This window comes from Dysgonomonas hofstadii (assembly GCF_014196915.1).
GTDB lineage: Bacteria > Bacteroidota > Bacteroidia > Bacteroidales > Dysgonomonadaceae > Dysgonomonas > Dysgonomonas hofstadii.
Map to the genome: position 1 here is coordinate 576,716 of NZ_JACIEP010000001.1, position 43,953 is coordinate 620,668.

33 protein-coding genes (1 of these 33 running past the window's edge) are annotated in these 43,953 nt (G+C 41.0%); 16 read left to right on the plus strand and 17 right to left on the minus strand.

Annotated features, from left to right (window positions below):
* A protein-coding gene (gene trkA, locus GGR21_RS01805; RefSeq protein WP_183305423.1) for a Trk system potassium transporter TrkA crosses the window boundary here: on the plus strand, positions 1-120 show its end. 1,218 nt of this gene lie to the left of the window's left edge; the window shows 120 of its 1,338 coding nt (coding positions 1,219-1,338); its start codon lies beyond the left edge, outside the window; it ends in the stop codon at positions 118-120.
* Positions 121-129: 9 nt separating this feature from the next.
* Positions 130-1,590, plus strand: coding sequence for a TrkH family potassium uptake protein (locus tag GGR21_RS01810; protein ID WP_183305424.1), 1,461 nt, complete (start codon positions 130-132; stop codon positions 1,588-1,590).
* A 116-nt stretch (positions 1,591-1,706) separates the two neighbouring features.
* On the opposite strand, the gene GGR21_RS01815 is transcribed toward GGR21_RS01810, so the two are convergent.
* From GGR21_RS01815 to GGR21_RS01825, 3 genes are all read right to left on the minus strand, one after another.
* Positions 1,707-3,095 (minus strand): sulfatase family protein, encoded by a 1,389-nt coding sequence (locus GGR21_RS01815; RefSeq protein ID WP_183305425.1) that lies wholly within the window; start codon positions 3,093-3,095, stop codon positions 1,707-1,709.
* A gap of 97 nt (positions 3,096-3,192) precedes the next feature.
* Positions 3,193-5,874, minus strand: a complete 2,682-nt coding sequence (locus tag GGR21_RS01820) for a cation-transporting P-type ATPase (RefSeq protein ID WP_183305426.1) — start codon at positions 5,872-5,874, stop codon at positions 3,193-3,195.
* 581 nt (positions 5,875-6,455) lie between these two features.
* A complete protein-coding gene (locus GGR21_RS01825) occupies positions 6,456-7,682 on the minus strand; it encodes a hypothetical protein (protein ID WP_183305427.1) in 1,227 nt (408 codons plus the stop codon).
* A 939-nt stretch (positions 7,683-8,621) separates the two neighbouring features.
* Here GGR21_RS01825 and GGR21_RS01830 point away from each other — a divergent pair.
* The 9 genes from GGR21_RS01830 to GGR21_RS01870 all read left to right on the plus strand — a co-directional run bounded on the left by GGR21_RS01830 (position 8,622) and on the right by GGR21_RS01870 (position 20,980).
* Positions 8,622-9,176, plus strand: coding sequence for a hypothetical protein (locus GGR21_RS01830; protein WP_183305428.1), 555 nt, complete (start codon positions 8,622-8,624; stop codon positions 9,174-9,176).
* Between the two features lie 255 nt (positions 9,177-9,431).
* Positions 9,432-9,953 carry an RNA polymerase sigma-70 factor gene (locus GGR21_RS01835; protein ID WP_183305429.1) on the plus strand — a complete coding sequence of 174 codons (522 nt, stop codon included), beginning with the start codon at positions 9,432-9,434 and terminating at the stop codon, positions 9,951-9,953.
* 73 nt (positions 9,954-10,026) lie between these two features.
* Positions 10,027-11,028, plus strand: coding sequence for a FecR family protein (locus GGR21_RS01840; RefSeq protein WP_183305430.1), 1,002 nt, complete (start codon positions 10,027-10,029; stop codon positions 11,026-11,028).
* A 170-nt stretch (positions 11,029-11,198) separates the two neighbouring features.
* Positions 11,199-14,477 carry a SusC/RagA family TonB-linked outer membrane protein gene (locus tag GGR21_RS01845; protein WP_183305431.1) on the plus strand — a complete coding sequence of 1,093 codons (3,279 nt, stop codon included), beginning with the start codon at positions 11,199-11,201 and terminating at the stop codon, positions 14,475-14,477.
* A 14-nt stretch (positions 14,478-14,491) separates the two neighbouring features.
* Positions 14,492-16,078 (plus strand): SusD/RagB family nutrient-binding outer membrane lipoprotein, encoded by a 1,587-nt coding sequence (locus GGR21_RS01850; protein ID WP_183305432.1) that lies wholly within the window; start codon positions 14,492-14,494, stop codon positions 16,076-16,078.
* 24 nt (positions 16,079-16,102) lie between these two features.
* Positions 16,103-17,242 carry a glycoside hydrolase family 18 gene (locus GGR21_RS01855; RefSeq protein WP_183305433.1) on the plus strand — a complete coding sequence of 380 codons (1,140 nt, stop codon included), beginning with the start codon at positions 16,103-16,105 and terminating at the stop codon, positions 17,240-17,242.
* A 38-nt stretch (positions 17,243-17,280) separates the two neighbouring features.
* A complete protein-coding gene (locus GGR21_RS01860; protein WP_183305434.1) occupies positions 17,281-18,429 on the plus strand; it encodes a DUF1735 and LamG domain-containing protein in 1,149 nt (382 codons plus the stop codon).
* A 97-nt stretch (positions 18,430-18,526) separates the two neighbouring features.
* A complete protein-coding gene (locus GGR21_RS01865) occupies positions 18,527-20,734 on the plus strand; it encodes a DUF4838 domain-containing protein (RefSeq protein ID WP_183305435.1) in 2,208 nt (735 codons plus the stop codon).
* A 72-nt stretch (positions 20,735-20,806) separates the two neighbouring features.
* Entirely contained in the window at positions 20,807-20,980 is a 174-nt protein-coding gene (locus tag GGR21_RS01870) for a hypothetical protein (protein ID WP_183305436.1), read from the plus strand.
* 156 nt (positions 20,981-21,136) lie between these two features.
* Here GGR21_RS01870 and GGR21_RS01875 read toward each other — a convergent pair whose 3' ends face one another.
* The 4 genes from GGR21_RS01875 to GGR21_RS01890 all read right to left on the minus strand — a co-directional run bounded on the left by GGR21_RS01875 (position 21,137) and on the right by GGR21_RS01890 (position 25,485).
* Positions 21,137-21,907: a 3'-5' exonuclease gene (locus GGR21_RS01875; protein WP_183305437.1), complete on the minus strand. Its 771-nt coding sequence runs from the start codon at positions 21,905-21,907 to the stop codon at positions 21,137-21,139.
* 198 nt (positions 21,908-22,105) lie between these two features.
* The gene (dnaN, locus tag GGR21_RS01880; RefSeq protein ID WP_183305438.1) at positions 22,106-23,230 is read right to left on the minus strand and encodes a DNA polymerase III subunit beta; all 1,125 of its coding nucleotides are present in this window, start codon (positions 23,228-23,230) and stop codon (positions 22,106-22,108) included.
* Between the two features lie 161 nt (positions 23,231-23,391).
* Positions 23,392-24,624: an isocitrate dehydrogenase (NADP(+)) gene (locus GGR21_RS01885; RefSeq protein WP_183305439.1), complete on the minus strand. Its 1,233-nt coding sequence runs from the start codon at positions 24,622-24,624 to the stop codon at positions 23,392-23,394.
* Between the two features lie 12 nt (positions 24,625-24,636).
* Positions 24,637-25,485: an alpha/beta hydrolase gene (locus GGR21_RS01890; RefSeq protein ID WP_183305440.1), complete on the minus strand. Its 849-nt coding sequence runs from the start codon at positions 25,483-25,485 to the stop codon at positions 24,637-24,639.
* A 133-nt stretch (positions 25,486-25,618) separates the two neighbouring features.
* Between GGR21_RS01890 and trpS the strand changes: the two genes are divergently transcribed.
* The 3 genes from trpS to GGR21_RS01905 all read left to right on the plus strand — a co-directional run bounded on the left by trpS (position 25,619) and on the right by GGR21_RS01905 (position 29,080).
* The gene (trpS, locus tag GGR21_RS01895; RefSeq protein ID WP_183305441.1) at positions 25,619-26,608 is read left to right on the plus strand and encodes a tryptophan--tRNA ligase; all 990 of its coding nucleotides are present in this window, start codon (positions 25,619-25,621) and stop codon (positions 26,606-26,608) included.
* A gap of 161 nt (positions 26,609-26,769) precedes the next feature.
* Positions 26,770-28,119 carry a DUF4026 domain-containing protein gene (locus tag GGR21_RS01900; RefSeq protein ID WP_183305442.1) on the plus strand — a complete coding sequence of 450 codons (1,350 nt, stop codon included), beginning with the start codon at positions 26,770-26,772 and terminating at the stop codon, positions 28,117-28,119.
* A 19-nt stretch (positions 28,120-28,138) separates the two neighbouring features.
* Positions 28,139-29,080, plus strand: coding sequence for a glycosyltransferase family 2 protein (locus tag GGR21_RS01905; RefSeq protein WP_183305443.1), 942 nt, complete (start codon positions 28,139-28,141; stop codon positions 29,078-29,080).
* Positions 29,081-29,088: 8 nt separating this feature from the next.
* On the opposite strand, the gene GGR21_RS01910 is transcribed toward GGR21_RS01905, so the two are convergent.
* The 5 genes from GGR21_RS01910 to GGR21_RS01930 form a co-directional block, all read right to left on the minus strand.
* Complete coding sequence (locus GGR21_RS01910; RefSeq protein WP_246347962.1) at positions 29,089-29,277, minus strand: DUF4834 family protein; 189 nt, start codon at positions 29,275-29,277, stop codon at positions 29,089-29,091.
* An 83-nt stretch (positions 29,278-29,360) separates the two neighbouring features.
* A complete protein-coding gene (locus GGR21_RS01915) occupies positions 29,361-30,170 on the minus strand; it encodes a DUF4249 domain-containing protein (protein WP_183305445.1) in 810 nt (269 codons plus the stop codon).
* A gap of 6 nt (positions 30,171-30,176) precedes the next feature.
* On the minus strand, positions 30,177-32,486 hold the full coding sequence (locus GGR21_RS01920; RefSeq protein ID WP_183305446.1) for a TonB-dependent receptor: 2,310 nt from the start codon (positions 32,484-32,486) through the stop codon (positions 30,177-30,179).
* A gap of 229 nt (positions 32,487-32,715) precedes the next feature.
* A complete protein-coding gene (locus tag GGR21_RS01925) occupies positions 32,716-33,942 on the minus strand; it encodes a PepSY-associated TM helix domain-containing protein (protein WP_246347963.1) in 1,227 nt (408 codons plus the stop codon).
* 139 nt (positions 33,943-34,081) lie between these two features.
* Positions 34,082-36,487 (minus strand): TonB-dependent receptor, encoded by a 2,406-nt coding sequence (locus GGR21_RS01930; protein WP_183305447.1) that lies wholly within the window; start codon positions 36,485-36,487, stop codon positions 34,082-34,084.
* A 328-nt stretch (positions 36,488-36,815) separates the two neighbouring features.
* Here GGR21_RS01930 and GGR21_RS01935 point away from each other — a divergent pair, with 328 nt between their 5' ends.
* On the plus strand, positions 36,816-37,916 hold the full coding sequence (locus GGR21_RS01935) for a phosphotransferase enzyme family protein (protein ID WP_183305448.1): 1,101 nt from the start codon (positions 36,816-36,818) through the stop codon (positions 37,914-37,916).
* 88 nt (positions 37,917-38,004) lie between these two features.
* Here GGR21_RS01935 and ccsA read toward each other — a convergent pair whose 3' ends face one another.
* The 5 genes from ccsA to GGR21_RS01960 all read right to left on the minus strand — a co-directional run bounded on the left by ccsA (position 38,005) and on the right by GGR21_RS01960 (position 43,395).
* Positions 38,005-38,790: a cytochrome c biogenesis protein CcsA gene (gene ccsA, locus GGR21_RS01940; RefSeq protein ID WP_183305449.1), complete on the minus strand. Its 786-nt coding sequence runs from the start codon at positions 38,788-38,790 to the stop codon at positions 38,005-38,007.
* Entirely contained in the window at positions 38,777-40,039 is a 1,263-nt protein-coding gene (locus tag GGR21_RS01945; RefSeq protein ID WP_246347964.1) for a cytochrome c biogenesis protein ResB, read from the minus strand. The genes ccsA and GGR21_RS01945 overlap by 14 nt, the downstream gene beginning before the upstream one ends.
* A 91-nt stretch (positions 40,040-40,130) precedes the next feature.
* Complete coding sequence (nrfA, locus tag GGR21_RS01950) at positions 40,131-41,633, minus strand: ammonia-forming cytochrome c nitrite reductase (protein WP_183305450.1); 1,503 nt, start codon at positions 41,631-41,633, stop codon at positions 40,131-40,133.
* Positions 41,634-41,652: 19 nt separating this feature from the next.
* Complete coding sequence (gene nrfH / locus GGR21_RS01955) at positions 41,653-42,231, minus strand: cytochrome c nitrite reductase small subunit (RefSeq protein ID WP_183305451.1); 579 nt, start codon at positions 42,229-42,231, stop codon at positions 41,653-41,655.
* A 30-nt stretch (positions 42,232-42,261) separates the two neighbouring features.
* Entirely contained in the window at positions 42,262-43,395 is a 1,134-nt protein-coding gene (locus GGR21_RS01960; protein WP_183305452.1) for a porin, read from the minus strand.
* A gap of 394 nt (positions 43,396-43,789) precedes the next feature.
* On the opposite strand from GGR21_RS01960, the gene GGR21_RS01965 reads away from it, so the two are divergent.
* Positions 43,790-43,953: transposase (locus GGR21_RS01965; protein WP_221232879.1), on the plus strand; the 164-nt coding region annotated here is incomplete at its 3' end.

A 43,953-nucleotide genomic window follows, 5' to 3' on the forward strand; every position in this document is an offset into this window, starting at 1 on the left:
CTTATCCGTAATGGAGAACCAATGATGATAGACGGGGAAACACTTATCGAGCCTTATGATCATGTGGTCGTTTTCTGTCTTGATGATTCATTACGTGAAGCCGAGAAGCTTTTCCATTAACTGAGAGCTATGGGTAAATTCAATTATCGTTTTATCTTTAAGACAATTGGTTTTCTTCTCATCATAGAATCGTTATTTATGATGCTGGCTACCGTTGTGTCTTTCTATTACCGCGAATTAGCCGGCGATGCCATGCTTATCAGTTCTAGTATTACCTTTTTCAGTGGTATATTTATCCGTCTGATCGGAACAGATGATTATGAAAGGTCGATAGGTAAACGGGAAAGTTTTCTTGTTGTATCTCTCACCTGGGTCATTTTGTCTGCGTTTGGAATGTTACCATTTTATTTAAGCGGGGCGATACCCGATATCAGCAATGCATACTTTGAAACCATGTCGGGCTTTACTACTACCGGGGCATCTATACTTACAGATATTGACAGTATGCCGAAGGGTTTGCTTTTCTGGCGCAGTATAACACAATGGATAGGAGGTATCGGTATCATTGTATTTGCGTTGGCTGTATTGCCCATAGTGGGTGGTAATGCATCTGTGCTTTATGATGCCGAGACAACGGGGATTGTGCATGAGCGTTTCCGTCCGCGCGTTACACAGGTGGCCAAACGGCTTTGGGTGACGTATATATTTGTAACGGGAATTTTATTCGTCTTGTTGTGGGTGGGGCCTATGAACATGTTCGACTCCATTTGCCATGCTTTGGCTACGATGTCGACAGGAGGGTATTCTACAAAACAAGCCAGTATTGCCTACTGGAACTCGCCGTATCTGGAATATGTGCTGAGTGTATTTATGTTTATCGGTGGTACAAACTTCGCTCTTATCTTCTTCTTACTGAGAGGTGTTCCCAAAAAACTGTTGAAAGATGAAGAATTTCGATGGTATGCGGTTATATGTATTATTTTCACGGTTGTAATAGCCGGCAGCCTGTATTTTTCCGGGACTTTCGATAATATAGAATATTCGTTGCGAACATCCATGTTTCAGGTCGTATCTATTATTACTACCACAGGGTTCACTTCTGTGGATTATATGGACTGGGGCGCATTTTACATCTTTATGCTCTGCCTGTTGATGTTGTTCTGTGCCTGTGCCGGTTCCACATCGGGAGGAATTAAGATCGTACGTATCATTGTATTGTTCAAGAATGCCATAAACGAATTTAAACGTCAGGTACACCCGAATGCCATACTTCCCGTAAGGTTGAACGGACAAGTGATTCCTATAGATATCGTGACCAAGATATTGGCCTTTATGTTCCTTTATCTGGCGATCCTTGTGGTCAGTTTCCTCGTTCTTTCGTTTATGGGTATCAATTTCGAGGAATCGATAGGTGCGGCAATCACCTGCATGGGTAATGTCGGGCCGGGATTGGGTGATATAGGACATAACGGACACTTTAACGATGTGCCGTCTGTTTCTAAATGGTATCTTTGTTTTCTTATGCTGACCGGGCGTCTGGAACTATTTACTGTGCTTTCTTTGTTTATGCCTGCATTCTGGAAACGTTGAAAACTCTCGTGCCATGCTGAAACCGAGCTGAAGCATCCCTTTATGTCAAAAGAGATACTTTTCTATCGTTGTTGATACTGTTTCCGTATGTAAATCCGGGAAGTCTATACTTAAAATTATTTGATAATATCTCCCGTAATACGGTCGTTTCGGTCCGGCTTTAGTTTCCCTTCTCCGGGAAATACATCACCGGTAGCATTCATCCATGTATCGAGAGCCAAACGCATTTCGATAAGTACCGGGTTTTGTTTCTTATTTTTCGCAAGGTTATGTAAGCAATGCATATCTTTTCTGGTATCAAATAGTTCTTCTGGAGCACGCGGCACAATGAATGTATCTGATTGCTCAGATGACAGCTTCCCTTTTTCGTAATCCTCTTTCATACGAAGGTGCGAAGGCATTTTTATAACATCGAATACAGCAGGGTTTGTCAAATGAGGGAGCCAATTTCTTATGTAGAGACATTCTTCGGTAATAACAGCCCTCTCGAATGCTTTAAACACATGCCAGTTGTGTTCACCAAATGCATATTTTCTTATACGATGTTCTTTATCTTTCAAAATTGGCACCATACTAAATCCTTGCATACCTGCGCTTTTCTCCAATCCTGCTACATCCAGTACTGTGGGTGCTATGTCCACGGCGCTGGCAAGACTTTTCGTAACACAACCTGATTCTATAAATGCCGGATAACGGACTATAAATGCCGATTTCAGTCCCTGCACATTGACTCTTGATTTGCTTTGATGAAACGGTCTGCCGTTGTCGCTCATAACAATTATCAGCGTATTATCCAATACGCCTTCTTGCGCAAGCATATCAATAACCTGCCCTACATGTTTATCGAACCTTGTTATTTCATTATAATACCCTATTAATTCGGCTCTCATTTCGGGTGAATCCTGAAGATATGGGGGAACTGTAACATCCTCAGGGGTATATGGGTCTGCAAATTCACTATCCGTGTACGGACGATGTGGATCGTGGGAAGCTGCAAACATAAAAAAAGGTTGATTATCCGGGCGTTCTTTTATCGCTTTCTGCCAAAGATCATCCATTGTCAAGGATGTATTCCGGCCTGTATCGGCTATAAAATCAAATTTAGCCCGCAATACGGGGGTATTTGTACCATGAGATTTTCCGACAAGCATAGTATAATATCCTTTAGAGCGTAACGCATCAGGAATCAGGCTTGTATAATCAGGCATGTTTTCGTGCAAATTCATTGCGTTAGTATTATGCGGATACATTCCCGTTAGAATTGATGAACGGCTGGGACTCGAAGAACTTGCTGTGAGATAAAAATTGTCGAAACGCATTCCCTGGGCGGCAAGCCTGTCTATATTGGGCGTTTTTATCAGATTATTACCGTATGCCCCGGACTCTTCCCATCCCCAGTCATCGGCAATGAATATTAATATATTGGGGAGTTGTTTTTGAGCCATAACCAGTTGAGGGGCGAGCATAGTTCCCGTGGCAAAAAAGAAAATCTTTTTATTTATCATTGGTAGATACTTAAAATTAACTTTATGAATCTTACGAAATTATAAATTTTAGATAATATAAACAATATATGCCAATCAGTAATTAGAATTATCTATATTACAATTTCGCCAGCCCTAATCTGTTCATTATAGCTTTCTCCAGTTCTACTACAAAGAATACAACTACCCCCAATACAATAGGGTATATCCAGTAATGAGCTTCCAGCGGATATGTACCGAATACATCATTCATAAATGGAATATAGGTAATCGCGAGTTGCAGCACAATAAGTAAAGCCGAAACCACAAATACCGCCTTATTTGAGAAGAAATCTTTATTTATGGCAAATTTGCTGATGCTACGGCTGTTGAACAAGTGAAACAACTGAGCAATCACAATGGTCTGCATTGTAACTGTCTTCACTATTATTTCTGATACCCCGTTCTCGATAAGATTCAGGTTCATCCATAAAGTTCCACCTCCGATCAGTACCGAAACGAAGAGAATCCGCCAGATGAAATAGCCGCTCAACAGTGGCACCTTAGACGATCTCGGAGGGCGTTTCATCGCATCGGGTTCTATATTCTCAAATGCGAGGGCTAATGATACCGTAACGGATGTCACCATATTTACCCATAATATTTGTACAGGAGTGAGCGGCATCATTGTCCCGAAAAGTATACTGGCTATAATAAGGAAACTTTCCGCGCCGTTTGTAGGCAGAATGAAGAGGATCGTTTTCTTCAGATTGTCATAGACCCGCCTGCCTTCTTCAACAGCGGCGGCGATTGTGCTGAAATTGTCATCAGCCAGAACCATTTCGGACGAATCTTTTGTAACCTCTGTCCCTTTGATTCCCATGGCAATTCCCACATCGGCCCTTTTCAAGGCGGGAGCATCATTTACGCCGTCTCCTGTCATGGCGCAGATAAAGCCATTCGATTGCAATGCTGTTACCAGTCTTAACTTATGTTCGGGGCTGGTACGGGCAAAGATATCGTATTCCTGAGCTGCTGCAGCAAGCTGTTCGTCATCCATTGCCTCCAGGTCTCTTCCCTGAAGAGCTTTTTGCCCGTCCCCGATGCCCATCTCTTTACCAATGGCTTTTGCGGTATCGGCATGGTCTCCGGTAATCATTTTTACCCGGATGCCGGCTTCTGAACAAATCCTTACTGCCTCAATGGCCTCTTCCCTTGGCGGATCGATAATTCCCGCTAAACCAAGGAATATAATATCATTCTGAATGTCTTCGTGCGATATTTTCGTTGTATTACTATCCACTATTTTATACGCTGCACCGATCAGGCGTTGTCCTGTTTTAGCGAGTTTCACGATCTTGTCTTCCCAGTATTTACGGTCGAAATCCTGTACTCCCTTTTCCGATCTTTCCTGTGATGCCATATCCAGCAGGCGGTCGGGCGCTCCTTTTATGAAGACAATCTTCTTTTCTCCGGTATCGGCAAGGATAGCCATGTATTTATATTCCGAATCAAACGGGATTGTCGAAACCCTTGTTATGTTTAATTCATTCAGATTGGCCTTATCATATAAGGTGATCAGTGCTCCCTCCGTCGGGTCTCCCTTTACTATCCATCGGTCATTTTCATCCAGTCCCAGCGAAGCATCGTTACAATAGTAGAAACAGTCGATAAGTTTTGTCAGCACGCGTTGATTTTCAAAATCCACATCTTCGCCCTTATAAGTGATTTTGCCTTCAGGGGCATATCCGGTTCCCGATACATTAAATATATTATCTCTTGTGACAACATTCTGTACGGTCATCTCATTTTTTGTAAGTGTCCCCGTTTTATCGGAACAGATCACAGATACCGATCCTAATGTTTCCACGGAAGGCAGCGTACGGATAATTGCCTTCCTCTTCGCCATATTTTGTACCCCGATAGCCAGAATGATAGAAAGAATCGCAGGTAATCCTTCGGGTATGGCAGCCACGGCCAGACCTATTACCGACATTAAAAGCTCGGTGGCTCCGTAGTCCCTGAAAAAATACCCGAACACATATATTAATACAGCAATGCCAACGATAACAATTGATATTGTCTTTCCGAATTTTGCCGTTTGTCTGAGCAAAGGTGTTGTAACGGGGTCCATTTCGGAAATCATTTCATTTATCTTTCCTATTTCCGTATCGGCACCTATTTCCACAACAATACCTTTGCCTGTTCCTGCACTTACTGTTGTACTCGAAAATGCCATATTGCTACGGTCTCCCAGCATGGTATCTCCATCCAGTGTTTGCGCACCTTTTTCAGATGGGACTGATTCTCCGGTGAGCAGCGACTCTTCTATTTTAAGGTTGCTCGTACTTATCAGCCGCAGGTCTGCAGGGACTTTGTCTCCCGGGTTCAGCAGAACAAGGTCTCCTATGGTCAACTGTGATGCATCTATATCAGTACGTTGTCCGTTTCGCATCACAGTCGCTTTCAGCGAGAGTAAATTCTTGATGTCTTCCAGTGCTTTTTCTGCTTTGTTCTCCTGAAAAAATCCAATGGCCGCATTTGTAAACGCGACTACGGCGATCACTATAGTATCTACATAATGTCCCAGCATGGCAGAAATAATAGCTGCAATAAACAGGATATAGATCAGTATATCATTGAAATGCTTGAAAAAACGGATTAAAGCGCGCTCTTTCTTTTTCTGGGGAAGTCTGTTCTCTCCGAATTTCTCGTGATTTTTTTGTATTATATTATCTGTAAGTCCTTTCTCGGCATTTGATTGCAGGTCTTTAATAATAGTATCGTTATCTATCGCATACCATTTCTTGTTTTCTTTCATATATATAGTTGATTTGATAGTGTGAAAGTTTTAACATTTTCATGTTACAAACAAAGCGAAGTATGCAGATGTTCAATTTTTAACATTAAATATAATTTCTCTGGCACAGGTGAGAATAGGATAGGTTTTCTCATAAAAAATGTTCTTTCGGATTTATAATCTCACGTTCCTCTGTCCTTGCTTGCCCTACAGACTGGAAGTTTATAGGGCAAGGGTCGCCAATGCCCTTGACGTTGCTATAAGTCGTAAAACTGCTATTCCAGAGGGTATTCAACGAAAGATTGAGCAAGACGACAATATGAGTATTCTGTGCATTAGTAAAGACACCATTCTCATATCCTCATAGAGCTTGCCTTTTCCGTTAATGGCATTTATTACATGTGCTTCAGAAAGAGGCTATTATGATCGAAAGTTCTCCTGATGCGGATAAATTCGAAGATTCTTTGAATAATAATACTGATTATGTGTTAACTGGGACTTGATGAAAATGAAATAAAAGCCCCTGCCGGAAAACAGACAGGGGTCGCCCCGAAAGGGTATTCCAAAACTACATAATACTACAAAATTATAAAGGAGTTTGGTTAAAGTTTCCAATAAACCATGCTCGTACGTACCGGACAAGCGGAAATATTACCGCCGGAGCACATTTTTTGTCTTAATATCCATTTTCGGGTAGTAACTCCACCTGTCGGGCGGTGCATAGCTATAACAACCCTGTCGCCGGCCACAAAAGTACCGCCCAGCATTATGGTATAACTATAATCGGTATCATCAACGGGAGTTGATAAATCAATTTCTGCCGCATCGATAACGTTCGCCAGATTCTGATTGTTGCGTGCCAGATAGATGTAATAGGGCTCTCTGTTATAAATAGCAGTAGTTCCACCTTTAGTCACTAATCCATAAAGCCTGAGGCAAAAAACGTAAGTTCCGCTCTCTGTGATTTCCACATTGCCACCCTCAAAAGGAAGCATATTGGCGGTCTGTGGACTATTATTAGCGTATTGCGCATTGATGGTTACATCTGCCGATAAGTTTTTGACATAAATAGATTTTACATCACCGTCACCTATTGAAACATTATTGCAGGTATGTCCTAAAAAAATTATATCGAAAGAGGTAACGATGGGTGAGGAAACAGTAGGCGTACCTGTAATTTTGTACGACACTTCACCTCCGCCGACAGCAAGCGTGCCGGCAATGAGCTCAATAAACAATCCGTTGCCGATAGATACGGGCGTCGTGGCTTCGTATGCCCCCCCGTTGCCACCTGTATAAGGGATTTTCAAAATGCCTACGTAGGGTTGCCCCTCCGTATAAATATTGGGGATAATGGTTATATTGTCACACAGTAGTTCGTCTATTTGCGGGGTAATAACCGTCTGGCTCTCAAAAATCCGCCAGTTTAAGCCGTTCCAGATATACAAGCCGTCCTCCAACGCGATTGGCGAATTGACGTTATACACGGTCAGCCCCGTGTGCTTGCGGTCTTCATCTGCCTTATTGAAAGGCTTTGTACCTATTTTGTAGCCACCCGAGCCGTCCGACTCGAACATCGGAAAGAGGTTCTCTCTGTCAGTAAGTTTCACGCGCGGAAATAGCATTCCCTTGTCGCTCGTTGAGTTATCGGAAGAAGTAATGATACGTTCTTTAAGTTCCAGCGCTGCGCCTAACTCAGGCTCTATCCCCGAACCGATCGTTATCTGGGCGCGGGTATGGAGCATAGTGCCAAAAATAAACACCAGGAATAACACCGTTTTTAAAACGGTGACGCTGCATTGTTTTTGTTTAAAGTTTGCTTGATCCATGTAGTTAATGTTTTAGTTTATAAAAATGATTAATCTCTTTTCTTACTGTAATTGTTTATATTTATATCTGCATTCTATTTCTTAGTTATTATCCTGTATAAAAGCTTCAATACTCCCTATCCCGACCAGGTGCTTTCCCAAGCGGCGGAAAGGATACGGGGATGAAGACAAATATTAAAGACAAATAAGTAATTCCCCGTCTTGCAGAGTATTGAAACTTTTGAAAGAATATAGTGTAGTTTGCGAAAAAATTGCATCAAAAAAAACGGCCTGCCGTCCATATTACAACAGTCCGCAGGCTTGCCATTATTGCCGAAAAAATTATTGTGCGTATCATGCATCATTCGGGCGCATGCGCGCCCGAATGATGAAATCATTGTGAGTAACGTGGGACAGGCGAATGTTAGACTCCTGCAAAATCGGAAATTCTCAGAAAAACTTCCGGAGTTTTTTTTAATTTGTAAAATATTTTTTAGGTTATTGCGCAGTGGTGCGCGCAGTAGTGCGCATGCGTTCATGTAACCACGCGTGATATATATGCATAAGAATCTTATGCACATGAAATGCGCATAAAAAAGTGTCAGGAATAATAAAAAGGGATGGTCAGTTAATGATGTGTGTGTGTGCTCTCTCTCTCTCTCTCTCTCTCTCTCTCTCTCTCTCTCTCTCTCTCTAATAAAACAATGCTAACTACCAAATTTTCAGGCAGAAAAATGGCACATGGTTTTGCGTCTTTGTGAGTTAATGTCATCCTTATTGGTAATCTGTTTGCTTCTAAACTTGTCTGTTTGCAAATATAGGGAATGAATTTAAGAATGAAAAATTATATGTGAAAATTTAACAAATAAAACTTAAAAAATGATTACGGAAGGGAAGGTATAATTCATATTTTACAGATATAAAAAGATTAATTAACTTCGTGATATAAAAAATAAGCATATGAATCTCGATAAAATACCGGAAGACCGTCTTTTTCAGAATAATACAAAAGAGGAAGTGATACGTTGGGCCAGAAACCTTGAATTTTTCCATTATATGCGTGACCGTGGCGGGCATAATTGTGAGGGCGATTCTTTTTGTGTATATCTGAAATATAATGACAGGAACGATCTTATAGCAAAGCTTTCGACAATAGGTATAGAACCGAAGCCTTTGGCCGAAGGATTTATTGCTTTCGATCCTTTTGAATCTTATTCGTTCGATGATCTGGATAAACTGAAGATCACGATTGCTCAATTCCCTGATTTGGAGCAACCTCAACATGTCGAGATACTCGGATATAAAGTTCATGTGTGGGTATTGAATAACCGCTTCGAAATATCCGTTTCAGGTACCAGGGACGGGCAAGTATATAAGGTTTCCGAAGACGATTTTCAGGTCTGCCTTCATTTGGAGGAACAATTTAGAAAACTCGGATGGAAATCTATTCTTGACGAAGAGATAAAGTCTCATTCTCATTGTGTATCAAAAGAGATATACCCCGAATTATTTTAACCCGGCGATTTTCACCAGTTCATTTGGTTAATAATTTGGACGTAATTTTATTTTCATATCTTAACCTATGTCATTATAGTCGCGCTATCTCATGTTTTCGGAATTAAGTAAGGTTTTTTCTCTGATCCATATTCATATCTTTTATATTAATTTTAAGAGTTCTGAAGTGGTGTAATTATTATTATTTTTGTGCCAAGGTAATTGTATAATTATGTACCTTTGGCATATCGGCCAGCTAATACTTGATACATTATTATGCTTAATAGAGAAGATTTTGAACATACTTTTAATCTTTATTACCGGTCATTATGTAAATACCTGTTGTTATTTACGGACGATTTTGGAATGATTGAAGATACGGTTCAGTCTATATATGTTAAACTTTGGGAAGATAAGGATACTATCTCTATCAATTATATAAAAACATACCTCTTTGTATCTGCCAAAAACAGAATACTCAATTCAATACGCGATCAACAAAAAAGGAGGGATCTACTTCAGGATTATTTTGTAAATGAGCTGATAAAAGAACAAGCCGATGAAATTATTGATATCGACGAGTTTATTTCTTTAGTTGAAAAATCAGTAGATGACCTGCCTCCTAAAACCAAAAATGTATATTGTTTGAGCCGTTATAACAATATGTCATATAAGGAAATTGCCAGCAAAGAAAATATATCTGTAAAAACAGTCGAAAACCATATTTCAAATGCTTTACAGAGAATTAATAATCATCTGAAAACATATTATAAAAAGGTATTCAGCATTTTTCTATAAAGTTCCTTTATAAAGAGTAGGGGTTTTTCATAAATCACGTGTCTTAATAATAAAGAAGAATATAAACTATAAAATGGAAAAAGAATATATCTATACCTTAATTTCTAAATACTTGAATGACGAATGTACTCAGGATGAGATTTCTTCTGTTCTCGATTGGTGCAATGAATCGGAAGAAAATAAAAAAGAGTTCATTTATCTGAAGAAGGCATGGATAATATCTGATAGAAAAAATGATGAATATATTTCTTCTTCAGCTCCTAATATATGGAATAATATACTGACTGGCATATCGCAAAAGACATCAAAAACATATACAAAACGCTCTTTGATCTATTATACGGCAATATCTGCTGCCGCGGCAATTGTTTTGATGTTTTGTCTCAATATATTTATGAATGGTGGTGCCTGGGGGAATGATGCCGAGTATGCACATTTTTATATGCCACGTGGTGAAAAAGGCCAGTTGTTTCTGCCCGATGGAACAAAAGTATGGTTGAACTCAGATTCTAAACTGACCTTCGGAAATGATTTTAATTCGAAGAACAGGGTTGTCAGTCTCGATGGAGAGGCTTATTTTGATGTAGCCAAAAGCGATAAACATAAGTTTATTGTGAAGACAGCATCTGTTGATGTAAAAGTGCATGGAACAGCATTTAATGTTACAGCTTATGCACAGTCGGGCATTGTGGGCGTTTCATTGCAACGGGGATCGGTCAGCATATATAAAAGTGGATCGGACATAGAACTGGCATCTCTGGTTCCTAACCAGCGTGTATCAATTAATAAAACCTCATTTCTGACAGAGATTAATTCGTTTGCAGACGACTCAGACATATCGTGGACATTCGAAGAACTCATATTTGACCATGCGCCATTGAAAGAAGTATTTTCCAAAATGGGGAATTGGTATGGTGTGAATATCGCAGTAGCATCATCTCCGTCGCAACATGATTTGAAGTACCGCTTTAAAATAAAAAGTGAATCATTAACGGAAATTCTGGAATTAATAAATAAAATGACGCCAATCGAATACAAAATAGACGGGAAGGAGGTGACGATCAGATATAAATAATAATACCATGAAAAAAAGGTGTAAAGAAATGCCGTTCTTCACACCCTGTATTTTAGCAAACCATTTTTCTCATCAAATCCGCTATGTTATATATGTAGCAGGAGAAGGTTATGCCATTTTTACAAAAGTAATTAAAATTCAGCAGTTACAAATTTAAAAAGTTAAATTAAATGCTAAAGAAAATCACATTGCTTGTTTGTTGTGTTTTTTTAACTATATTTTCTATTTCATTAAAAGCACAGCAAAAATTAGAACTGAATCTGAAAGATGTCAGTATAGAACGGGTGATAAAAGAAATAGAAAAAAAGACAAACTATTCTTTTATGTTTGATAGTTCGTTAGATCTTACCGAAAAAGTGAATGTCGAATATAAAGATGAATCTATAAATACTATCTTAAACTCTTTATTTACTGGAAAAGGTATTACTTACGAAATCTCTGGAAATCAGATCGTCCTGAAAAAAGGAAACCTGGCACAGGATACTCCTAAAAAAACAGTTGCAGGTACGATATTAGACGTGAATAACGAACCCTTAATCGGAGTTAGTGTATTAGTGAAAGGAACTACCAATGGTACGATAACCGATATGGATGGTAAATATACCATTAGAGCAAATGAAAAAGATGTGCTTGTATTTTCATATATGGGATATGTGCCACAAGAGAAAACTGTGGGACGAAATACAACATTTGATCTTACCTTACAGGAAGATAACGTTATGCTGGATGCTGTTGTTGTTACAGCTTTAGGTATAAAGCGTGCGGAAAAAGCGCTGAGTTATAATGTTCAGCAAATAACCAATGAAGACCTGACCACAGTAAAAAATGCAAACTTTATGAACTCTCTGGCCGGAAAGGTGGCCGGAGTACAGATCAATTCCAGTGCTGCCGGTCCGGGCTCTGCTGTTAAAGTGGTTATGCGTGGTTCAAAATCCATCACACTTAGCAATAATGCCTTATATGTAATCGACGGTGTGCCGATGAATAACTATGTAGGAGGGAATATGGACGCAGGAGCTTTGTCTGCACAACCAAGTACGGAAAGTGTAGCCGATATCAACCCGGACGATATAGAAAGTATGTCGGTGCTTACAGGTCCATCCGCCGCAGCTTTGTACGGATATGAAGGAGCTAACGGGGTTGTCCTTATCACTACTAAAAAAGGACGTGCAGGAAAGACATCTGTTTCTTATAGCAATAGTACTACATTTTCATCAGCAATGAAAATGCCCGAATTCCAGAATACATATGGAAACGTTGACGGATCGGTAATGAGTTGGGGTGGCCCTACCAATTACAGATTTGATCCGAAAAAATTCTTCAATACAGGAACAAATGTGGCTAACACGGTTTCACTCTCCACTGGTAACGAACAAAGCCAGAGTTATTTTTCTGTTTCGGCTAACAATGCCTCCGGGATTCTTCCCAATAATGATTATGACCGTTATAACTTCACTTACAGAAATACAACTTCATTCCTGAATGATAAATTTTTATTTGATGCGAGTGTAAACTATATTATACAGAAGAGTAAGAATATGGTTTCGCAGGGTCAGTATTTCAATCCGCTACCCGCTCTTTATCTTTTCCCTCGCGGAGAAGACTTCAGCGAAGTACAGTTATATGAACGTTACGATTCGTCCAGAGAAGTTAATACCCAGTATTGGCCTTATGGTGACCAGGGACTCTCATTGCAAAATCCATACTGGATAATGAACAGGATGGACAGGAAAGTAAACAGGAAACGTTATATGTTATCTGCCAGTTTGAAATATAATATCACCGATTGGCTGAATGTAGTGGGACGTGTAAATGTGGACAATTCCAATTTCCGTAATACAGACGAACGTTATGCAGGCACATTGGCTACTTTCGCCGGAAAGAAAGGACGCTATCGTTTCGAGCTGCGTGACGAAAGACAAACTTATGCCGATGCGATTGCAAGTCTGGATAAGAGAGTCGGAGATTTTTCTTTCAATGTGAATGTCGGAGGGTCGATAAAAGACCGCCGTATGGAAAACCATCTGGTAGAGGGTGATTTGGAAAAAGTGACAAACTGGTTTACAACAGAGAATGTGGGACGTGCCACAGGGGTTTTCAAACTCGACGATGACGGATTGAAACGTCAGACTCAATCTGTTTTTGCTAATGCGGAGATCGGTTATGATAACTTCCTATACCTGACACTCACCGGCCGTAACGACTGGGATTCGGCACTGTCATGGTCTCAATCGAAAGAAAGATCTTTCTTCTATCCATCTGTCGGGCTGTCGGGGCTTATCAGTGAAAAAGTTACTCTTCCTAAATGGTTCTCATACCTGAAAGCGCGTGTAGCTTTCACTTCGGTGGGTAACTCTTATGATCCGTATCTTACCCGGGAGTTCTATATATATGACGAACAAACCGATTCATACTCATTAGCCAGGATTCGGCCGAATTATAACCTAAAACCGGAGATTACAAATTCATACGAAGCCGGACTTAATATGAAGTTTCTGAACGGAACGTTATCATTAGACGCTACTTATTATCTGTCAAATACGAAGAACCAAACCCATCAGATCATAGAAGCCGGGGACTCGTATGACGGAAAGCTCATTCAGGCAGGAAATGTAAGAAACTCGGGTATAGAGCTGGCTTTGGGATATGATAATAAATGGGGAGATTTTTCATGGGCTACCAATTATACGTTTACTTATAATAAGAATAAAATCACCCGCCTATTGGATAATTCCGATGAATATACAGGTATTACCAAGTTTGACAAGGCTACATTAGGAAGTACCGGTTCTCCGGTTGTACGAATTACAGAAGGTGGTACTATGGGAGATATTTATATGACATCCGACTTTAAACGGGATAACAATGGTTATATCTATCTCGATCATGCCACATTATTGCCATCGATGGTCGGTCTGAACCCTGATGAATATAAAAAATTAGGTTCTTTATTACCTAAATATCACATGGGGTGGCGCAATTCATTCTCTTATAAAGGTCTGCGCCTGAATGTTCTGATTAGCGGACGTTTCGGCGGGTTGGTTGTGTCCAATACCCAGGCGGTACTCGACCGTTACGGAGTTTCTCAGCATAGTGCCGATCTGCGTGAAGCAGGAGGTGTAACGATCAATGGACGAAATATTTCGGCACAGGATTTCCTGAATGTAGTAGGAGAAGGAACGGGAAAGGCCGACTATTATGTTTATAAAGCAGATAATATCCGTTTGCAGGAGGTTAGTTTAGAGTATACCATTCCGAGAAGATGGCTGAATAATATTGCAGATGTCACAGTTGGTCTTGTCGGTAATAATCTGGCATTGCTATATTGCAAAGCGCCGTTCGATCCTGAAGTTGTTGCATCGGCATCAAGTACTTATTACACTGGTGTGGACTACTTTATGCAACCAAGCCTGAGGAATATGGGATTTAGTCTCAAGTTACAATTCTAAAAGAACTAAAAACTATGAAACAATATAAATTTAAAACAATACTGACTGCTGTTGTCCTGTCTTTTGCAGTTTTGTTTACACCATCATGTACCGGAGATTTTGATAACCTGAATCTTCATCCGACTAATCCTACCGAAGATGACCTTACAGAGTCTGAAAGGTTAGGTTCCCTGTTCTCTTCTTTAATAGCCACGATGCACTACGCTCAGGAAAACCGCAACCAGATGGTAGACCAGATGATAGGAAATCAGTATGGCGGATATATGGTAACTACAAATAACTGGCAGGGAACTAATTTTGGTACATTCAATCCGGCTACCGACTGGGTGGACTATCCGTTCAAAACCATTATGGTAGATTTCAACTCTAATTTCATTAAAGTAAAGAATGTTACCGAGTCTAAAGGATATATTTATGGATGGGCATCGATTCTTAGAGTTGCTACAATGTTGCGCGTTACAGATATTTACGGGCCGATCCCTTATTCAAAGATCGGACTTGTAGACTCGGATGCGATAGAATATGATAATGTGCAGGATCTTTATCATAATATGATAGCAGACCTGGATAATAGTATTGCCGTACTAAAGAGCTATCTGGCGGAAAGCCCGTCCGAAAGTCCTCTGGCAGAGTATGACATAGTATATAAAGGAGACTTCTCCAGATGGCTGAAACTGGCTAACTCGCTAAAACTCCGTTTAGCTGTGCGTATTGCATTGGTAGATACCGAATATGCAAAACAGGCAATTACGGAAGCTATTGCCGGCGGACCGATAGAAGCAAATGCTGACAATGCTTTTATCCCTACACAGGATAATCCTTATTATAAGGCTTCGCATTCGTGGGGAGATTTGGCAATAAACGCCACGTTATCTTCTTTTATGAATGGATATAGCGACCCCCGTGCTCCGGTTTATATGACTCTCTGCTCTTACGGCTCTACATATAGAGGGGTACGCATGGGAATTGAGAATATAAATAAGAGCCGGTATTCTAATAGCACATATTTTTCTAAACCGGCATTTACGGCCGATTCTCCATTGTTGGTATATTGTGCCGCCGAAACGGCTTTCCTGAAAGCAGAAGCCGTTTTGAGAGGCTGGATAGCAGGAAGTGATGCTCAGGCCAAAAATTTCTATGAAGAAGGCATAAGTCTGTCGATGGAGCAGCATGGAGTGACTATTGGAAGTTATCTGACAGGAACAACGTCTCCTCAGGCATATTCCGATCCGTACAGTTCGGGAAATAATGTATCGGTTAGCTCTCCTATTACTGTCTCCTGGACCGATGCCGGAACGGCCTCGAATACTAAACTGGAAAAAATAATCACCCAAAAATGGCTGGCTAATTATCCTTTAGGACTTGAGTCGTGGAGTGATCATCGCCGTACAGGATTCCCTCAGTTCTTCCCGGCTGTGAATAATCTTGGTTCGAGCGGATTTATAGGAACCGTTACCAATACATCGTCGCGGATGGTGAGACGCTTGCCGTTCCCACAATCTCAATACCAGGGCAATAATGAGAATGTCCAGAAGGCAATACAAATGCTTGGTGGGGATGATGTTGCTAATACAGATCTTTGGTGGGCAAAAAAACCGTAAATTGACACTTAAATATAAGATATTATGAATATAAATATTTTAAATAAATCATTCTTGTTTGCTTTTGTCTGTGTCTTGTTTATTGGATGTAGCGACTGGACTGAAGTAGAATCCGTAAACGATACCGATCTGAATTTAACTACAAAAACAGACGAATATTATGCCGCTCTTCGTGAATGGAAGAATACACCGGGATTACCTCAGATTTTTGTATGGTTCGATAACTGGAATGGTGTGTCTCCTACAGGAGAGAACAGTCTTCGGGGATTGCCCGATTCTGTGACCATTGCTTCAAACTGGGGAGGGCATCCTAAATTTGACCTTAGTGCTGAACGCAGGGCAGATATGGAATATGTGCAGAAGGTGAAAGGAACAAAGGTGGTAGTGACTCTTTTCTCGGCCAAAGTGGGTGATGATATGCCCGAAGATCCGATATATGATATAGGCAACAGTTCGGACGAGGCTGTAGTCAGGCCTGCGATACGTAAATATGCAGAAGCAATATACGATGCTGTTGTCGCAGCCGGATATGATGGCTATGACTGGGACTATGAGCCTAGTCAGGGAACCGGAAATTATTTATGGACAAACAAGACTCAGCGGAGAATATTTGTCGAAGAATTGGGCTATTGGTTTGGTGCAGGTTCTCAAAGGACTGACCGGGACGGGCGGAAATCGACTATACCGGGACTTCTGTTCATTATAGATGGAGAAGTTGGTACATGGACGCATATGGATAAGGACTGGGAATCTCAGTATGTAGACTATTTTGTATTGCAGGCCTATGGATCGACCACGGAGTCGAACCGTACGACCCGTGTTAGGGGGGTAATCCAGGATATGAGTGAGCACATTGCTGCGGGCAGAATTACTGAACAAGAGGTGGTTCGTAGAACTATCCTTACCGAAAATTTTGAATCTTATGCTAATACCGGAGGTGGATTTTTAGGTATGTCGGAGTTTATCTATGAACCGGATGGACTGAACCAACAAATCGGAGGATGCGGACTATACCGTTCAGGATTTGACTATATGCCTAAGGGACAGGGTGATTATGATGGCTCTCCTGAATATTATTTCCTGCGCAAAGGCATTACCAATTTGTACCGGATTTATTATGAAAGACTGAATCCAACTCCGTCAGGGGAAGAAGAACAACCGTAATTTGCATATTAAGTAATTCTTAATAAAACGATTAGTTTATGAAAAAAATATATATATTGAGCTTTGCTATTTCATTATTCGGTATTATATTATTTACCGGATGTGACAATGCGGAGTACGAAGTAAAAGATAATAGTGTATATTTGAGTGATGCTGCCGGGTCTGTCAAGGCGGTGACATTAACGATGGACGACGGTGTGGATATAAATGTAAATATACGTCTGGCTAAAAAAATAGATAAAGATGTCGAAGTGGAGATCAAGCTGAACTCCGCTTTGCTCGATCCTTATAATGAGACCAACAATAGCGAGTATTATCCGGTGCCTGATTTTCAGCTTCCGGCCGGAGCTAAAGTTACAATTCCGGCTGGAGAGATAGGGGTAGTTTATACTATCCATGTCGATGATTTCGAAACAGGTGGGAAACAATATGCTCTGGGCGTGGAATTAGGAAATGTCATTGCCGGAGGGGTTGAAAAATCAGTATCCCAATCGAAATTTATCTATTTACTGGCAAAACCATTGAATGTCTCTGTTCCTGTAATGAAAGGAGTCAACGATGGAGCTGTTAATGCCGGGCCGGAAACTAACTGGGGAATAACTACTACTCAATGGAGTCTTGAATGCTGGGCGCGTATGTCAGCTTATAGTAAAAATAATCAGGCGATCTTCAATACAGGTAGTGGTGATCATGAAATCTATATCCGTTTCGGTGATGCTAACAGGCCATATAATTATTTGCAGATAAAAACCTTAGGAGGCCAGGTGCAAACTTCAGCAGATCTTGAAGCTAACAAATGGTATCATTGGGCATTTGTGTATGATGGAACAACATTAACAATATTCCAGAATGGAGAAGAAAAGATTAAATTTGATCCACCTGCACCAAACGGAGGTTCTGTCCGTTTCGATTTCTTGCAGATGATTTCCAGTGGATCGACTTACTTTCCTGACAGATGTGCTATGAGCCAGGTACGTTTATGGAAAACTGCAATAACTCAAACCCAGATAAAGAATAATATGTATTATTCTATCAATCCTGCAAATCCGGATCTGATTTTGTATCTGCCACTGGATGAAGGCGACGGTACAGAATTCGAAGATATCACCGGAAACGGTCACGATGCTAAGGCTACAGCCGGAATATTGCAGGGATGGGAACATAATATCCGGTTCGACCAACAATAATTCTGTGTTAATTATTAGGTTTTAAGGTATTAAATCCTTAAATTTCAGAGAGCGGCAAAGTGCCGCTCTCATTTATTCAAAAATTTATAATCTTACCATGAGACGCATTCTTATTTCATTATTCTTTCTCTTGTTTGCTTCAGGCATACTTAATGCCCAGCTGCCTGTTGTAGAGAAAGGAAAACCTGTAGGGCGTATTGTTTTGTCAACAAATGATGCGGTAGATATTAAAGCCGCCGGTTTACTTCAGGATTTTATCCGGCGGATAAGTAATGCAAAACTTCCCATTGTTCACGATACAAATACTCGTAAAAGTGATATAATTATAGGAAATGGCGACTTAAATAAGGATATCATAACAAAAGATATTACAGAAGACGGATTCAGAATATCCGTTTCTAAAAACAATCTCCACATAGTTTCGGGTGGCGGGTATGGCTCTGTTTATGCAGTGGTTACATTGCTCGAACGTTATTTGGGTGTAGGTTACTGGGGTGAGTATGAATATTCATTTACCCCGTCCGGGACAATCGTGATTCCATTTGTTGATATTACCGAAAATCCGGCTTTCCGCTATCGCCAGAGCCAGAATTATGCTATGGCTACAGATTCTGTATATAAATTATGGAACAGGTTGAAAACACCCAATGAAGTCTTTGCTGCAAACTATTGGGTACATACCTTCGACAAGTTGTTACCGTCATCTGTGTATGGGAAAGACCATCCCGAATATTATTCCTATTTCAATGGCAAACGCCATCCCGGAAAAGCTAGCCAATGGTGCCTGACTAATCCGGATGTGCTGGAAATTGTAGCGGCGCGACTCGATTCTATATTCAAGGCAAACCTGGATAAACATATTATATCCGTTAGTCAGAATGACGGAAATTATACGAATTGCCAGTGTGACAAATGCAAGGCGATAGACGAGCATGAGGGCGCATATTCGGGTAGTCTTATACACTTTATAAATAAACTGGCAGAAAGATTTCCCGATAAAGAGATTTCTACACTGGCCTATCTCTATACAATGAAACCGCCAAAGCATGTAAAACCCCGGCCGAATGTAAATATTATGCTGTGCAGTATCGATTGCGACAGGGAAGTTTCATTGACAGAAAACGCATCGGGCAGGGAATTCGTCGATGCCATTGAAGGGTGGAGCCGTATATCCGGTAATATATTTGTGTGGGATTATGGTATCAACTTCGATAATTACCTTGTGCCATTCCCCAACTTCCATATTCTGGGCGATAATATCCGGCTTTTCAAGAAGAATAAAGCGACAATGCACTTTTCACAGATAGCCAGTAGCAGAGGCGGGGATTTCGCAGAAATGCGTACCTGGCTGGTCTCAAAACTGATGTGGAATCCACAGGCCGATACAGATTCTCTGATGAATGTGTTTCTGAGAGGCTATTATGGTGATGCCGCCCCATATCTGTACCGTTACATCAAAGTGATGGAGGGAGCCCTTATTGGTAGCGGAAAAAGATTATGGATCTATGATTCGCCCGTATCTCATAAAGAAGGAATGTTAAAGCCCCAACTGATGAGGAGGTATAATCACCTGTTCGATCAGGCGGAAGCGGCAGTTGCCAACGATTCTGTTTTATTGAAGAGAGTTTGGCGCACACGCCTGCCTTTACAATATTCGGAACTTGATATAGCCCGTACAGAGAGTCAGATGAATGTCGAGGATATCAGCAGAAAGCTGGATCTGTTCGAACAACGGGTCCGGTTATTCAATGTGCCGACACTCAACGAAAGAGAAAATTCACCGGTCGATTACTGTGAACTTTACCGGAAGCGATATATGCCTGCGGATGAAAAAATACTATCGCATGGTGCTAAAATTGAATATTTGGTGCTTCCTACCGGTAAATATGCTTCTATGGATGGAAGCGCGCTAACGGATGGTTTGTATGGAGGAATGACATTTACCGAAGGATGGATAGGCTGGGAAGGTGTGGACGGTTCTTTTATTGTCGACTTGGGCAAGGAACAAACATTCACTACGATACAGACAGATTTTTTACATCAACTGGGAGCATGGATACTTCAACCTGTAAATGTCACATATTCGGTATCTTCAGACGGTAAGTCTTATAAGACAGTAGAGTCGATAGATAATCCGGAAGACCGGGACCCACAGGTTAAATTTGTGGATATTACATATACCGGAAAACCAATAAATGCCCGCTATATAAAAGTTGAAATAGCAGGAACAAAAGTCTGTCCGCACTGGCATTATGGGGTAGGCCATCCATGCTGGTTCTTTATTGATGAAATTGTTGTTAAATAAAACTTAGTTAATAATCTTTAATTAGACTAGTATTACAGGCACCTTCAGTTGTCTTATATAAGTATCCGGAGGTTGTATATTATATATAAACTAAAAACAGAAGAGCGGATACTTCCTGCTTTTTATGAAGATTATTATATCCCGGTGGTACCGGGAGAAACAAAAGCTATAACGATGGAATATACTCCACAGGCGGAAGCCCCCCTGAAGTTGAGATTAAGGGCTGGAATACAGGTAAATAAATGACAAAATCCTATTCACACATCATAGGAATTTTGATTAAGGTTGGAAGACGGGTTGATGCGACATCAGCCTGTCTTTTTTTTGTATGTATTGGTATAAAAGAAAGAAACCTGATCTATAACAATGGTAGACCAGGTTTTTTATATGTTTATCTTATCTTTATTTCTGTATCTCTCTCAGTTTTATCTTCGTCAGTACCTGTTTGGTGTTCAGTGGAAAATCGGCATCCATCATCCATGCATAGAAACTGGGTTCGTTTTTAAGAACTTCCACAACCGGTTTTCCTTTGTGCTTCCCAAAATTGAAGACCTCTATACCATTTTCATTCTTAATTATCCTTCCTGCCAGATCGACATTATTATTGAAGAATGAGAATTCGGAAGCCAGCTTTTCGATGTCGTTTTCCAGATCAGGATATTTATCCAATTGTGCTTTCAGTACTTCGTAAGTAGCCTTTGTGTCAGCTTCAGCAGAGTGCGCGTCAGTCAATTCTTTGTCACAGTAGAACTTATAAGCAGCTTCTAGGGTACGCTGTTCCTTTTTGTGGAAGATGATCTGTACATCGATCATCTTTCGTTTACTGAAATCTATATCAACGCCGGCTCTCAGGAATTCTTCGGCCAGAAGGGGCACATCGAAACGGCTGGAATTGAATCCCGCCAGATCGCAACCTTCCATCTGCACAGCAAGTGATTTTGCAATCTGCTTGAATGTAGGACAATCTTTCACATCTTCGTCCGATATACCATGTATGGCAGTAGAAGATGGAGGAATTGGCATTTCAGGATTTATCTTCTTGGTCTTAATTTCTTCTTTTCCGTTAGGAAACACTTTCAGATAGGATATTTCTACAATCCTGTCTTTTGCCGTATCAGTGCCGGTTGTTTCGAGGTCGAAGAAAATAAGCGGGTTTTTAAGATTCAGTTCCATAAAAATTCAAGTAAAAGAGGCTGTCTAAAAAGTAATTTTTATTATCTCTTTGTCATGTTGAACGGAGTGAAACATCTTGTTTCCGGAGAGTCGGGATTCTTCGTTGCACTCAGAATGACAAAGGGAAGTAACACTTTGATAGTATAATCTTACTTTTGGGACAGCCTCTTGTTTTATAATATAATTTGATATAACAGTTTAGTCATTCAGCATCATCGGCATCAATAGCATCAACAGGTCTTCATTTTCCTCATTTTCGGTAGGTATGATCAGTCCTGCGCGTGAAGGGTCGGATAACTCTAAAGAAATATCTGTCGATGGTATATTATTCAAAATTTCAATCAGAAAACTCGACTTAAATCCGATGTTCATCGGTGTGCCTGTATATTCGCAAGGGATGGTTTCTTCTGCTGCGGTAGAGAAATCGATATCCTGTGCCGAAACAACAATGCTTCTGTCCGATAGTTGCAGTCTGATCAGGTTGCTTGCCTGATTAGAGAATACCGATACACGTTTCAATGCATTCAGGAAAGACTGACGGTCAAGAACAACCTTGTTCGGATTGTTTTGTGGAATTACCGAGTTATAATTCGGGTAACGTCCCTCAATAAAGCGGCAAGTCATTGTATAACTTGACATTTTGATGTATGCGTTATTCTCATCGAATCGGATCTCAACAGTTTCGCTTTCTTTCGGAAGTATAGCCCTCAACAGGTTAGCAGGTTTTTTAGGCAGGATAAATGAAGCTCTTTCAGCTCCTTTGACAGCAATTGTCTTGCAACGTACCAGTTTATGTCCGTCCGATGCCACAAAAGTAAGATCGTCAGTTGTGATATCGAAGAACACACCATTCATTACAGGGCGGAGTTCATCGTCTGCACTTGCAAACAATGTACGGTTGATACCCGAAAACAATACCTGAGGATCGATGGAAAGGCTGACTGCCGATTCCTTCAATTCTTTCGGTTGTGGGTAATCATCACCACTTTGACCTATGAAATTGTATTTACCGTTGTGGAAGAATATGAATGTTTCCAGATTATCGTTGTTGATCTCGAATGTAAGCGGTTGTTCAGGAAGTTCCTTCAATGGATCGAGAAGATTCTTGGCATTCACCGCAAATTTACCATTCCCTTCCGCATCATTTACTTCAAGAGATGTAACCAGACGGGTTTCAGAGTCGGCTGCTGTCAGTTTCAGAGTTGAGCCTTCCAGTTCAAGAAGGAAGCAGTCCAGGATAGGTAATGTGTTTTTCGAATTGATCACTTTGCTGATCGCCTGCAAGTGGCTTAACAAGGCTGTGCTGGAAACTACAAATTTCATATTATAAGTGTATTATTAAGTTTTTTATTTCAGGTAATATCAATAGAGCAAATATAGGTATTTTTTCATTTATATCAATCCTATCTGTCAGTTAGTTTCTTGTCAACTGAATTTCAAAAGTTGATAAACTTTATATCCCTTTTCATTGGCACATCGGCATATTAGCACATTAAATTTAGCTTTTTGCTCAACCCCTCTGCTATTGCATCCAGGAAATCTTCGGTGTTCAGATAATCTGTTCGTTGCATATTTTCACCATGAACCAAAAGGGCAAGATCCTTTGTCATTTTACCTTGTTCAACGGTTTCTATACAAGTCTTTTCAAGCTTTTCTGTAAAATCGATCAATGCCTGATTCCCGTCCAGCTTTCCTCTGTGGGCAAGGCCCCTTGTCCATGCGAAAATGGATGCGATAGGGTTGGTGGATGTTTCCTTACCTTGCTGATGCTGGCGGTAATGGCGTGTAACCGTGCCGTGTGCGGCTTCGGCTTCCATCACCTGCCCGTCGGGAGTAAGCAGTACGGATGTCATCAAACCGAGAGACCCGAATCCCTGAGCTACCGTATCGGATTGTACGTCCCCGTCATAATTTTTACATGCCCATATAAAGCCCCCGTTCCATTTCAGAGCTGCGGCTACCATGTCATCTATCAGGCGATGTTCGTAGGTGATTCCGGCCTTTAAGAAATCGGTCTTATATTCGTTGTCATATACTTCCTGGAAAATATCTTTGAAACGTCTGTCGTAAGCTTTCAGTATCGTGTTTTTTGTAGACAGATATAACGGATATTTTTTAGCCAGGGCCAATCTGAAGCAAGAATGAGCGAAACCATAAATCGACTCGTCTGTATTATACATTCCCATAGCCACGCCGTCTCCGCTGTAGTTGTATACGGTATATGATTGCGGCTCCCCATTCTCAGGAGTAAAAGTTAACGTCAATGTGCCTTTTCCCTTAGTAACAAAATCGGTCGCTTTGTATTGGTCGGCATGGGCGTGACGGCCAATAATGATTGGCTTGGTCCATGTATTCACCAGGCGGGGAATGTTGCTGATGATAATCGGTTCACGGAAAACAGTTCCACCTATAATATTGCGGATGGTGCCATTAGGCGACTTCCACATTTTCTTTAGCCCGAATTCAGTTACACGTGCTTCATCGGGAGTGATTGTCGCACATTTCACCGCCACCTTGTATTTTATTGTAGCCTCGGCGCTGTCTATCGTTACCTGATCGTCTGTCGCATCACGGTTTTCTATACTCAGGTCATAATATTTCAGATCGACATCAACATAAGGTAATATCAGTTTGTCTTTTATATATTGCCATATTATACGGGTCATTTCGTCCCCGTCCATTTCCACAACAGGGTTTGCTACTTTTATTTTTTGCATGTTCTATTCTGTTTATTTATCCAGTTTCTCATTCATGTCTTTCAGCCACATTCCAAGTAATTCCAGCATTTGTTTATGATACTTGAAATTCTCTCTCATACCCCATCCATGGCCACCTTCGGGGAAGATGTACATTGTGGCGGGAATATCATTTCTTTTCAATGCATCGTAATACAATGTGCTGTTGACAGGCAACACGCTTTTATCGTCATCGCTTAATAACAATATTGTCGGGGGAGTGTTCGTATTTACCTGTTTTTCGTTCGAAAACATATAAACATCCGATACGGACGGGTTGTCGCCCAGCAGATTTTTTTTAGAACCTCCGTGTGTGGCTACTTCCATTGTGATAACGGGATAGAAAAGGATCGAAAAATCGGGACGGGTACTGGTACCGTATGTGGCATAATGAGTAGAAGCGGTCGACGCCAAATGTCCTCCGGCCGAAAAACCTGCTATGCCTATTTTATCCGGATTAATGTTTAACTCTTTGGCATGCTCGCGAACATAGCGTATTGCCTGCTGCGCGTCTTCCAATGGCACCCCTTTGTGTTTGTTGGGCAAACGGTATTTAAGGACAATGCCTGTAATACCCTGCTTGATAAGCCATTCGCCTACTTGTTTTCCTTCATGATCCATGGCCAGTCCGGAATATCCTCCTCCCGGACATATAACAACAGCCATTCCTGTATTAGATGCCGTCTCCGGGGAGTAGATAGTCAGTTCCGGATTTTGATTCTCCAGTTCATTATTTGTAGGCGGATTTCCTTCCCACAATTTTACAGTTTTTTGTGCATGCATATTTATGGATGTGAATATGAATAACAAACATCCTAAAAAAAGAGTTACAGATTTTGTCATTTTCTTTAGTTGTTAAATGAGATTTCCAAAGATAGATATTTTAGGCTTTACTTCAAAAGCACAATAAGAAAGATATAACCATCGTTTTGTAGAATTTTGACTATCTTTGTGCTTCGAAAAATTAATCTGAAATATGGAAACAGTTTTAAGCGGAATACGTTCTACCGGAAAGCTTCATCTTGGGAATTACTTTGGAGCATTGAGAAACTTCACACGGATGCAATATGAAAACAAATGTTTTTTCTTTATTGCCGATTACCATTCTCTGACCACACATCCCGATCCTAAGATGCTACATCAGAATGTGAAAAACGTGTTGACCGAGTATCTGGCGGCTGGCATCGACCCCGATATTTCGACAATATATATACAAAGCGATGTGACAGAAGTATGTGAACTATACCTGCTTCTGAATATGCATGCTTACCTGGGAGAACTCTCCAAAACCGTGTCTTTCAAAGAAAAAGCCCGCAAACATAAAGATAACGTGAATGCAGGTTTGCTTACTTACCCTACACTTATGGCCGCCGATATTCTTATCCATAATGCCGATAAGGTACCTGTGGGTAAAGATCAGGAGCAGCATTTGGAAATGACACGCAAATTTGCACGCCGCTTCAACAACCTGTATGAGGTTGAGTATTTCAAGGAGCCTGTCGCTTATAATTTTGGAGAGGAACTGATAAAAATTCCGGGATTGGACGGCAGTGGAAAAATGGGTAAATCGGAAGGTAACTGTATTTATCTTGACGAAGATCCTAAAAGTATAGAAAAGAAGGTAAAACGTGCTTTGACAGATGAAGGACCAAAGGCTCCGGATTCCGAAAAACCCGATTATATAGAAAATCTGTTTACAATACTGAAAGTAGTATCTACAGATGAGGTTGTGAAGTACTTCGAAGATAAATGGAATACCTGTGAAATCCGCTACGGCGATTTGAAAAAGCAATTGGCGGAGGATATCATAAAAGTTACCGATCCTATACGCGAACGTATCAGGGATATTCAGAATGATGACGCCTATCTGCACAAAGTGGTGACAGAAGGTGCTGAACGTTCACGTGAAAGCGCGCGCAAAACGATAAATGATGTGCGTGATATTATGGGAATAAAGAAGTTTTAAATTATTTTTTAAGATAAAGAGCCTTGATATATACATGTCAAGGCTTTTTTATGTTTTTAAATTAAAATATTTGTATCTATATAATCGTTATTTCTAAAGAGATTTTGATTAAGTTTGTAACCAGTCGATAACCAATTTAAATAACACAATTACACTTCTTCATGGACAATAGTGAAAAATATGAATTACTGGCCGAAGGCGAAACAGGCCTGGCTTCGGTAATGGGGATATACCCGTCTGATAAGAATTTTAAATTTGAAGCTACACAAATAGAGAAAGCGCTGGCGGATAATAAAGATTTTAACCTTGTTTCTTTTAATAAGGCCGAGGTTGACAGTGAATTTTCCATCATGAGTTTCAACGCCGAAGTTGAATATAAAGAGGCTGTTTTCAATGTGGAACTATATGTCTGCGATGCAAAAAATATTAATCTGAGTGATTACGGGTTTGCCAATTCCATAGACGAACAATCGTTGCAGTCAGCCATGGAGCAGGAGTATTATTTGGAAACATCCATATATTTCGAACTGGAACCTTTAACTTCGTTTCATTTGCAACTGAAAATAATGAATACGATTGTGCCTGATGCCAGTCTGCTGATAGACTTTATGTCGTATCGGTTATTATCTGCGAAATGGTTGAGTATGACAGCAAAATCGGCTATTCCTCCATCTCCCGATTATTTATATACATTACATTGTGTATATGATGAGGAAGGAAAAGATGGAGAAAAAAGATACTGGTTCCACACACACGGCTTACACCGTTGTGCTTCGGTAGAACTGGAGATTCTGAATTTTAGCCAGGGAGCGGAGCAAATGAATACACTGATCAATATGACCGTGAAAAAATTCCTGACAAACCCGTCTAAGGAGAAGGAACGCTTTACAATAGGTTACGACGGTATGGGTATTAATCTGTGCTGGCTCAGATGGGAAGAGGCGCTGAAAGACTTGCCGGAGAATATACTTGGTGGATTAGGTGACCGTGACGAAGCGAATAATGTACATGCCGAACCATCGGGTATCCTGTTTGCCGTAGAAGACGGAAACATGATCTCGCCTGAAATATATGCGTCAACATTAGCCGAAAATCCTATTTATTATATAACGAATGAAGAAACAGAGCGGATGAGCGCTCTCGCTAAAGAACGGTTTGCTTCGTTCGAAAATGTGTTTAGAAGAGAAAGGAAAGAACCGGAAAAGAAATCGTTTCTGAAAAAGATGTTCGGAGCAAAGGAAGAAGAAGCTCCGGGATGGTCATTCCTGGTGAAGCTGGGGCTTACGGTGGACGATCCCGAAACAGGAAGCGAAAAAGAACATCTGTGGTTCGATGTGTTGTCTGTAGAGCAGGGGAGTATAACCGGAAAGCTGCTGAATCAGCCATACTGGATATCGGGATTGAATGAAGGTGATGTGAATACTTATCCGCTGGACGTATTGACAGACTGGCTCATTTATTCGCCCGACAGCACATATACCACCGATTCTGTATATATGTTAGAGAATTAGAACTTAAGATAGATAATTTATGCAAACACTTTCTGTCATTGTACCCTGTTATAATGAGGAGGCTGTTATTGAAGAATTTTATAGGAGAACCAAGGAAGTCCTGTTATCTTTAACGGATGTAGATGGTTATATTATCTTCATAAATGACGGCAGTAAAGATAAAACAAAGTATATTCTGGATCTTATCGCCTATCAGGATAAAAATGTGAAGGTGATACATTTTTCCCGTAACTTCGGGCATCAGCCGGCTGTAACGGCCGGGTTGCACAACTGTGATACAGATCTGGCGGTGATAATAGATGCCGATTTGCAGGACCCGCCGGAGTTGATTCCCGAACTAATAAAGACTCACGAGCAGGAAGAGGCCGGAGTTGTATATTGTGTAAGGAAAGAAAGGAAGGGTGAATCATTCTTTAAGAAGTCGTCGGCAAAATTATTTTATAAAACAATGAATAGCCTGTCCGAAGTGGAATTTCCTCTCGATACGGGCGATTTCAGGCTTATCGATAAAAGAGCGATCGAAGCCTTCAATAAGTTGCCGGAGAAAGGAAAGTATATACGGGGGCTTATCACATGGATCGGCTTTAAGCAGGTTCCATACTATTACGACAGGGATGCCCGCTTTGCAGGGGAAACAAAGTATCCATTCAAGAAGATGATGTCTTTTGCAAAAAAAGCATTGTTGTATTTCTCAAAGAAACCTCTGATGCTCTCCATTAGTCTCGGTTCGCTAGCTGTGCTTGTTGGGATCGTCTATGCGTTGTGGGTATGGATCGCTCATGAGAGAGGAGCAATAACAACAATTCCGGGATGGATGTCTACTGTTATCATCATTATATTTTTCGGAGGTGTACAATTACTGACAATCGGGGTTCTGGGACAATATATCGGTGTCCTTTTTGATGAGGTGAAAGGCAGGCCCGAATATATAATAGACTGTACAGTAAACTTTGAGGAATAGGTTAATACCTATTCATTGTCCTTTATTTCCTCATAATCTATATATTCTCCTTCATTCTTCGAGAATTTCTTCTGAGAGGTGTTATATGCATCCTGCTGTTGCTTGTTAGTCTGGCGACGGCCGGATTTATTTTTATTGTTAGGTGCAAAAAAACGCATGACCCTGCCTAATAGCACGCCAAGTATAAGAAATCCCAAAAGGGCGAATATTAATAGAATTCCTAAAAATTTAAACATACTGGTTTGAATAAAGAAAGCCTTTTGTACAGCAAAGATACAAATTAATCGTCAGGTTCTACTATATCCTGACTTACAATGGCCTCGGATATACTGGAATTATAAGCTTTGAAGCAGCCTAAGATTCCTCCTGTGAAGTTACTGATGGCGTTTGTGCCTTCTGCTACAGAATAGAGCGACTTGTAGAATGTGTACATGCCAATATCCAGATTTTGTAGTTCTACCCTGATTATATCCCCGGTTTGCAAGTCTTCTTCGTCGTTGTCATCCTTGTTGAAAAATAGAATCTCGTCGCATTCGTCCCCGTTTGTATGCTCGTCATCGAAAAGATATATCGACCTCATTATCTTTTCATTAACAGACAATATGGCATAATAGTAGTTGTTCGTATACGGAGGATCCTGGTAAGTAATAGCCGGAGAATACCAGGACTTGGTGCCCGCTTTGATCTCGTATATATAAATCCTGTCTATATATACTACTTCGGGTATGGTTGCAGTAGCTTCGTAAATGTCATCGTCGATTTGTATTTCGAGGTGATAGCTGCAATTGGCTTCTCCAAGCATTTCAGAATAATATAAACCGGCTTCGTAGTTGCTTTCTTGTAGAATCTCAGTTCTGCCTTTCGAGTTAGTGAGTCTTATTTCGGCATCAGAGATTCTCTCGTAAGCACTGTTATCCTGAAATCCCTGGGACTTTGTAAGAAGGACGAAACAGGGAGAGTTTTCGGTAATATAAGCGTCTACAACATTCTTCGGATCGGCTGTCCTCAAATTCAGAATCACAACTTCTTCGCAGGATGTTGCGAATACGATAAGCGACACAAGAATTGCTATTTTATATATGACTTTCATCTTTTATCAGAATTTAAAATTCCACGAAATAGAAGGGATCACACTGAACAGGTAAATCATATACGATTCGGATATATTTGTATCATACTCGTTCTGCCTGAATCCGTACATATACGGGTTTTTTCGTCCGTAAGCATTGTAGACACTGAAAACCAGCTCGGAAGTATAACGCTTCGTTTTCTTTAGTGTACATATCGCTCCCAGGTCGAGCCTGTGGAATGATGGGGCCCGGTATTGGTTCCGTCCTTCATAGTAGTAGACCGCATGGCCGTCCACAACATATTTTCCCGAAGGGAATGTGGTTGGATTTCCTGTGGCGAAAACCCATGTGGCCGATAAAGTCCATTTTTTATTCAGGTCGTAGATACCGACAAATGACAGGTCATGAGTGCGATCCTGATTGGCTGGATACCATGCTCCGTCGTTGATCTTTTCTATCTTTCGTTCTGTGCGCGCAAGGGTGTACCCTATCCAGCCATTGAACCGTCCGAAACGTTTTTTCAGGAATAGCTCCAGTCCGTATGCCCTGCCTTTGCCAAATAATAATTCAGTTTCTATAACATCCTTTCCTCCTCTGACATCTGCACCGTCTTTATAATCGATCTGGTTTTCCAGATTTTTGTAATATAATTCGGCGCTGAACTCGAACATATTGTTGTCGAAATTACGGAAATATCCGACTGATACCTGATTGGCGATCTCCGGTTTTATATAATTTGTATTGGCGATCCATCTGTCGACCGGGCTGGTCATATTGGAGGTAGACAGCAGGTGCATGTGCTGCGAAGTTCTGGCGAAAGCTATCTTTACCGAAGACTCCTTGTTTAACTGGTAAGCAGCCGATATCCTAGGCTCGATGTTCCAGTATGTTTTTACAAATTGACCGCTTTTGGTGTGCAGGGTATCTACAATATTCTGGTTATCATCGAATGTATAATATTTACTTCCTCCCAATGCGCTGAAAGTGGACAGCCGCAGCCCATAGCTTATTTCTAATTTATCATTTAACTTCATGTTGTTTGATCCATACAGCGCGTTTTCCCACGAATCGCGGTGCTCGTACGGATCTACGTGTATACGTGTGCTGGCAAGGTCTCCCGGAACTATCTGGTGGTACATGGATGTGAATCCGGCCTTTATTGAGTTTTTGTCATTGGGATAGAAACTGAACTCCTGATTGAAGTTGTAATCCCTGATATGTGATTTTATAGTAAGCTCGGCAGTAAGATCCACACTCACATTGTATGTGTAGTCGGTAAAGGAAAGCGAGGTGGTAGATGCTTTTTTCGCATCGAAGATATGGTTCCATTTCAGGCTGGCAATGGAGTTTCCCCAGTCCATCATAGCTACTTTGTTCAGTCCTAACTTATCTTTTCCGTAATAGCCAGTCAATGTCAGCTTGTCCTTGTTTGACAGTACATAGCTCAACTTAGCATTCAGATCATAAAAATACAGCTTCGAATCCTTTATTTGCTCTACTCCTACAGCATGAGCCAGGGCATCGGCATAGGTGCGACGGGCTGAAAGGATAAATGAAGAACGCTCTTTTTGTATAGGCCCTTCGAAAGTCAGTTTCGAAGAGATAAGGCCTATCCCTCCGTTTACACCAAATTTTTTCAGATCGCCGTCTTTCATGTTCACATCCAGTGTAGATGATAGCCTTCCTCCGTATTGTACCGGCATAGAACCTTTATAAATGGTCATATCGTCTATGGCATCGGAGTTGAATGTTGAGAAAAAACCGAAGAGATGGGACGGATTATACACTACGGCATTGTCCAGCAGGATAAGGTTCTGGTCGTCGCTGCCCCCTCTTACATAAAATCCGGTATTGCCTTCTCCGGCCGATTGTATCCCCGGCAGCAATTGGATGGTTTTGAGGATATCCCTTTCGCCCAGCAGTACGGGGATTTTGTTTACTACTTCTATATCGAGCTTGTCTACACCCGACTGTACGTTCTTTATATTGTCGTCGGTGCGTCGGGCTGATATCTCTACTTCTCCGAGCGAAACAACTTCGGGTTCAAGTTCTATGTTTTGTGACCGGTTTTTATCTAATTTTATTTTAATTTGCTTAGTATGATATCCCAGAAGTTTAAAAACAAAATTGTACTCACCGGCAGGTAAGGTAATGGAATAATTCCCTTTATCGTCACTAAAGCCTCCGTGTTGTGGCAGTTCTAAAGTGCCGATAGAAGCACCTACTAAAGCTTCTCCTTTTTCAATGTTGCTTATTTTCCCTTTGATTGTATATCTGCTTTGGGCTGAAACAGATATCGCAAGAATTATGAATATATAAATAAAAAGAAATTTCATGCTTGAGTTTTAAGGTCACAAACCTATTTGTTATTTTAGTAATATAACAACAATTAGTTATAGCTGAATATAGTTGTATAAAATACTTTCGATTACGAATAATCAAAGCCTGATATTTAACAACAAATTAGCGCTTCTTCTAATAAATTCTACACCGAATTACGCAAAGATAAAACTAATTTCGAAAACTCTTATAAAAACGTCTTTTTGTTAATTTATTTAATTCATTTTAAGATAAAACCTCTTCTTTTGCAGATTGTTGCTGACGTTTGTTTTTTCTATCTCTTACCTTTTTCTTATCTTTCCTTTTGATGAAAAATATGTAATATCCTGTAAGAGGAAGGCTGGCTCCGACAAGCGAGAAGAAGCATGTAAATATTTTGGACCAGATACCCCAGTAATTGCCTACATGGAGGGTGTAGACCCATGCCCATACTTTTGTAGTACCTTCCTGATCTTTGAAGAGAGTGGTTTGGGTAATTTCCCCGCTTCTCCTGTCAAAATCGTATTTGTCGGCAGCCCGCGAAGTGACTGACGATTTTAGATGGACGTTGGCTGTACCGTTCTGTATGCGGATATGTTCATAGTTAGTCGATGCAGACAGGGTACTGAAAGCCGTTTGCCAGCTGGCGTAATTTACCCGTGGTTTTTCTTTTTTCTCTCCGTCACCGCCCCGTTGGCCGCCACCGCGCTGTCCACCTCCACGCTGACCGCCACCACCGTGTCCCTGGCTTTGCTGTACCTCTGCTCCAAAAAGTTTGAATACTCCGTTACGATACCATTCGAACGACCATACCATACCTGTAAGAGCACAAATCAGCAATACGAGACAGGCATAAGCACCTAATACATTGTGGAGATCGTACATCATTCGTTTGGTACCTTTACGTAACTGTATCTTGAAACGGCTTTTGTTTATCCTCCGGGGCATCCATACGATGAAGCCGCTAATAAGTATAAATACAAAAATCAGGGTAGAGATACCTACTGTATATTTACCCCATGTGCGGCTGCCATCCATAAGCCAGCGGTGCAGGGTCATTATGGTGAAGAACGGACTTTCCCTGAATTTATAAAATCCGGTAACTTCGCCCGTATATTGGTTGACAAAGGCCGATTCACGGAATCCTTCGGCCAGGGTCATGGTGTAAGTCCGTTTGGGATCGTCGAATATCTGTACGGCCGCAACAGAATTACTGTCGAGCTGAGCATTTACCATCGGCACGAGTTCTTCCAACGGAATTGGAGTTCCTTCGGGCTCTTCTACAAAATAATGTGAGGGATTGGCCGCCTGTAATATTTCATCCTGGAAAACAAGGATCGCTCCGGTAAGGCATACTATGGTGATAATGATTCCGACAGGAAGAGAGAGCCATTTGTGAAGTTTTTTCAAGAAAATTCGCATATAATATGTTTTTATCTTATAAGAAATCCGGTGTTTAATGAATTTCTTCATAACACCGGATTCTAACTATCATCAAAGTTTAGTAATTTTTTAAACTATCATCACTACAAAGGTCGTATTAATCCCTATATTCTGCAATCACTATAAATAATGAAAAAATAGTTTCCCGGTAATAATAAATAGTGATTGGTCAGAACCTGTATGACACCACTCCGGCAAAATTGCGTGGGTCTATCTGATTAATAAATCCTCCACGGAAATATGAATTGTATCCGATCTCATCAAAGATGTTGTTGAAGAATACACGGGTTGTTACTTTACCAATACTATATGCCAGTTGTGCGTTTACAGTGGTATAAGCAGGCATGTCGAACGGTTTGGTCCCTCCCATATTTCCGTGTCCGTCAGGGGCAAGAGAATATTCGTTTACCGGACGTTTTCCTACATAGTATGCTCCCACACCAGCCGATAATCCTTTCAACAGGCCTCTGTCTACTGTGTAATAGACCCATCCGTTTGCTGTATGTTCAGGTGCGTTCATCGGAGCAGAACCTTCCACGTAAGACGGACTGTTTTTATAACGGGCATTCAGGTAAGCATAGCCTAACATGACCTGTAGATTGTTGAGTATACGGCCATTCAGTTCTACTTCTATACCATCGCGTACCAAATCTCCGGCTTTGTAATAGTACCCCGTTGCTACATTTGAGTTGGGGAGGTATTCCGAGTTAGATAAATTGTCAGTCCAGATGTGGAAATATGTAAAATTGAAACGCAGGCGGTTATCCAGCCAATCTGACTTAAACCCGGCTTCCCACTGCTTGGTACGGGAAGCTCCTATACGGGTAATGCTATCTGTGAGGATATTACTGGCGCTTCTCAGGTTTGTACTGGTGGTATATGATCCGAATATATTTACATTCTCTATCGGCGAAACCATCACTCCGACCATCGGATCCCATGCATCTTCTTTTGTGCGTCCGGGATCACTGCCTTTTGCAGAGGAAGATATAGTAGATATAGAGCTGTAGCGCAGCCCTAAAATAGCTTTCACATACTTGTTTATAGTCATCACTTCCTGAGCCATAATACCGTAAGTATTGTATTTGGTATTTACTCCCAGGACATTATCTGGGTTTGCAAATGTCACTTTCTGATAATCATTACTAAAGTTTCCGTTTAGTACATCTATTGTATCGATAACGATAGTACCTAAACCTGTAGTTGTTGCGTCGGCTATACGATAATCAAATCCTACCTGGAATATATGTTTAATTGGTCCTGTATAAATATCCTGTCCTACAAGGTCGAGTTGGAATGTGGTATTCTTATCATCTCTTAAAGACCTGGTCATGCTACGCACTCTTTCAGGATTTTCATAGTCGTTTCTGGTTTCAGGAGCTAATGCTGTTGATGTATTATCCACCTGATAAGAAGAACGGAAATAGGCAGCCCGTACACTTAATTTGTTTGTCAGATAGTGTTTGATGCGAGCCGAATAAGTAAGCAGTTCAGTATTTACATTATCATTCTTAAAGCCTAAGAATTTATCATGAGGCATTTCATACAATGCGTTAACATCCTGATCGGCAAAGTTTACTGTGCTTGTTACAGGTGTGCGGTCTTCATTCAGATAATCTCCTTCAATTGTAATTGTAGTCTTGTCAGACGGGCGCCATTCAAAAGAAGGGTTTATATATACTCTTTCGCTAGACACTACCGGACGATAGTTATCTGTTCTTTCGTAAGCCCCGTTCAAACGGAATGCGGTCTTGTTTTCGCTATCCAATATTGTTTGGACATCGAATGTCGGACGGAATTGTCCCCAGCTACCCACACGTACATCTACTTGTCCTGCTTTGGTAAATTTAGGAGTTTTGGTAACGATATCAATAACACCGCCGGCATTACCAAGATCGGAAATGACTCCCTGTGTTACGGCAGCCGAACCTTTTATCATTTGTATACTTTCCACACCCTGCATATCAGAGATGCCCGAAGCTGTCTGGAATTGTGAATCCATGCGGACGCCGTTCTTTAGTACGGGAATACCACGGAATCCACGGGTAGACATACTTTCTTTTACACCACCATATGAACCGAAAAGGGTTACACCCGGAACATTGCGCATCGCATCCGTAATAGTTAAAGCTCCCTGCTCTGCTATTACCTTCTCAGAGATAACGGATATACTTTGTATCTGCTCGCTGGGGCGGAGTGGCATGCGGGTGATGGCATCCAGTTTTTCAGGCTGCTTGTATCGCTCACCGAATACTTCGATTTCGCTTAGCGTATTGTCACTTTCCATTTTGATGGTCATCTTTACCCGGTCTTGTCTGGTAAGATCGATTTTCTCCGTATATGATTTATATCCGACAAAGGTAACTTCTATGGTAACTTCCTGGCGGGGAAGCCCGATAAAGCTGAATGTCCCGTTTTCATCTGTCATGACGGCTTTCTGTAGTTCCTTTATCTTTACAGTTGCTGAAGACAAAGGCTCGCCCTTTTCATCTGTGACTTTTCCTTTGATCCCATTGGCCATCGTCAAGGAACAGTTTATTAGCACTAATAGTAGGAAAAAACAAATTTTTTTCATAGTTTGTATATATTTTATTTATTAACGAATAGATTGTAATAACCGATGGCAAAGGTCTTTATTATTGAATTTCCTTACAATCGCAACAAATAATGAAAATAAAACGGTGTAATAGCAACAAATAGGGATTGTGAGATAAAATGAAAGCTAGAAGAATAATATTTATCTTAAATTTACTCAGGTTGTCAAGTGTTATTTTTTTTTAATTAATACAATATTAAATTGAAAACTTCTATCTTCGTCATGACTATTTGAAGTGTTAATTAATACATGAAAAATACAATCAGAAAGCTGATTTATCTAATACCAAATAATTATAAAATAAATTATGATCGCATTGCCAGCTAACATTGAACAAAAATTTGCCTTTGAAGGTATAGTGAAAGAAATCCGTCCCTTAGGCGAAGGCTTGATAAACGACACATTTTTCGTTGAGACAGAAGGAAATAGTCCGAATTACATTCTGCAACGGAAAAATAAGAACATTTTTAAGAATGTGCCTGCCATGATGGAGAACATCCATAAGGTGACTTCCCATTTGAAAGAAAAGGTTGTTGAAGCCGGAGGAGACCCTTTGCGTGAAGCATTGACTGTGACTCCGACAGTCGACGGAAAACTATATTTCGAAGACGAAAAAGGAGAATACTGGGCAGCCTGTCTGTTTATCGAAGATACTATTACATACCAGACGGCAGACTCTCCGGAGTTGGCTTCACAGGGAGGTAAAGGTATAGGTAAATTCCAGTCGATGCTGGCTGATATGAAAGAGCCTTTGGCCGATATCCTGCCCGGATTTCATAATATGAAATTCAGGTTTGAGCAATGGGACGATGTATTAAGAAAAGATCCTGTGGGAAGAAAAGCCCAGGTTAAGGAAGAGATAGAATGGATTGAAAGCCGCAGAACTGAAATGTTGTCTCTATGGTCTAAGTTCGAATCGGGAGAAATTCCTGTACGTGTTACCCATAACGACACAAAGATTAGCAATATATTATTCGATGAAAAAGGGAATGTGCTTTGTGTGATCGACCTGGATACTGTATTGAGCAGCATGTGTCTGAATGATTATGGCGATGCTATACGTTCCTATACCAATGCAGGTAAAGAAGACGATGAAAATCTGGATAATGTGTACATGAAGATGGACTTGTTTGAAGGTTATACCAAGGGTTATCTGTCGGAAACTGTATCGTTCCTCACTCCGTCCGAAATTGAGAATCTTGCTTTTTCTGCCAAATATATAACATTCGAGCAGGTGCTTCGTTTCCTGATGGATTATATAGACGGAGATAATTATTATAAGGTGAAAGATGAAACTCACAATCTGGTGAGGACACGTGCTCAGTATAAATTACTGCAGTCGATGGAAGAAAATTATGGCAAGATGTGTACGATAGTGGAAGATGCTATAAATGATCTGAAAAAATAGAAATTCATCATTTTGTTTTTCAAAATAGCGGCCGTATACCAGGAAAGGTATACGGCCGCATTTTTTTCTCTTTGAGGGAAATACAGGCTTAATTAGAATATACATGTATACTTCCCTGTGCCGCAGGAAGATAATTTACTCCTACCCAGGTGATCATTAACAGAACGAATGCTACTGGCAGCATCCACAAGGTAAACCGTGGGTGAGATTTTTGTAATCTCATATGGATATATACCAGATAGGCCGCCGATGTGATAAAGGCCCATGTTTCTTTAGGATCCCATGACCAATAGTGTCCCCATGCTTCTTTCGCCCATACAGCGCCCATAAGCATACCCAGCATAAGGAATCCGAATCCTATGTATACGATATTGTCCATCAATTTGTATAATTCGCTATCGGCTTTATTCTTTTTCAATTTATTGAGTTGTATAAAGGATGCTATGGTGGCTGCTCCCAGCATAGAGTAGGAGAGGATATAAACTGTTACATGCGGTACAAACCAGTAGCTTTGCAGTGCAGGCATCAGGTTTGTGGAATGTATTTCGGGCTTGAATATATTGATGCATACAAAGACACAGGCAACCAATGATGAAAAAGATAACAGCCATTTATATTTCCAGTGCTTGTAAGTAATGAATCCGATCACCGCAAGGAAAAACGAATACCACAGACGGGTTTCTCCGATAGTGCGCAATGGCGGGCGTTCCTGCCCGATCCAGAGGCCGACGATAAATGCGGCGAATATGATTATTCCTGCTATCATCAGCAAGTCTATGATAATCTGCTTCTTTATTTTATATACCAACACCCCTGCCCCTATCCAACAGATGATGGCAGGTATGGCAAACCAAAGATATTCATTCCATGTCATTTTCTTTCCTCCTTTTTTTGTTACCCACCCACAATAAACACACGGAACCCAGTGCCAGTAAAATTATTCCCGCGTATACCGGATATATCCACGGATCATATACCAGTTCGAAACTGCTGTATGTCGATGCTTTCCCTGCCCGATTGTCGTACCCGTACTGGTAGATTACCCAGTTGCCCAGCTTGAGTGGTTTGTTGACTTCCAGTTGGGTCTGAGCTTCGCCATCTTCTTTACTTACCACAAGGATATCTGACATAAAGCGTTTGGGTTCGGGCTGTGTCATTACCATGCAATATTGAGAATCGAGGGGCAGGACCATATACAGTTGCGACATACTGCCTCCACATATCCAGCCTTCGCTTAGCTTTCCGGTCGTTTTATTTGTGGCTTTTACCTTTGCCGCAGGAGATGAACCGGGCATCGGCATATGATAATAAGTACTGTCACTTTTGCGTATAGCCTCGTGAATGTATTCCTCTACTACTATATCCCAGTCGAAGACAGACGCTTTGGGCCTCTTCTCATCTATCTGGTAATAATCAGGTTTTGATTTGGGTTGCGCGTCTCCTGTCTGCCTGTCTATAATAGTGAGTTTGGGAGGATATTCCTCCATCACAAAGTCGTTGAGCTGTATGGCGATAGGTAATTCAAGCACATCGCCGTTATCGTTATACACACGCCATTCTACTTCGCCTTCCTGCACATGCATCACATAGCGTTTCATATCGGCTGCTCCCAGTCCTGCGGCAAAAAGCAGCAGCCACAAGCCAATATGATTGAAATAGAAAGCGTAATCACTGATATTGAAAGCAATTAGCCGCCTGATTATTAATGCACCCAATGATAACAGGGTAAGAAAGTAAATAAGGATGAACGCCCATGAACTGGTAACTTGCCTGAATCCGAGTTTAGTAAATATACTTGTGTCATGCGGATCAAACTTCAGTAATTGTGGCGTTAATCCCATAACAATTCCCAGAACCAATAATCCACCGATAAGCGATACAGCGAACGGAACGCCGGAGAACCATTGGTAAACAGGATTTTTCCGGGCGAAAGAGAATAGGACGAGAAAAAGGATCATAACACCTCCCACAATAAGATTTACAGGAGAACCGAACATCAGGAAGTTAAATTTCCCCGTTATCAGTTGCAGTATGAATCCTATTGTTATTGTTCCCAATACAATAGCGATACTCTCTTTGTACCGCCATGGGAACTGCCACATTTTACGTTTTTCCTCCGTCATTCTTTTTGTCTCTGGTACAGAAAGTGCCCGGTTTTTACTGTCCGGACACTCTCTGTTAATGTGTTATCATATTTTAATAGAGCCTATTGCTTTACAGGCTTGCTACAATGCGTCCGTTTTCTTTGGCTTTTTTCAACCATTGAGGAACGACAGTCTTGATCCATTTATCTTTATTCTCCTGAAGTGTTTTCATGTCGAGGCCGATATATTCCTGAGCTTTAGCTTTACTTGAAATGTCAGGCATCGGTACGTCTTTTACTCCGTGAGCGAACAGGACTTTCTGTAATTCCAGTTGAGCTAGCAACGATTTGTCAAGGCTGTGAGCCATTATGCGCTGTGTTTCGATAGGTGCGTGGAATGATGCTCCATGAGAGGCAACAGAGAAATCCCAACGCCATTGAGCCTGGCGGATCAGTTTGAGGGAAGCTGTCATTTCCTGTTCGGTGGCTCCGTTGTCCCATGCTGTTTTAGCCATGATGTGGGCTTTGGCCAGTTCTTTTTCGATACGGTCACGGATTTCCAGGGCTTTGTCCTGACGTTCGTACACGTAATTTTTCAGGTTCTCTTCACTATCGCGGTGGCATACCTGACAGGTATTGGCTACGTTTTTCAGAGGACTCATGATCTGATGGTTCGAATATTTGATTCCTCCTTCAGCGATGTATGGCATATGGCAATCGGCACAAGACAGGCCTCTTTGGGCGTGTGTTCCCATCATGAATATTTCATAATCCGGATGCTGTGCTTTAAGCATGGGCGCACGGCTGAGCTTATGTGTCCAGTCGGAAAATTCTATTTCGTCATAGTATTTTTCCATATCCTCCACAGTAGAGCCTCCATCCCAAGGGAAAGTCAGGTATTTTCCATCACCTTTGAAGTAGTATTCCACATGGCATTGAGCACATACCAGCAAGCGCATTTCCTGCGGTGTGGCTTGTGTGATATCTTTACCCTGACGCTGAAATGCTTCGACCAATGCGGGCTGAGTGATAGTCAGGTTCATTGTTTGCGGGTCGTGGCAGGTGGCGCAACCGACAGGATTTACTATCTGATCGCCTAATGCTCCCCATTTTGTTTTGTAGAATTCTTCGATGCCCAACTCATTCATCATGCGGGGAACATCGGGACTCTTGCAAGTCCAGCAGGTAGCAGGCTGAGGCCCGTCGGTATCTGTTTCCGGGCATCCTGTACGCAGGGTATTCCTATTGTCTTCGAGAGCATGCATGTGCCCTCTCGGTGCCTTGTAGTCCATGGCAAAAGCGTATCCGGCCCATAGTACGACCATTTCGGGACGGGTTTCCAGCACATCTTCTTCTACATTGCCCAGATGTTTGCTTTTGAAGTCCATATCGGCGGTTTTCTTCCATGTGTTGTATTCGCGCGGATAGTTCTCGCCCCAGAGTTCGCTTCTCGGTTCTATACCTTCACCTATATCTCTTACTTTATTATTGTAAATCGATGCAATTTCAGCACGTCTTTCTGTGATTGAGGCGGCTAATAGTCCCAATAAAAAGACGCAGACCATAACCACTCCGAATATAGCCCATCCGATGATCGGTTTCCGCTTGATGGCTTCTGATAATTTTTTGAACATAATATTGTGTTTTTAGTTATTATTTTTTCATTCTTTCTTTCAGCCAGTCCGGAACAGGGGACGCCGGTAGCGGTACGATGGCATTCGGTGTTTCGGATAAGCTGCTGACCTTTGAATGTGGAACCTGTGTGTGACAGTCCCAGCAGGCTTTGCCTTTTCCATTTTGCGAGTCTGCATAGTCGATCATTCCTGTTTTTACAAATTCAGTATTTAACTGGGTGTGGCAGCGTATGCAGTTGTTCATAATCACTTCGTAGCTTTCATCACGTGGGCGAATGGCCTGAGGTTCCTTTCTTACAGTGAATACCGCAGCATGGTACAGCCCGTCCTTGGCTTTGAATGCATATTTGCTGATTACATTGTCTTGCGGCACATGACAATCGTTGCAGGTACTCCACTGCGCATGCGAGCTATGATTCCATGTCTGATAATATGGAGTCATAATGTGGCAGTTGATGCAGGCTTTAGGATCGTCAGACAGATATGAATGCGCCCTCGACATATAAACGGTATATGCTCCAAGTCCAACGATCAATCCTCCCACTATAAATAGCGGAAGGACAAATTGCCGGGGTATCTGACTTAGAAATTTCTTCATTATATTTTGTTTTTTGTTGATCTCCCGTATTTAGAACCCTACCTGGATCTGTGCATAAACTACATTCGAATTGTTTGCACCCCATTTGTTGGAATAGTCCGAATATACATAATTTAACTGGAATCTGCAATTAGGGAAGAAGTAATAATTCATTCCGACTGTATAATCGATGACTTCACTGTTGAAATCTTTGTTGCTGTTGTAATAATCAACTTTAGCCAACGCATTCAGCTTTTTAGGGATGAAATAGTAAAGTCCCATTCCGTAAAGACCTTCTTTGCTGATACCGCCGTCGTTTGCGGTGATCCATTCGGCGCGGGCGTTGAATCTTTCCGACTTATAATCAGCGCTTACTATCCAGCGTTCGCGCACATGGTCTCCGCCATTATATGTGGCTTGTCCCAGATATGCACCTCCACCTACACGAAGTCCTTTTACAGGTTGCAGCATGAGTGTTCCGGCAAAGTCTTTCGTGTTATTTTTTTCACCTGTTGTCACACCCATTCCCTGAAACATACCGGCCGAGTATTGAAGCAGGTTGTGGCTTGCCTGAGGAAATAATTCTCCCGATATTTGTACTCCTGCGTCACGACCGAAGTTGTTTTTACCGTTCTGGGCTTTCAGCACATCGTCTTCTCCGGCATAGCCGAACAGATTGGATATAGTCCGGGAATAAGCGACAGTTTCCAATGTGGCGGGAACATACTGGCTTTCGAGGGTTACGGGTACTTTAAATTGTCCGGCCTTGAAATTAAATTCGGATGCAGCAGTCCATTCTGCCCAGAATTCCTGAACAGACGGATTCACAAATTCCAAAAGGAATCCGTATCTGAAAGAATCATTCAGTTTTCCGTTAACCGAGATGAATAGGTTTTTCGGTTTGAAATCGTGCTTGATGTCTTCTACATCACTGTATTTATACATAAGCTGCCCGTTTCCTCCAAACTGCATATATGGCGTATTGAATGCATTCCGTACTTTATCTATTGTCTGGGTAGTACTGGCCTTCTGCTCTTTCTTTTTGTTTTCTTTCATCAGTTCATCTGCTTCTGACTGTGTCAGTACATTTTTTTCAACGAGTTTTTTCAGAAGGTCATCGCTGTTTTGAGCGTATGTTGCGCTGCAAAACAGGCAAAGTGTGATAAATAATATAATATTCCTCATAGTGACAGGTTTTTAGTTATATCTATTTCATAATACAAAATATGTGAATTTTGCTAAAGAAAAGTGTGATAATTGTTACACTTCGTTGGAAACTGTATAAGAAGTTGCCCAGACTTTTTATAAAATAGTTTTTAATGTGAATCGAACTACTGATTGATATTTTATTTACTTTTTAAATTTTTTGTCATGTTGAACGATAGTGAAACATCTTCTGTGTCGAAAGAGATTCTTCGTTCCACTCAGAATGACAAAATACACAATAAAAGCCTTTTGACACAGTCTCTTGTATTATCTCGGGCGAAAGATTTTACGCCCCTACATGTACTTGTTTTTTATTATCAAAATCCCCAATCTTTATCTATACTAAAAAGTATCATTAAAAAGAATAAAGATTATGAAGTACAGCGAAAGATTAGTTGATAAGATAGTAAAACTGATAGAAGAAGACCGTTACACTATTACAGAAATTTGCAGGGCGTTCAAACTAAATACAAAAACATTCTATGAATGGAAAAAGACCAAGCCTGAATTCCGCAAGGCCATAGAAGAAGCCGAAGA

Coding starts and splice junctions, on each gene's coding strand:
- nrfH (WP_183305451.1), bottom strand. CDS start 42,231: ATGAAGAAATTTCTAAGTCAGATACCCCGGCAATTTGTCCTTCCGCTA.
- GGR21_RS01925 (WP_246347963.1), bottom strand. CDS start 33,942: ATGAAGAAATTCATTAAACACCGGATTTCTTATAAGATAAAAACATAT.
- nrfA (WP_183305450.1), bottom strand. CDS start 41,633: ATGTTCAAAAAATTATCAGAAGCCATCAAGCGGAAACCGATCATCGGA.
- GGR21_RS01930 (WP_183305447.1), bottom strand. CDS start 36,487: ATGAAAAAAATTTGTTTTTTCCTACTATTAGTGCTAATAAACTGTTCC.
- GGR21_RS01860 (WP_183305434.1), top strand. CDS start 17,281: ATGAAAAAAATATATATATTGAGCTTTGCTATTTCATTATTCGGTATT.
- GGR21_RS01820 (WP_183305426.1), bottom strand. CDS start 5,874: ATGAAAGAAAACAAGAAATGGTATGCGATAGATAACGATACTATTATT.
- GGR21_RS01810 (WP_183305424.1), top strand. CDS start 130: ATGGGTAAATTCAATTATCGTTTTATCTTTAAGACAATTGGTTTTCTT.
- GGR21_RS01960 (WP_183305452.1), bottom strand. CDS start 43,395: ATGAGGAATATTATATTATTTATCACACTTTGCCTGTTTTGCAGCGCA.
- GGR21_RS01825 (WP_183305427.1), bottom strand. CDS start 7,682: ATGGATCAAGCAAACTTTAAACAAAAACAATGCAGCGTCACCGTTTTA.
- GGR21_RS01935 (WP_183305448.1), top strand. CDS start 36,816: ATGATCGCATTGCCAGCTAACATTGAACAAAAATTTGCCTTTGAAGGT.
- trpS (WP_183305441.1), top strand. CDS start 25,619: ATGGAAACAGTTTTAAGCGGAATACGTTCTACCGGAAAGCTTCATCTT.
- GGR21_RS01830 (WP_183305428.1), top strand. CDS start 8,622: ATGAATCTCGATAAAATACCGGAAGACCGTCTTTTTCAGAATAATACA.
- GGR21_RS01920 (WP_183305446.1), bottom strand. CDS start 32,486: ATGAAATTTCTTTTTATTTATATATTCATAATTCTTGCGATATCTGTT.
- GGR21_RS01855 (WP_183305433.1), top strand. CDS start 16,103: ATGAATATAAATATTTTAAATAAATCATTCTTGTTTGCTTTTGTCTGT.
- dnaN (WP_183305438.1), bottom strand. CDS start 23,230: ATGAAATTTGTAGTTTCCAGCACAGCCTTGTTAAGCCACTTGCAGGCG.
- GGR21_RS01875 (WP_183305437.1), bottom strand. CDS start 21,907: ATGGAACTGAATCTTAAAAACCCGCTTATTTTCTTCGACCTCGAAACA.
- GGR21_RS01885 (WP_183305439.1), bottom strand. CDS start 24,624: ATGCAAAAAATAAAAGTAGCAAACCCTGTTGTGGAAATGGACGGGGAC.
- GGR21_RS01815 (WP_183305425.1), bottom strand. CDS start 3,095: ATGATAAATAAAAAGATTTTCTTTTTTGCCACGGGAACTATGCTCGCC.
- GGR21_RS01840 (WP_183305430.1), top strand. CDS start 10,027: ATGGAAAAAGAATATATCTATACCTTAATTTCTAAATACTTGAATGAC.
- GGR21_RS01905 (WP_183305443.1), top strand. CDS start 28,139: ATGCAAACACTTTCTGTCATTGTACCCTGTTATAATGAGGAGGCTGTT.
- GGR21_RS01865 (WP_183305435.1), top strand. CDS start 18,527: ATGAGACGCATTCTTATTTCATTATTCTTTCTCTTGTTTGCTTCAGGC.
- GGR21_RS01945 (WP_246347964.1), bottom strand. CDS start 40,039: ATGACGGAGGAAAAACGTAAAATGTGGCAGTTCCCATGGCGGTACAAA.
- GGR21_RS01915 (WP_183305445.1), bottom strand. CDS start 30,170: ATGAAAGTCATATATAAAATAGCAATTCTTGTGTCGCTTATCGTATTC.
- ccsA (WP_183305449.1), bottom strand. CDS start 38,790: ATGACATGGAATGAATATCTTTGGTTTGCCATACCTGCCATCATCTGT.
- GGR21_RS01850 (WP_183305432.1), top strand. CDS start 14,492: ATGAAACAATATAAATTTAAAACAATACTGACTGCTGTTGTCCTGTCT.
- GGR21_RS01835 (WP_183305429.1), top strand. CDS start 9,432: ATGCTTAATAGAGAAGATTTTGAACATACTTTTAATCTTTATTACCGG.
- GGR21_RS01845 (WP_183305431.1), top strand. CDS start 11,199: ATGCTAAAGAAAATCACATTGCTTGTTTGTTGTGTTTTTTTAACTATA.
- GGR21_RS01900 (WP_183305442.1), top strand. CDS start 26,770: ATGGACAATAGTGAAAAATATGAATTACTGGCCGAAGGCGAAACAGGC.
- GGR21_RS01890 (WP_183305440.1), bottom strand. CDS start 25,485: ATGACAAAATCTGTAACTCTTTTTTTAGGATGTTTGTTATTCATATTC.